56 protein-coding genes and 1 tRNA gene (1 of these 57 running past the window's edge) are annotated in these 57,671 nt (G+C 53.9%); 19 read left to right on the top strand and 38 right to left on the bottom strand.

The features are described from left to right. Positions 1-395 carry the 5' portion of a shikimate kinase AroL gene (aroL, locus tag ACOTXL_RS06560; protein WP_023315502.1) on the bottom strand. It extends 130 nt beyond the left edge of the window, so the window shows 395 of its 525 coding nt (coding positions 1-395); the start codon lies at positions 393-395; the stop codon falls past the left edge of the window. A 144-nt stretch (positions 396-539) separates the two neighbouring features. Continuing rightward, the gene (locus tag ACOTXL_RS06555) at positions 540-998 is read right to left on the bottom strand and encodes a YaiI/YqxD family protein (RefSeq protein ID WP_003859141.1); all 459 of its coding nucleotides are present in this window, start codon (positions 996-998) and stop codon (positions 540-542) included. Between the two features lie 97 nt (positions 999-1,095). Here ACOTXL_RS06555 and proC point away from each other — a divergent pair, with 97 nt between their 5' ends. Next, complete coding sequence (proC, locus tag ACOTXL_RS06550; RefSeq protein ID WP_045350616.1) at positions 1,096-1,905, top strand: pyrroline-5-carboxylate reductase; 810 nt, start codon at positions 1,096-1,098, stop codon at positions 1,903-1,905. A gap of 16 nt (positions 1,906-1,921) precedes the next feature. Here the strand turns inward: proC and adrA are convergent, their stop codons facing one another. From adrA to ACOTXL_RS06525, 5 genes are all read right to left on the bottom strand, one after another. Beyond that, entirely contained in the window at positions 1,922-3,025 is a 1,104-nt protein-coding gene (gene adrA / locus ACOTXL_RS06545) for a diguanylate cyclase AdrA (protein ID WP_045332057.1), read from the bottom strand. Positions 3,026-3,127: 102 nt separating this feature from the next. Beyond that, a complete protein-coding gene (psiF, locus tag ACOTXL_RS06540; RefSeq protein WP_022650447.1) occupies positions 3,128-3,448 on the bottom strand; it encodes a phosphate starvation-inducible protein PsiF in 321 nt (106 codons plus the stop codon). Between the two features lie 293 nt (positions 3,449-3,741). Beyond that, on the bottom strand, positions 3,742-4,002 hold the full coding sequence (gene iraP, locus ACOTXL_RS06535) for an anti-adapter protein IraP (RefSeq protein WP_003859148.1): 261 nt from the start codon (positions 4,000-4,002) through the stop codon (positions 3,742-3,744). A gap of 208 nt (positions 4,003-4,210) precedes the next feature. Then, entirely contained in the window at positions 4,211-5,425 is a 1,215-nt protein-coding gene (locus ACOTXL_RS06530; RefSeq protein ID WP_015571317.1) for a multidrug efflux MFS transporter, read from the bottom strand. A gap of 169 nt (positions 5,426-5,594) precedes the next feature. Next, positions 5,595-6,278 (bottom strand): extensin family protein, encoded by a 684-nt coding sequence (locus tag ACOTXL_RS06525; protein WP_003859154.1) that lies wholly within the window; start codon positions 6,276-6,278, stop codon positions 5,595-5,597. A 104-nt stretch (positions 6,279-6,382) separates the two neighbouring features. Here ACOTXL_RS06525 and ddlA point away from each other — a divergent pair, with 104 nt between their 5' ends. Beyond that, entirely contained in the window at positions 6,383-7,480 is a 1,098-nt protein-coding gene (ddlA, locus tag ACOTXL_RS06520; protein ID WP_003859156.1) for a D-alanine--D-alanine ligase, read from the top strand. 3 nt (positions 7,481-7,483) lie between these two features. On the opposite strand, the gene ACOTXL_RS06515 is transcribed toward ddlA, so the two are convergent. Next, positions 7,484-7,705 (bottom strand): DUF2754 domain-containing protein, encoded by a 222-nt coding sequence (locus ACOTXL_RS06515; protein ID WP_003859157.1) that lies wholly within the window; start codon positions 7,703-7,705, stop codon positions 7,484-7,486. Between the two features lie 248 nt (positions 7,706-7,953). Here ACOTXL_RS06515 and ACOTXL_RS06510 point away from each other — a divergent pair, with 248 nt between their 5' ends. Next, the gene (locus ACOTXL_RS06510; protein WP_045332053.1) at positions 7,954-8,256 is read left to right on the top strand and encodes a DUF2755 family protein; all 303 of its coding nucleotides are present in this window, start codon (positions 7,954-7,956) and stop codon (positions 8,254-8,256) included. On the opposite strand, the gene ACOTXL_RS06505 is transcribed toward ACOTXL_RS06510, so the two are convergent. Next, on the bottom strand, positions 8,257-9,354 hold the full coding sequence (locus ACOTXL_RS06505) for a DUF1615 domain-containing protein (protein WP_023315499.1): 1,098 nt from the start codon (positions 9,352-9,354) through the stop codon (positions 8,257-8,259). It lies immediately after the preceding gene. Positions 9,355-9,366: 12 nt separating this feature from the next. Continuing rightward, a complete protein-coding gene (gene sbmA, locus ACOTXL_RS06500) occupies positions 9,367-10,587 on the bottom strand; it encodes a peptide antibiotic transporter SbmA (protein ID WP_045350617.1) in 1,221 nt (406 codons plus the stop codon). Positions 10,588-10,938: 351 nt separating this feature from the next. Here sbmA and ampH point away from each other — a divergent pair, with 351 nt between their 5' ends. After that, positions 10,939-12,099 (top strand): D-alanyl-D-alanine-carboxypeptidase/endopeptidase AmpH, encoded by a 1,161-nt coding sequence (gene ampH, locus ACOTXL_RS06495; protein WP_045350618.1) that lies wholly within the window; start codon positions 10,939-10,941, stop codon positions 12,097-12,099. A 2-nt stretch (positions 12,100-12,101) separates the two neighbouring features. Here the strand turns inward: ampH and ACOTXL_RS06490 are convergent, their stop codons facing one another. Together ACOTXL_RS06490 and ACOTXL_RS06485 are read right to left on the bottom strand one after the other, a co-directional pair. Continuing rightward, positions 12,102-12,728: a helix-turn-helix domain-containing protein gene (locus tag ACOTXL_RS06490; RefSeq protein ID WP_003859165.1), complete on the bottom strand. Its 627-nt coding sequence runs from the start codon at positions 12,726-12,728 to the stop codon at positions 12,102-12,104. Between the two features lie 87 nt (positions 12,729-12,815). Continuing rightward, positions 12,816-15,590, bottom strand: coding sequence for an autotransporter outer membrane beta-barrel domain-containing protein (locus tag ACOTXL_RS06485; RefSeq protein ID WP_045350619.1), 2,775 nt, complete (start codon positions 15,588-15,590; stop codon positions 12,816-12,818). Positions 15,591-16,042: 452 nt separating this feature from the next. Here ACOTXL_RS06485 and hemB point away from each other — a divergent pair, with 452 nt between their 5' ends. After that, complete coding sequence (gene hemB, locus ACOTXL_RS06480; protein WP_003859169.1) at positions 16,043-17,017, top strand: porphobilinogen synthase; 975 nt, start codon at positions 16,043-16,045, stop codon at positions 17,015-17,017. A 128-nt stretch (positions 17,018-17,145) separates the two neighbouring features. Then, positions 17,146-18,870, top strand: a complete 1,725-nt coding sequence (locus ACOTXL_RS06475; RefSeq protein ID WP_023324213.1) for a lysophospholipid acyltransferase family protein — start codon at positions 17,146-17,148, stop codon at positions 18,868-18,870. A 69-nt stretch (positions 18,871-18,939) separates the two neighbouring features. On the opposite strand, the gene tauD is transcribed toward ACOTXL_RS06475, so the two are convergent. From tauD to mmuP, 6 genes are all read right to left on the bottom strand, one after another. Continuing rightward, positions 18,940-19,791: a taurine dioxygenase gene (gene tauD / locus ACOTXL_RS06470; RefSeq protein WP_003863169.1), complete on the bottom strand. Its 852-nt coding sequence runs from the start codon at positions 19,789-19,791 to the stop codon at positions 18,940-18,942. Next, positions 19,788-20,615 carry a taurine ABC transporter permease TauC gene (gene tauC, locus ACOTXL_RS06465; RefSeq protein WP_045350620.1) on the bottom strand — a complete coding sequence of 276 codons (828 nt, stop codon included), beginning with the start codon at positions 20,613-20,615 and terminating at the stop codon, positions 19,788-19,790. The genes tauD and tauC overlap by 4 nt, the downstream gene beginning before the upstream one ends. Then, a complete protein-coding gene (gene tauB, locus ACOTXL_RS06460) occupies positions 20,612-21,379 on the bottom strand; it encodes a taurine ABC transporter ATP-binding subunit (protein WP_045350621.1) in 768 nt (255 codons plus the stop codon). Before tauB ends, tauC begins: the two co-directional genes overlap by 4 nt. Before the next feature lie 10 nt (positions 21,380-21,389). Beyond that, entirely contained in the window at positions 21,390-22,352 is a 963-nt protein-coding gene (gene tauA / locus ACOTXL_RS06455) for a taurine ABC transporter substrate-binding protein (RefSeq protein ID WP_003863172.1), read from the bottom strand. 173 nt (positions 22,353-22,525) lie between these two features. Next, entirely contained in the window at positions 22,526-23,458 is a 933-nt protein-coding gene (gene mmuM / locus ACOTXL_RS06450; protein WP_045350622.1) for a homocysteine S-methyltransferase, read from the bottom strand. After that, on the bottom strand, positions 23,445-24,845 hold the full coding sequence (gene mmuP / locus ACOTXL_RS06445; protein WP_017383140.1) for an S-methylmethionine permease: 1,401 nt from the start codon (positions 24,843-24,845) through the stop codon (positions 23,445-23,447). The genes mmuM and mmuP overlap by 14 nt, the downstream gene beginning before the upstream one ends. Before the next feature lie 157 nt (positions 24,846-25,002). On the opposite strand from mmuP, the gene ACOTXL_RS06440 reads away from it, so the two are divergent. The 6 genes from ACOTXL_RS06440 (at position 25,003) to ACOTXL_RS06415 (ending at position 32,118) form a co-directional block, all read left to right on the top strand. Next, entirely contained in the window at positions 25,003-26,112 is a 1,110-nt protein-coding gene (locus tag ACOTXL_RS06440) for an AI-2E family transporter (RefSeq protein ID WP_003863175.1), read from the top strand. Between the two features lie 114 nt (positions 26,113-26,226). Further along, entirely contained in the window at positions 26,227-28,011 is a 1,785-nt protein-coding gene (locus ACOTXL_RS06435) for a diguanylate cyclase (protein ID WP_022650441.1), read from the top strand. A gap of 383 nt (positions 28,012-28,394) precedes the next feature. Next, a complete protein-coding gene (locus ACOTXL_RS06430) occupies positions 28,395-28,889 on the top strand; it encodes a molybdopterin-dependent oxidoreductase (RefSeq protein ID WP_023324209.1) in 495 nt (164 codons plus the stop codon). A gap of 17 nt (positions 28,890-28,906) precedes the next feature. After that, entirely contained in the window at positions 28,907-30,844 is a 1,938-nt protein-coding gene (locus tag ACOTXL_RS06425) for a putative bifunctional diguanylate cyclase/phosphodiesterase (protein WP_045337345.1), read from the top strand. Positions 30,845-31,103: 259 nt separating this feature from the next. Then, on the top strand, positions 31,104-31,361 hold the full coding sequence (locus tag ACOTXL_RS06420; RefSeq protein ID WP_023324207.1) for a YjhX family toxin: 258 nt from the start codon (positions 31,104-31,106) through the stop codon (positions 31,359-31,361). A 10-nt stretch (positions 31,362-31,371) separates the two neighbouring features. After that, on the top strand, positions 31,372-32,118 hold the full coding sequence (locus tag ACOTXL_RS06415; protein ID WP_045350623.1) for an SAM-dependent methyltransferase: 747 nt from the start codon (positions 31,372-31,374) through the stop codon (positions 32,116-32,118). A 106-nt stretch (positions 32,119-32,224) separates the two neighbouring features. Here ACOTXL_RS06415 and ACOTXL_RS06410 read toward each other — a convergent pair. Then, positions 32,225-33,423 (bottom strand): IS3 family transposase gene (locus ACOTXL_RS06410; protein ID WP_096888931.1). Its coding sequence is split into 2 segments (ribosomal slippage): positions 32,225-33,144 and positions 33,144-33,423, totalling 1,200 coding nucleotides; the frame shifts between segments, so codons are not numbered across the junction. Between ACOTXL_RS06410 and yecR the strand changes: the two genes are divergently transcribed. After that, complete coding sequence (yecR, locus tag ACOTXL_RS06405) at positions 33,416-33,607, top strand: YecR family lipoprotein (RefSeq protein WP_071785715.1); 192 nt, start codon at positions 33,416-33,418, stop codon at positions 33,605-33,607. The genes ACOTXL_RS06410 and yecR overlap by 8 nt on opposite strands. Positions 33,608-33,629: 22 nt before the next feature. Here the strand turns inward: yecR and ACOTXL_RS06400 are convergent, their stop codons facing one another. From ACOTXL_RS06400 to proB, 6 genes are all read right to left on the bottom strand, one after another. Then, on the bottom strand, positions 33,630-33,986 hold the full coding sequence (locus tag ACOTXL_RS06400; RefSeq protein ID WP_045351180.1) for a putative T6SS immunity periplasmic lipoprotein: 357 nt from the start codon (positions 33,984-33,986) through the stop codon (positions 33,630-33,632). A gap of 2 nt (positions 33,987-33,988) precedes the next feature. Then, positions 33,989-34,531 carry a type IV secretion protein Rhs gene (locus ACOTXL_RS06395; protein ID WP_032608608.1) on the bottom strand — a complete coding sequence of 181 codons (543 nt, stop codon included), beginning with the start codon at positions 34,529-34,531 and terminating at the stop codon, positions 33,989-33,991. 105 nt (positions 34,532-34,636) lie between these two features. After that, on the bottom strand, positions 34,637-34,795 hold the full coding sequence (locus ACOTXL_RS06390) for a hypothetical protein (protein ID WP_023315491.1): 159 nt from the start codon (positions 34,793-34,795) through the stop codon (positions 34,637-34,639). A 568-nt stretch (positions 34,796-35,363) separates the two neighbouring features. Then, positions 35,364-35,439, bottom strand: a tRNA-Thr gene (locus ACOTXL_RS06385). Positions 35,440-35,550: 111 nt separating this feature from the next. Then, complete coding sequence (gene proA / locus ACOTXL_RS06380; protein ID WP_045351179.1) at positions 35,551-36,804, bottom strand: glutamate-5-semialdehyde dehydrogenase; 1,254 nt, start codon at positions 36,802-36,804, stop codon at positions 35,551-35,553. 11 nt (positions 36,805-36,815) lie between these two features. Then, positions 36,816-37,919, bottom strand: coding sequence for a glutamate 5-kinase (proB, locus tag ACOTXL_RS06375; RefSeq protein WP_015571369.1), 1,104 nt, complete (start codon positions 37,917-37,919; stop codon positions 36,816-36,818). A 305-nt stretch (positions 37,920-38,224) separates the two neighbouring features. Here proB and phoE point away from each other — a divergent pair, with 305 nt between their 5' ends. Continuing rightward, positions 38,225-39,277, top strand: a complete 1,053-nt coding sequence (gene phoE / locus ACOTXL_RS06370; RefSeq protein ID WP_003863199.1) for a phosphoporin PhoE — start codon at positions 38,225-38,227, stop codon at positions 39,275-39,277. A 132-nt stretch (positions 39,278-39,409) separates the two neighbouring features. Here phoE and crl read toward each other — a convergent pair whose 3' ends face one another. From crl to gpt, 3 genes are all read right to left on the bottom strand, one after another. Next, complete coding sequence (gene crl, locus ACOTXL_RS06365; RefSeq protein WP_003863201.1) at positions 39,410-39,811, bottom strand: sigma factor-binding protein Crl; 402 nt, start codon at positions 39,809-39,811, stop codon at positions 39,410-39,412. A 56-nt stretch (positions 39,812-39,867) separates the two neighbouring features. Further along, the gene (gene frsA / locus ACOTXL_RS06360) at positions 39,868-41,112 is read right to left on the bottom strand and encodes an esterase FrsA (protein WP_023295967.1); all 1,245 of its coding nucleotides are present in this window, start codon (positions 41,110-41,112) and stop codon (positions 39,868-39,870) included. 104 nt (positions 41,113-41,216) lie between these two features. Next, the gene (gene gpt / locus ACOTXL_RS06355) at positions 41,217-41,675 is read right to left on the bottom strand and encodes a xanthine phosphoribosyltransferase (RefSeq protein ID WP_003863205.1); all 459 of its coding nucleotides are present in this window, start codon (positions 41,673-41,675) and stop codon (positions 41,217-41,219) included. 259 nt (positions 41,676-41,934) lie between these two features. Between gpt and pepD the strand changes: the two genes are divergently transcribed. Then, complete coding sequence (gene pepD / locus ACOTXL_RS06350; protein WP_023315478.1) at positions 41,935-43,392, top strand: cytosol nonspecific dipeptidase; 1,458 nt, start codon at positions 41,935-41,937, stop codon at positions 43,390-43,392. 55 nt (positions 43,393-43,447) lie between these two features. On the opposite strand, the gene dinB is transcribed toward pepD, so the two are convergent. From dinB to ACOTXL_RS06310, 8 genes are all read right to left on the bottom strand, one after another. Continuing rightward, positions 43,448-44,506 carry a DNA polymerase IV gene (gene dinB, locus ACOTXL_RS06345; RefSeq protein ID WP_003863209.1) on the bottom strand — a complete coding sequence of 353 codons (1,059 nt, stop codon included), beginning with the start codon at positions 44,504-44,506 and terminating at the stop codon, positions 43,448-43,450. Between the two features lie 107 nt (positions 44,507-44,613). Beyond that, entirely contained in the window at positions 44,614-44,814 is a 201-nt protein-coding gene (nqrM, locus tag ACOTXL_RS06340; protein WP_003863212.1) for a (Na+)-NQR maturation NqrM, read from the bottom strand. 2 nt (positions 44,815-44,816) lie between these two features. Continuing rightward, the gene (nqrF, locus tag ACOTXL_RS06335; RefSeq protein WP_003863214.1) at positions 44,817-46,040 is read right to left on the bottom strand and encodes an NADH:ubiquinone reductase (Na(+)-transporting) subunit F; all 1,224 of its coding nucleotides are present in this window, start codon (positions 46,038-46,040) and stop codon (positions 44,817-44,819) included. A 10-nt stretch (positions 46,041-46,050) separates the two neighbouring features. Continuing rightward, positions 46,051-46,647, bottom strand: coding sequence for an NADH:ubiquinone reductase (Na(+)-transporting) subunit E (gene nqrE / locus ACOTXL_RS06330; protein WP_045337366.1), 597 nt, complete (start codon positions 46,645-46,647; stop codon positions 46,051-46,053). Between the two features lie 6 nt (positions 46,648-46,653). After that, complete coding sequence (locus ACOTXL_RS06325; protein ID WP_045351178.1) at positions 46,654-47,292, bottom strand: NADH:ubiquinone reductase (Na(+)-transporting) subunit D; 639 nt, start codon at positions 47,290-47,292, stop codon at positions 46,654-46,656. Continuing rightward, a complete protein-coding gene (locus ACOTXL_RS06320) occupies positions 47,285-48,079 on the bottom strand; it encodes a Na(+)-translocating NADH-quinone reductase subunit C (protein ID WP_003863221.1) in 795 nt (264 codons plus the stop codon). The genes ACOTXL_RS06325 and ACOTXL_RS06320 overlap by 8 nt, the downstream gene beginning before the upstream one ends. Beyond that, positions 48,072-49,307, bottom strand: a complete 1,236-nt coding sequence (locus ACOTXL_RS06315) for an NADH:ubiquinone reductase (Na(+)-transporting) subunit B (RefSeq protein WP_045351177.1) — start codon at positions 49,305-49,307, stop codon at positions 48,072-48,074. The genes ACOTXL_RS06320 and ACOTXL_RS06315 overlap by 8 nt, the downstream gene beginning before the upstream one ends. Positions 49,308-49,309: 2 nt before the next feature. After that, positions 49,310-50,653, bottom strand: coding sequence for a Na(+)-translocating NADH-quinone reductase subunit A (locus tag ACOTXL_RS06310; protein ID WP_045351176.1), 1,344 nt, complete (start codon positions 50,651-50,653; stop codon positions 49,310-49,312). A gap of 300 nt (positions 50,654-50,953) precedes the next feature. On the opposite strand from ACOTXL_RS06310, the gene dpaA reads away from it, so the two are divergent. Then, the gene (dpaA, locus tag ACOTXL_RS06305; RefSeq protein ID WP_023315473.1) at positions 50,954-51,694 is read left to right on the top strand and encodes a peptidoglycan meso-diaminopimelic acid protein amidase; all 741 of its coding nucleotides are present in this window, start codon (positions 50,954-50,956) and stop codon (positions 51,692-51,694) included. Here dpaA and ACOTXL_RS06300 read toward each other — a convergent pair. Both ACOTXL_RS06300 and lpcA read right to left on the bottom strand, forming a co-directional pair. Continuing rightward, positions 51,665-52,432: a class II glutamine amidotransferase gene (locus ACOTXL_RS06300; protein WP_003863229.1), complete on the bottom strand. Its 768-nt coding sequence runs from the start codon at positions 52,430-52,432 to the stop codon at positions 51,665-51,667. The genes dpaA and ACOTXL_RS06300 overlap by 30 nt on opposite strands. Positions 52,433-52,480: 48 nt before the next feature. After that, positions 52,481-53,059, bottom strand: coding sequence for a D-sedoheptulose 7-phosphate isomerase (gene lpcA / locus ACOTXL_RS06295; RefSeq protein ID WP_003863232.1), 579 nt, complete (start codon positions 53,057-53,059; stop codon positions 52,481-52,483). Between the two features lie 239 nt (positions 53,060-53,298). Between lpcA and fadE the strand changes: the two genes are divergently transcribed. The 3 genes from fadE (at position 53,299) to ACOTXL_RS06280 (ending at position 57,581) form a co-directional block, all read left to right on the top strand. Continuing rightward, positions 53,299-55,743, top strand: a complete 2,445-nt coding sequence (gene fadE, locus ACOTXL_RS06290; protein WP_023315472.1) for an acyl-CoA dehydrogenase FadE — start codon at positions 53,299-53,301, stop codon at positions 55,741-55,743. 108 nt (positions 55,744-55,851) lie between these two features. Continuing rightward, on the top strand, positions 55,852-56,628 hold the full coding sequence (locus ACOTXL_RS06285) for an amidohydrolase (RefSeq protein ID WP_045351175.1): 777 nt from the start codon (positions 55,852-55,854) through the stop codon (positions 56,626-56,628). A gap of 452 nt (positions 56,629-57,080) precedes the next feature. Next, entirely contained in the window at positions 57,081-57,581 is a 501-nt protein-coding gene (locus tag ACOTXL_RS06280; RefSeq protein ID WP_233093421.1) for a hypothetical protein, read from the top strand. The last annotated feature ends 90 nt before the right edge of the window (positions 57,582-57,671 follow it).

Genomic DNA, 57,671 nt, shown 5'->3' with positions numbered 1-57,671 from the left:
ACCTCTTCACTCAGCGGTTTCGCGGTCAGCGCCGGGCGCTGCCCCTCTTCCGGAAACGCCTCCAGCCGCCCCACCAGCGTAGAGACCGGGGCACAGAGGTAGATCACGACACCCTTTTCGCGCATAAACTGGCGGTTATACGACGCCAGGATGATGCCCCCACCGGTCGCAATCACGGTTGACGGCGCGGTCACCGCTTCCAGCGTGGCCGTTTCACGCGCACGAAAGCTCTCCCAACCCTCATCTTCAACGATATCGGCGATAGTCTTACCCGCATTCTCCTGAAGCCAGTGGTCAGTATCGACAAACTGACTCTGGCACAAACGCGCCAGCTCCAGACCAACGGTGGTTTTCCCACAGCCGCGAGGGCCAACTAAAAAGATGGGTGGGTTCATAACCAGGTGTTCCCCTTGCTGCCGGATAACTGAAGGCTGTAAAGAAATGATTGCAGTAGATGTTGCGCTAACTTTACTGCAAAGCGGTACGGAATGACAAGCCTGTGGAAGCCACACTGTACCACAAAACCGCCCGGAGGTGGGCTACGCCGGGCGGCGCTTCACTTCCAGCAGCCATTTATCCAGCTCGGCGGCAAACTGCTGGCGATCGCGCTGCGACAGGCTGTCCGGCCCACCGGTTTGCACGCCGCTGGAACGCAGCGTATCCATAAAATCACGCATGGTGAGCTTCTCCCGGATCGTTGCCGGAGAGTAGCGCTCGCCGCGCGGGTTAAGCGCCGCGGCCCCCTTCGCCAGCACGTCGGCAGCCAGCGGGATATCCGCCGTGATCACCAGATCTCCTGCGTCACACAGGCGTACTATCTCGTTATCCGCCACGTCAAACCCGGCCGGAACGCGCAGAGATCGGATGTATCTGGAGGGCGGCACGCGGATATTCTGGTTCGCCACCAGCGTTAGCGGCATCTGCACGCGCTCGGCAGCACGAAATAAAATCTCTTTAATCACATTCGGACACGCATCCGCATCAACCCAAATCGCCATCGTCTCTCCCCATTATGATTCTGGCGACTATTGTCGCCTGCATTTCGTTGTTAAGCTATCAATGAGAGATAACAACGCATAATAACGGAGAGACGTGATGGATAAGAAAATCGGGTTTATCGGCTGCGGAAACATGGGCAAAGCTATCCTCGGCGGACTGATTGCCAGCGGGCAGGTGCTGCCGGGGCAGATTTGGGTCTATACCCCATCCCCGGATAAAGTCGCGGCGCTGCGTGATGAGTATGGTGTCAACGCTGCCGAAAGCGCGCAGGAAGTGGCTCAGGTGGCGGATATTGTCTTTGGCGCCGTTAAGCCGAATATCATGATTAAAGTCCTGGGCGAGATCACCTCCAGCCTTAACAAAGAGACCCTGGTGGTGTCGATTGCCGCAGGCGTGACCCTCGATCAGATCGCCCGCGCGCTGGGTCACGACCGTAAGATTGTTCGCGCCATGCCAAACACCCCGTCGCTGGTGAATGCCGGTATGACCTCCGTTACCCCGAACGCGCTGGTCACATCTGAAGACGTGGCAGATGTACTGAATATCTTCCGCTGCTTCGGCGAAGCGGAAGTGATTGCCGAACCGATGATCCACCCGGTGGTCGGCGTGAGCGGCTCTGCCCCGGCGTATGTTTTTATGTTTATCGAAGCCATGGCCGATGCTGCCGTATTGGGCGGAATGCCGCGCGCGCAGGCCTACAAATTTGCAGCGCAAGCGGTGATGGGCTCGGCCAAAATGGTGCTGGAAACGGGTAAGCATCCGGGCGAATTGAAAGATATGGTGTGCTCGCCGGGGGGCACAACCATTGAAGCCGTGCGCGTGCTGGAAGATCGCGGATTCCGCTCCGCCGTGATCGAGGCGATGGAAAAATGCATGGAAAAATCAGAGAAGCTCAGTAAGTCCTGATGCGCTACGCCGGGCGTCAGGCGGCCACTTCGGTGCGGCCCCGTCCGGCATTTTTGGCTTTATAGAGGGCCACGTCCGCCGCCTTTAGCCATTCACGATAGTGGGTGAACTGCGCTCCCCAGGGGGCAACCCCAACGCTGATACACAACCTCGCCGTTGGTGCTCCGTGCAGCGGCATGTTGACCAGCCGTTCATGGACGCGCGACATCGCTGCAATCGCGCTGTCGGCAGGCGTGCCGGACATGATCACCGCGAACTCATCCCCACCAAAGCGGCCAATATAATCGCCTGAGCGCAGAGTCAGCTGAAGCTGGCGCGTAATGGCAACAATCGCTTCATCTCCCACGTCATGCCCCCAGGTGTCGTTGATCGTCTTGAAGTGATCGATATCAATGAGCAGTATCGTCGCCTGTCGATGGCTGCGACGGCAGGCCTCAAATTCGTAACGCAGCAGCGTTTCCCAGTGACGGCGATTGAACACGCCGGTCATTCCGTCGCGGGTACTCATCAGCTCAAGCCGACGCTTATGCTCTGCCAGCCGGATCGCCGTGCGGTGGCTGAGCCATGCAAACAGCATGGGGTAGACCACCAGCACGGGGAGCGTCAGCCACAACGCCAGCGGTTCAGAGGTCAATAGCACAGGAGTACCCGTGGATTGCACGGTGAGCAGAGCAGACAGGGCAAGCAGCGCCAGTCCTGTCAGAAATAAGCGACATCCCCCCGATCCCATCATATTCATGCCGATCATCATGATCAGCGCCGCCGTTGGTAGCGCATTGAACCCTGTTAGCCCCATCCAGACACCGGCAAGAATGGCATCGATTTTCAGATTAACAATTTCACTTCTGTGGGGTTCAGCCGAACGAAAAGCCAGCTGCCAGGCCAGATGGGGCCAGACAAAGACCCAGCCCACCAGCAATAACCACCAGACGCCGGAAAGAAACTGGCTCACCAGAACGCTGGCAAGCGGAACAAATAGCGCCGCGAGACCAACGATGCGTGCCAGCCGTATTCGCCGGGCAAATCGCAGACCGGAACGGTATGAATCATCCTGAGAAAGCTGCTGGTGCCACGCTTCCCGAATGTTCCCGTGACTGTCATAAAACTCATCATTCATCATCTTTGGGAATATTCTGAAACATTTTCCCAAATTATAGAGAGGGGGATAGCGGGGAAAGTATGAAATTTTGGGTGAGCCACAGCCGTGACTCACCCGTTAGCACTACGCCTGTTTTTTCAGGCACGCGCTCATGAACTTGCTGCGATCGTCGCCTTTCAGCATCTGCTGTGTCGCCTGGGCATTGCACTCGCGCATTTTTTGCTGCTGCGGGGTCAGGCTTTTTTCACCGGGTTTTGTCGCACCATTTTTTAGGCAGTCGCTCATGTACGTTTTACGGGCATCCCCTTTCAGGCTCTGCGATGTCGCCTGTTGGTTACAGGTCGTCATGCGTTGCTGCTGGGGCGTCAACGTTTTCTCTTCCGCATGTGCTGATGCCATCAGACACAGGCCAGAGAGCAGGGTAATCAGTATTGTTGTTTTCATTGCACCATCCTTTATGTGAAGTTCCACGTTAAGTCTGGTTCGTTACGGAAAAAAAACCACCCTGCGCACCTGATTTTCGCCGGGCTCCGCGGTTATTTCAGCCCTGTAGCGGCACAATGATCATTATCCGGTTTCGCCGGCAGGGAGGCGGTAATTAATAGCAGAAATTATGCGGTGAAAACTGTGCTCTGTCTCAATTTAATTTACCCTGAAAAATGTGTAAAAATAAAAACAGAGCGACGCCAGGCATCCTGCATGACAATTCTGTGACATGTCATTTCACCTCTGGCCGGTTAACTGCGAGGATGCCTCAAAAGCTTTTTTACGTATTGCTGAAGCAGCTCCGCATCCTCTGCGGGAACCTGTGAATCAGGGCGAGCTTTTTCCAGCGCGCCTTCAACGTTGTCGATCAACGCCTCCTGCTCTGGTTTTGCCATCTGTCGCAGCAGCGCCGTCACAACGATTTCCAGCGCCTCGACCTGGGCAACCAGCTCTTTCGACTCTTCTTCCTTTTGGGCAAGCTTAACCAACAACTCAGCAATGAGATTTTTCATGGTGCTATTTCCTTATGTGATTTCCCCTGAAATTAACACCCTCACTGAATAATGAAAAGCATGGATTGGCTTTATCTTATGCAAAAGTGACATCGCTGCCAAAAAAGATATTTCGTGGAGAAAGCGAAACGTTTTTCTAAAAGAAAGGCGCCGCATTTCGTTATATAAAAATGCGGCGTTCATAAGAATAAATAATATATTATCGTGTTTACCGGGCCGACTTTGCCTCAGCGATTCGCCTGCGACGGCGTAAGGCAAAGGCCAGTTGAATAATATTCAGCAGTACCACCACCGCCGTCGCGGCAAATACCCAGCGGAAACCCGCCATCGCCGAGACCGAGGCGCCAATAAGCGGGCCCGCTACGTTGCCTAAATACATGAACGACTGGTTGTAGCCAAAAATGCGGCCGGTTACCTGGTCACTGGAATATTTCACCAGCAGCGTCTGAACAGCGGGCAGCATGGCGCCATCCGCGAAGCCAAGCAGGAAGCGCAGGATGCCCAACTGAAGAGGTGTGGTGACGAATGACATGGCAAAGAAAAGGATCACCGCAATGATGAGCGTTGCCATCAGAATACGTGCCGTACCGATCCTGTCGCCCAGTTTCCCCAGGCGCGGAGCAGACATCAGCGCCGACACGCCCGGCACGGCGGCAATCATCCCGCTCAGAAACGCAATGTTGCTGCTGTCCGGCGCCATCGACTTGATAAACAGCGCCAGAATCGGCCCCACCGAGCCGTTACAGAGCTGGATCACCATCGTCGTCACAAAGAGGCTAATCATCAGGCCAGGATAAGGCAGCGAGGCGAAAACCGCTTTTCCGCTCAGGCGTTCGGATTTGCTGACAACAGGCCGCCCGCCCTCTTTAATCAGAAAAAGGGTGACCAGAAAGCTAATCGTCAGCAGGATCGCAGTAATGATAAAGACCGCACGCAGCCCGACATGGTCCGCCAGGAAGCCGCCGAGCAGCGGGCCGCCAATGACCCCGCTGATCTGGGCGGTGGAAAGCGTGCTGAGCGCCCAGCCGCTTCGCTCACGCGGTACCTGTGAGGCCACCAGCGCCATGGCATTCGGAATGTACCCGGAGGTCAGCCCCATTATCGCCCGCAGAATAAACAGCTGCCAGACGTTGGTGGCGAAGGCCTGGAGCAAAATGGCTATCGCCATCCCCAGCGAGGCGCGGAGCAGCATCAACTTGCGCCCCTTGCGATCTGCCAGGCTACCCCACATCGGTGACACAATGGCGGAGACCAGAAACGTCACGCTGAACGTCAGGCCGGACCACATGGAGAGCGCTTCATGGGAAGTGACCCCCAGCTGCGACACATACAGCGGCAGGAAGGGCAATATCTGGCTGATAGCCAGTCCGGTGAAGAAGCAGCCGAACCAGACTGAAATGAGGTTAACTTTCCAGGATTCCATAACAGAAATAGTCTTCATTTTTAGGCGAATTCGCCGACAGATTAGCAAGTTACGCGCAATGACATAGCGCCAGAGATGCGGCCTTGCAGACTTTGGTGTTTTATCTTCCCAGTCATCATATTTGTGAAATAAGTCACAATTTATCCAAATTTCGGCGGAAGATTATGCTTCATCGACATAATCCATATCCGCGCATTCCCAGATGGAAATGGTTGGCATGGGCGGCATTATAGTCCGGTCCCAGACCGTTACCGTAATAACCACAGCTTGCCGAGAGCAGCGCCTGTAGCCAGGGCTGCGTCTTTTCCGCTTTCCAGCCGTTTAGAACGGTAACACGCTGTCCGTTTGCCAGCCTGAAAGCGCTGATATCCAGCGCATCCGCCGTGGCATGTTCGCTGCGCCGCGCATCCGGGCGGCTGTAGATATTGCGGCAGGCAAAGCTGCCCAGATGTTCAATACGCGCAAGCTCGCTTCCCGTCCAGGTTTTGGTGAGCGGCCGGGCCTGCTGGCTGACAAACAGCGCCGAACTTAACGCCAGCGGGCAACTGGCAAGAAAGCTGCTGTTCAGACTGACCGGGCCAAAATCACGTACGCGCACCACGTTACTCAGTGGACACTCCCCGGCGCTGTCAGCGACCGCCTGGGTACGGATAAGCCGACGTTGGTTCGCCTGCGTTAACAGGCTTTCGCACGCCTGGGGGGTTAAACGCCGAAGTTTAAACTGGGTTATTTTTCCGGGCGGATCGTCAAGCGTAAGCGGCACGAAAGGGTTGTACTGCGACGGCAACCAGCGGTAGCCCACCGTGACGATCCCGGCAATAACAATAAGAATAAACAGACCTTTTCCTTTCACGCGCCCCCCTTCAGCATCCCTCAAAACATTATGGCAGAAGGCCGCGAAACCCGCCGGGCATCGTGGTATGTTATTGGCTTTTCGTCAGACTGGAAGAGAGTGAGATGGCAAAGCAGCGCGTAGGTATTGTCTTTGGGGGAAAATCGGCAGAGCACGAGGTGTCATTGCAATCGGCTAAAAATATCGTTGATGCGATTGATAAAAGCCGTTTTGACGTGGTGCTGCTGGGCATAGATAAACAGGGCCAGTGGCATGTTAACGATGCCAGCCAGTATCTGTTACACGCTGACGATCCGGCGCACATCGCCCTTAATCCTTCTGATATCAGCGTCGCAACGGTTCCAGGCGTGGTACAGGGACAGCTTATCGATGCCGGGAACGCGCAGGCGCTGGCACAGATTGACGTGGTGTTTCCTATCGTTCACGGCACGCTGGGCGAAGATGGCTCCCTGCAAGGCATGCTGCGGATGGCGAACCTGCCGTTTGTCGGTTCCGATGTGCTGGGCTCTGCCGCCTGCATGGATAAAGACGTCACAAAACGTCTCCTGCGCGACGCCGGTCTGAATATTGCGCCGTTCGTGACGCTTACTCGTGCCAACCGCGATAAACATAGCTTCGCGCAGATCCAGGCGCAACTCGGCCTGCCGCTATTTGTGAAACCAGCAAATCAGGGCTCGTCCGTTGGCGTCAGCAAAGTCACCAGCGAAGCGCAGTTTAACGAAGCCGTTCGTCTGGCCTTTGAGTTTGACCATAAGGTGGTGGTTGAGCAGGGAATTAACGGACGCGAAATTGAGTGCGCCGTACTGGGCAACGACTTCCCGCAGGCGAGTACCTGCGGTGAAGTAGTGCTGAACAGCGACTTCTATTCCTACGACACCAAATATATTGACGACAAAGGTGCCCAGGTTGTGGTCCCCGCCGCGCTCGATCCTGACGTTAACGACAAGATCCGCGCGATCGCCGTTGAAGCCTATCAGGCGCTGGGATGCTGTGGGATGGCGCGCGTCGACGTGTTTCTGACGCCGGATAACGAGGTGGTGATTAACGAAATCAACACCCTGCCGGGCTTTACCAATATCAGCATGTACCCGAAACTGTGGCAGGCCAGCGGGATAAGCTATCCGGAACTGATCACCCGCCTGATTGAACTGGCGCTGGAGCGTCACGCCGCTGACAGCGCCCTGAAAAGCTCCGTTAACTAACGGTTAGTCGGTTTTCTCTGCCGTCGTCGTCTCATCGGGGCGACGGCGGATAATGAATCCCGCCAGCCAGAAACTGATTACCCAGGTCACCAGCCCAACCGCATAGGTTTGCCAGCCTTTCGCTTCAAATCCCAGCAGCCCGACAACACCGTTGAGAATAAAGATCAGCCCGATCGCAAAGGCGTAGTAATGCCAGTCACGGCGTAGTTTGGAAGTGAGCTTCATGACAACTCCGGCAGAAAAAAAACTATCCTCTCACAGTTTGATAAAGGCGTCTGTGGCGGATACGTAAATTCTGAAAAGCAGCGCAGTTTCACTTATGTTATCAATTTGTGACGTGATGCAGAATTCGACAATCCAGGAGAAATCCTGAACCGAATTTCCCACGATTCTGATATTGACAAATGCTATGACCTGTCACACTCACCCTGTACGACGCGTATTAAAACAGAGTGATATTTTCGGGAGGTCTTATGGCAGACTTTACATTGTCGAAACCGATTTTTGGCGGAAAACAACCAAAAACCTCCACGGCGGGGAATATTGCCTATGCCCTGTTTGTTCTGTTTTGTTTCTGGGCAGGAACCCAACTGCTGAATATGCTGGTGCATGCTCCTGGCGTGTATGAGCATCTGATGCAGGTGCAGGATACAGGCCGCCCACGCGTTGAATTCGGTTTAGGCGTGAGCACCGTATTTGGACTCATTCCCTTCCTCGCGGGCAGCATGGTTCTGGGCGTGATTGCCCTCGTCCTGCGCTGGCGCAATCGCCACTGATTACAGTCCCATACAGCGTGCCCGACGATCGTTCACGCGTTTCGCGAACCAGGCGGTCGTCAGGTTACGCGTGATCTTCGGGCTTTCCAGTTGAATCCCTGGCAGAATGGCTCTGGGTAATGCCTTTCCACTTTTCTTCTCGGCCAGCGCAAAGACCTGCTTATAGAGATCCGTTTTCTCAAACGCCAGGCTGTCGCCCTTCTCCAGCTGTCGGCGAATGTCGTTGTTGCTCATCTCCAGCTTCGTCGAGAGTTTTCGCACCGCACGTTCGGTGGTCCCAGCCTCACTGCTGCCGTATGCAATGAGATCGCCATCCAAAGCGAGCTTCACACCGCTGGCGCGGCTTACCGCATTCTGGAAGGCTGCATTTCGGCTGGCATACCAGCCCGCATTAAAGTCGGCAAAGCGATACAGCGGTTTATCGTAGTTGGCCGGATAATTCAGCAGGTGATACGTCCCAAACCACAGCCCACCGCGCAGAGAGAAGACCTCCTGACGCACCGTACCATCGATACCCCACGGATAGCCGTCGGTATGCTTTTCCGCAAATGCGATACTCACCTGCATCGGACCGCCGGTATGCACCGGATTCAGCGATCCAAACAGCTTCTGCCCCATCGGCACCATATTGATGAAATCATCGAAAATGGCGCTAAGCTGCTTCTCGGTTTTCACCGTATCCAGCCGTTCGCTATAGCTTTTACCGTTTGGCGAGGTGATTTTAAGGGCGGTATGTACCAGGAAAACCGGGATATGCATCGATTCGGCCCGGCGGTCGATCTCTTTCCAGGCGATTTTGTTCAGGCCAGGCACAACAGGATCTGACTGATACATCGATTCCTGCTGCGCCACCGCGAGCACCGAGCAGATATTCTCTTCGGTAGGCGCGATCTTCTGGCTTTTGAAGGTCGTTGCCAGCGCATCAGCCCACTCACTGCGATCCTTCACGCTGGCGGGCATCTTCTGCCGCACCACGCTCGCCACATCCACAGGCTTCTCCCCTTCTTTGAGCGGGGCAGCCCCTTTTTCGGCACAGCCCGCCAGCACGAAAGCGGCGAGTAACGTCAGAGGTAATGCACGTGGTACGGCAAATGGCATAGCAATTCCTTTTTAACCTAATGTATGGGTGACTTCCTGCACGTCCTTATCGTCCAGCTCACGCTCGAAACTGCGTAAACGTTTGTAGATGGACATCAGCTCCACAAGCGTAGTCCAGGAGCTAATCAGATACTGGAACGAACCGCGAACCTGACCAAAGACGTTGGTGATTTGGGTCATCAGACCGAGCGTAATCGTACCCGCAACGATGGACGGGAACAGCAGGAACAACCCGAAAACGTTATCAACCTGAAGATAAAGAATGCGCGCGATATTGAAATACATGTAATGGAAATAGAGGCGGAAGTAGTTACGACGTACGGTGCCAAACAGCTCACGCACGGTAGGCGGTGACGCACGGTTGGCATCGTCTTCACCATACACCAGCTCTTTACGGTAGGCCGCTTCCACGCGCTGGTTTTTAAACTCCAGCCCCGGCAACTTGATCCCTACCACCGCCAGCAGCCCCGTTCCCATCAGCGACCAGACAATCGCGGCAATCACCAGGCCGTAGGGCAGATGGCCGACAATCGGCAGCTCCGGAACGTGCGACGAGAGCGTCACCAGCACCGGCAGGAAGGCGATCAGCGTCATGATGGCGTTGATAAAGCTCACGCCCATATCTTCCAGAGTAGAGGCAAAACGCATGGTGTCTTCCTGCACACGCTGTGCGGCACCTTCGATATGTCGCAGGTGCTGCCAGTGCGCCATATAGTGTTCGTTCATCGCGGTACGCCAGCGGAACACATAGTGGCTGACGAAAAAGTTATTCATCACGCCGATCACCACGGCGATGAGGGCGATGCCGAGGAAGATCCCCACCTCATGGTAGAACTGGTTAATGGTCACTTTATGCGGCGAACTCAGCGCCGTCTGGATCAGATCGTAAAACGGCGCATACCAGGCGTTGACCGCTACGCCCACCTCAACCAGGAACCAGGTGACAAAGATGATTAACGACGTGCCGAGAATCGACCAGTATTGCCAGCGGTGAGGAGAATAGACAAACCAGAACATGGCAAAAAGCCCTACGCAGAGCACGTAATAAGCGTAGAAAAGCAGATAGCTCATGGACCAGAAGCGCGCTGCGCTAATGGGAATATCGCCCGTTGCCCCCGTAAGACGGGTCAGCCACGCGCCGCCACCGGCCTGCCAGAAAATGACAGCCAGCAGTGCCCAAATAAATGCCGACAGGAAAAAGGGCCCCGGCTTTGGGAAAAAAGACTTAAACATTGTGCTTCCTTCTTGTTGTTATGGCTGTTGCTGCGTTCAACATATCGCCACACGAAACCTTGCCTGTACCAGCCTCCCGGCTCAGGCAAAAAAGTGAGACCTGCGGGTGAATTATTAGTTCGCTTCCCAGTTTTCAAGAATTGTTTCGGTGCGTTTCATTCGCAACAGCGATCGTAGCGTCTATCATACGGTCGATGTCACAAAATGGGAGCCACGCTGCAAGTAAATTGTTCAAATTTACCCACGGTTACGTTTTTCTCGCTATCGTTATGCAAATCGGGCCATTGCCCGACGCCGATTAGTAGTATAACTACCCGTAACTTTCCTTATTCACTTGATGGATGCTTTTCGTTGAAACGTTGTCTGCTCTCTATCGCCGCGCTGTGTGCGGTGAGCCTGTCCACCGCCCAGGCAGCACAGCCTCTGACGGCCCCGGTTCTGGCCTCTGACATTGCCGATCGCTACGCGAACCTTATTTATTACGGCAGCGGTGCGACGGGAATGGCGCTGGTCGTGATCGACGGTAACCAGCGGGTGTTTCGCAGCTTCGGTGAAACACGACCGGGAAATAACGTTCGTCCGCAGCTGGATTCCGTTATCCGTGTCGCGTCGATAACCAAGCTGATGACCAGCGAAATGCTGGTGAAACTGCTCGATCAGGGCGTGGTGAAACTCGACGATCCGCTCAGCAAATATGCGCCGCCCGGCGCTCGCGTTCCGACATATCAGGGAACGCCGATCAGACTGGTGAATCTGGCGACCCATACCAGCGCCCTGCCGCGAGAACAGCCCGGTGGCGCTGCGCATCGCCCTGTCTTTGTCTGGCCAACCCGTGAGCAACGCTGGAACTACCTGAGCACAGCAACCCTGAAATCGGCCCCGGGCTCGCAGGCTGGCTATTCTAACCTGGCGTTTGATCTGCTGGCCGACGCTTTAGCGACGGCCTCGGGTAAGCCCTACCCTCAACTGTTTGAAGAGCAGATCACGCGTCCGCTCGGGATGAAAGATACCACTTACACCCCCTCCCCGGACCAGTGCAAGCGTCTGATGGTGGCGGAAAAAGGGTCCAGCCCGTGCAATAACACGCTGGCCGCCATTGGCAGCGGTGGAGTTTACTCTACGCCTGGCGACATGATGCGCTGGATGCAACAGTTCCTCTCATCGGATTTTTACGCGCGCAGCAATCAGGCCGACCGCATGCAGACGCTCATCTACCAGCGTGCTCAGTTACGTCGCGTCATTGGCATGGATGTACCCGGTAAAGCCGATGCCCTCGGCATGGGCTGGGTGTATATGGCGCCAAAAGATGGCCGACCGGGGATTATTCAAAAAACCGGTGGAGGTGGCGGATTCATCACCTATATGGCGATGATTCCGCAATCAAACGTAGGTGCTTTTGTGGTGGTCACCCGGTCGCCAAATACACGCTTCGTGAATATGAGTGATGGCGTAAATAATCTGGTGGCCGAGCTGAGCGCCAATAAAGCGCAGGTGCTTACGGCCTCTAACTGATCTCAATAGTCCGTGGGCAAACGGTTGATACTGACCAGTTTGCCCCGGCTCATATTGATGTAGTTCCCCTGACGCAGCGCCGCCAGAACCTCCGCAACGACCGAACGAGAAATACGCGTGCTACGCTGAATATGATTCATAACACCAATTTTTGAACGTAGCGCGTCATCCCACTCGGCCATATTCAACAGCATCGCCCGAATTTGGCTATAGGAATTATTTCCAATCAGCTGTATATCACGTTTTCCCAGTAAATGGTTTAGCCATGACAGCCAGCAGAAAGCTTCTTGCCAAACATGCGCTTCTTGAATAAGTTCGCATGCAGTAGAGGCAGGCAAATAAAATCCGGTACAAGGTGTTTGTGCAATCAGAGAATATTCAAGATAGTTGTCATTTATCCATGCGCTTAAACCGTGGATATACGGTGCCCGCGCAATACCCATAAGTAATTCGTCTGATTTACGGTGGACTGCAGTCAGACCGGATTGTATGACAACGGTCAATGGTTCATCATCATTATTGCCGGTAGTTATTAATTGTTGTGGTTCGGTCTTAAATGGGGTACCGGCGATTTCCAGACACTTAATGAGCCGGCTTAATTCAGAAAGTGGTTTCGCATTAACGTTCATGCATACCTCAAGTCATCTGTATCTGTCGGTTCTTTATTATTTTTAAAGCACATAAAAAAGCGGGGGCAAAATCCCCCGCGTTTTTTCTTACCAGGTATATTTCACACCCAGGTTTGCTCCCCAGTTCTGGTCAACGTCGCCGCCGCCCAGATAAGTCGCATCAGTGTAAGCACTGAAGTTTTTCGTGAAGCTGAACTGAGTACCCAGTCCCACGCGAACCGCAGAGCCTTCTACGCCGTTATCAATGCTGTCGTTGTTGATATCAGCATTGTTGTCAGCATCGTCATACACGTAAGCCAGTTTGAAGTAAGGCGTTAATGCCTGCTCGCCGCCGTAGTTGAAGGTATAACCTGCATCCACGCCGAGTTCATAACGCATACTGTCGTAAGACTGACCATCGATACGCATGTCGTTGCTTAACTGGTAGTCATCACCGGACTGGAACAGGCCAGAGATCGCCGCGTAAGGCGTGACGTAGCCAGACAGGTTTGGTTTCCAGTCATAGCCCAGTTTCATCCCGAAACCAACGGCGTCAGTCGTGGTATTACCGTCAACATACTGACCATTGCTCATGGTGGCAGAGAGGTCGTTGTTGAAGCGGGTGTAACTCAGTGAGCTGTCGAGGAAAATATCGTTCATGAACTTAGCCGACGCGTAGATCATCGCAGTCTGGCTGTCCTGATCGACCTGACCCGTACGATCGCTGATATCACCCTTCGCGAAACCAGCCGCACCACCGACAATCCACTTCGCATTATTACCGTCGATCTGAGTGTCCAGACCTACCATAATGCCGCTTACGTCCTGATCGTAGCTAACGGTGCCATTATCCGCGTCAAAGTTGCCGCCGAAATAGCTCACCCATGCGCCGCCGTTATCTGCCAGGCCATGACGGCTGTTGGTCAGACGGGTACCCACGGTATCCTGTTGCAGATTCCAGATGTTGGTATTGGCAGAAGGAATGCTCAGCGCCATGTTGGCGTAGTCAGTCAGCTCTTCCTGCTGGAGAACAACGGTGTCGCCCTTCTGCTGCGCCTGATAGGTGTATGCACCTAAATCAGCTTTATTTGCCGCAGTAAAGCTGGCAGCGGTATCCGCGTTATTGTCATAGACGCGAATGATCTCTTTGTTTTTGTAGTCAGCTACGGAGCCTGCGCCGGTCGCATCGTCGATGCGCACTTTATAGTTACCGGCAACGTCACCGTTCACAGCCAGATGACCGTCAGAGTTCAGCGCGACAACACCATAGTCGTAGTCCGCTTTATTGCGATCGTTGGTGATATACCGTGCGTTGTTCAGGTCGCTGTTCAGCACATAATCGCGGCTGGCAACGTTGAGTACACCGCCATCGGTCAGCACCATATTGTGCGTATCAACCTGACCCAGACCCAGCGCCAGCTCTGCACCGTTGTCCACGGTAATGGTGTTGGCATACAGCTCAGCTGTCTCTTCAGTCAGTGCCGCACGGCTGTAGCTATCCAGATACAGGCTATCGGTTGCTACCGCGCCGTTGTCGCCGATGTTCAGGCTAGACGCATTGGTCAGGGTGATGGAATCCGCCAGCAGGCCGGAGTTTTCAACATTGACCTGAGACTGGTTGTTCACCGTCAGCGCGTCGATGTTGGAGATCTTACGGGTATCCCACTCGGAACCGTTATCCAGCGCCACGTTGAACAGGCCGCTCTGATAAACCTCTTCACCTGCAACGTGACCGTTGCTATCAAAGGTAGAATCAGGCCAGATGCTGTTTGGAGAAAGTGCATGCCAGTCTACATTGCTGTAGCCTTCACCATACATCTGCGCCGTGCCGATGGCCTCAACGCTGGACTGCGCGGCACCCACCCATTTACTGCCGTTGGTCAGCGTGACATCCAGCTTGTCGGTATCATCCCAGCCGTTGGTAGTTGGGTTATAGATGCCGTCATCGGTGGTATCCGTTGCCGGATCGCCATTCTCGTAGAAGTTGTTATCAAAGGTGCTGGAGAAAAGGATGTCGCCGGTAATGGTAGAGTGATCGAAGGTAGCGGTGGTCTGCATAGCGTTATCAGACGCGCCAGCCACAACGATCAGCGCCGCATCATCCGCAGCCGTGGCGTTGGTTTCACCGTAGTCGCTCGGCTTCGCCGTTTGACCGTAGAAGCCGCTGGTACCCAGATCGCTGTACGCACCGGAGGTCAGCACAGAGTCTTTCACCACCAGCGTATCGGTAAAGACATTGCTGCTGTTAGCAACGCCTTCAACACCGTCGTATGGCGTGTTATCCAGATCCTGGTAACCCTGCGTCAGCGTGATACCCGCAACGTGGGAATTGTTCTGAATAACGATATCAGATTCAACGTCCAGCGTGATGGCGTTACCCAGATCATAGGTGTCCAGATAATGCGTTTCAGTGGTTTCGCCATTGACGACATCATACGCGTAATGCTCGTAGGTATCGTTGATGGTGGAGTTATCAACGGTCAGGCTAAAACGATCATACTGGGTATGAGCGGTGCCGTCAGTATCTACGCCATCTGCACACGTCGTGGTCATACACTCTGAGGTGATCATGCCATTAATGGTGCTGTTAGAAATACTCAACGCGTTCGCACGGCCATTGACACCATCATCCAGATAGTATGTCGAAATAACTCCGTTTACGGTTGATTTATTGACGACCGGATAAATGTCACCATCATGTGTGGCATCTGAATAATTCCAGTCAGCATAACCATAATACCAGGGCGTGGACGCAGTATTGTCATATCCAAAAGTATTATATGTCGTGCCGGATATATCTTTCGCATTGGCCTGAGAAGCGATAGCCAGTGTGCAGGCTAATGCAAGTTGTGATACAACCAGTTTCTTTTTCCATGTTTGCATTGGGTCATCCCTCCTCAGGGACGTAAGCAAGTTTGTCCATCAAATCATTTAGCAACATTAAATTGCGGAAGGAATTATGCAGTTTCACTTCGAAAAGGTTCAATGAATGATTCCATTAAGTCCGTATTCAGACAAATAAGCTTATAAACCCACGGCAATATCAATCATTATGAATAAATATTATAAATTCAACTGATTGCAAACTACTTTAGTTGCTTCGACACATATAATAAAAAGCAATTAATCATTTATATTTATAATCCCAAACCAATATAGAAGCCTCACCAATATTACACGCCACGCTGAACATCAGAATAAGATTTATAATATAGACTAAATACATGCAGCGTATATTAGTCGATTTCGAAAATCTAAAAGACAACTTTAGTAAAACACCGCTCCCTGCTTTCAGGTACACTATACCTCTTTGTTCCACAAACATCAGGCATACCATGACCGATTTAATTGCACGTCCCCGTCGCCTGCGCAAGTCACCCGCACTGCGCGCCATGTTTGAAGAGACAACACTGACCTTAAACGATCTGGTGTTGCCGATTTTTGTTGAAGAAGAGATCGATGACTACAAAGCCATCGACGCGATGCCGGGCGTGATGCGCATTCCTGAAAAGCATCTGGCCCGCGAGATCGAACGCATTGCGAATGCGGGCATCCGCTCGGTGATGACGTTCGGTATCTCCCACCACACTGACGCGACCGGCAGCGATGCCTGGAAAGAAGACGGCCTCGTGGCACGCATGTCGCGCATCTGCAAAGAGAGTGTGCCGGAGATGATCGTCATGTCCGATACCTGCTTCTGCGAATACACCTCTCATGGCCACTGTGGTGTGCTGTGCGATCACGGCGTGGACAACGATGCGACCCTGCTGAATCTGGGCAAGCAGGCGGTGGTTGCCGCCGCCGCGGGTGCGGATTTCATTGCGCCTTCTGCGGCAATGGATGGGCAGGTACAGGCGATTCGCCATGCGCTGGATGCCGCGGGCTTCACCGACACCGCCATCATGTCCTACTCCACCAAATTCGCCTCCTCTTTCTACGGTCCGTTCCGTGAAGCAGCGGGCACGGCGCTGAAAGGCGATCGTAAAACCTATCAGATGAACCCGCTGAACCGCCGTGAAGCGATTCGTGAATCTCTGCTTGATGAAGCCCAGGGCGCTGACTGCCTGATGGTGAAACCGGCTGGCGCGTACCTGGATATCCTGCGCGACATTCGCGAACGCACCGAACTGCCGCTGGGCGCATACCAGGTGAGCGGTGAGTACGCGATGATCAAATTCGCCGCGCAGGCGGGTGCCATCGACGAAGAGAAAGTGATCCTCGAAAGCCTGGGGGCGATCAAACGTGCGGGCGCGGATCTGATCTTCAGCTATTTCGCGCTGGATCTGGCCGAGAAGAAAATTCTGCGTTAATCCGCTTTAGCGCCGGGTGGCGACTTCGCCTTACCCGGCCTGCTCTCTGCGCTAATCTTCACCAAACTGCAATACAAACGACATCTCCTCCTTCTACTGTCTGGGCAAGACGGCAGGAGGAGTGATCAATGTTTAGTCTCGACAGCGTTCTTGATGACCTTTGGCCTCAGGCGAGGCCCGCACCCTGGCAAAAAAGTCTGTTAAAAAGACTGCTTCACGAAGACGAATTTCAGCAGTTTGCCGCCAGCCACCGTCACCTGAAAGGGCTGGATATGGTGGATCAGGTTCTGGAACACCTTGATATTCACTGCTCCGTTTCCGCCCGCGATCTCGAACAAATCCCCGAACACGGCCCACTCATTGTGATAGCGAACCACCCCACTGGCACGCTGGATGGGCTGGCGTTGCTGTACGCCGTTTCCCGCGTGCGCCGCGACGTCAGGGTTGTTACCAACAGGATGCTGTCCCACCTTGAGCCCCTCAGTTCATTGTTTATTCCCGTGGATAATATGGGCGGCAGAACCGCAAAAGCTTCGCTGATACAGATGGAGCAGCACCTGCAAAACGCCGGTGTGCTGATCTTCTTTCCGGCGGGCGAAGTTTCCCGCCCAACGCGCAAAGGCATACGCGATAAAAAATGGCATCCGGGCTTTATCAAGCTGGCTGGCAAATTACGGGTGCCGCTACTTCCGGTACATATCCAGGCGCACAACAGCCTGCTGTTTTATGCCAGTACCCTGGTCTCGCCAACGGTATCCATGCTGCTGTTGATGCAACAGATGTTTCGCCGCCGTCACAGTCAGTTGCCGATCAAAATCGGCCAGCAGATTGCCTGGAATGACCGGTTTAGTTCTACCCTTTCATCGCGTGAGATGGCCGAGCAGTGTCGTCAGCACGTGATACGTCTTGGCAAGGGATTGCCTGGCGTCTTTAAAACCCAGTGCGCCATTGCCCGCCCGGAAGACAGGGCCACGCTGAAGCGCGAACTGGCGCAGGCCGAGTGTCTGGGAAAAACGAGCGATGGTAAGGCCATCTATCTTTGGCAGCGCAACGGGCAGGAAGAGGCGCCTCTGCTGCGCGAGCTGGGGCGGCTGCGCGAGATTGCCTTTCGTGCCGTGGAGGAAGGCAGCGGGAAGCGGCGGGATACGGACAGCTACGATGATGACTATCTGCACCTCATTTTGTGGGATGACGATGACCTGGAGATTGTCGGCGCGTACCGCTTTATGCCAACGGCCATGCAGGTGGAAAAGCGCGGCGTCGAGGGGTTGTACAGCTACAGCCTGTTCCACTACGACGAAAAAATGCAGGACATACTGGAGCACGGCATTGAGCTGGGGCGTAGCTTTATACAGCCGCGCTACTGGGGGCGTCGCGGTCTGGACTATCTGTGGTCAGGTATTGGCGCCTATCTGGCACGCTATCCTCATTACCGTTACCTGTTTGGCCCGGTCTCCATCTCCGGGGGGTTACCGCCTGCCGCGCGGGATCTGCTGGTCGCCTTTTACCGCTTGTGGTTCCCGGCGACGCATCCTCTAGCCGCCTCGCGCCAGCCCTATCCCGCATCCCTGCCAGACGTGCTGGCGCAATTTGGCGGGGTGGATTACGTGGATGACCTGACAAAGCTCAAATCCCTGCTCGGCAACCTGGGCTGCGGCATCCCGCCGCTCTACAAACAGTATTCCGAGCTATGCGAACCCGGCGGCGTGCAGTTTGTCGATTTCGGCAGCGATCCGGCGTTCAATAACTGTATCGACGGGCTGGTGCTGGTGGATTTGTGTTATCTGAAGGCGAACCGCTATCAGCGGTATATAGAGGCGCACTTAATACCCTCCCCCCTGCCCTCTCCCTAAAAGGGAGAGGGTGAAAACCGCACCGGTCAGTCCCCTCGCCCCTTTGGGGAGAGGGTTAGGGTGAGGGGCTCAAACCGCACGGTAGAACGGCTTATCCCCCAAAATCGTCGCCCGCTGCATAATCCTTCGCTGCGGCAGATAATCCGCATTGGCGTAATGCTGCGTGACGCGGTTATCCCAGATCGCCAGATCGTTCTCCTGCCAGCGCCAGCGCACCTGAAACTCCGGTTTGGTGATATGCGCGAACAAGAAGCCGAGCAGCGCCTCACTCTCTTTCTCCGCTACGTCCACGATACGCGTGGTAAACCCTTCATTCACAAACAGCGCCTGCTTTCCGGTCACCGGATGCGTACGCACCACCGGGTGCAGCAGCGGGGGATGTTTTTCGACCGCATCCAGCCAGCGCTGGTGCTCCTCTTCCGTTTTACGGTACTTATATTCCTGGAATGATTTTTTGAAGTCATGCTCCGCCCGCAGGCCGCTCAGTAGGGTCTGGAGCGGCGCGGAGAGCGCCTCAAACGCTGCGATCCCGCTGGCCCACAGCGTATCGCCCCCCGTCTCAGGCAACAGCTTCGCCGCAAGAATCGCCCCGGCTGGCGGTGTGTCGATAAAGGTCACATCGGTATGCCAGTTATCGTTATCCGGCGGGTTATCGTTGTGGGTGTCGAGGACGATAATCTCCTCCACCCCTTCCGCATGCGGATAGACGGGGTGGATATGCAGGTCGCCAAAACGCAGGGCCAGCGCGCGCTGCTGATGCGGGGTAATGGCCTGTTCACGCAGGAACACCACCTGATGACGCAGCACCGCGTGGTACAGCTGCTCAAACTGGTTATCGCTCAGCGGACGGGTTACGTCCAGGCCCGACACTTGCGCGCCAATGTACGGCCCCAACGGGATAATCGTCAGACGTTCACTCATTGTATTTCTCCATGCCAGGGCGTCAGGCGACGCTGTAGCGCGCGCAGTCCCAGTTCTAATCCAAAGGCGATCGCGGCGATCACTGCGATCCCTGCCAGTACCACATCAGTCGCCAGGAACTCTCCCGCCGACTGCACCATAAACCCAAGGCCGCGTGTGGCGGCTATCAGCTCTGCCGCCACCAGCGTAGACCAGCCCACCCCAAGGCCGATGCGCAGCCCGGTCAATATCTCCGGCAGCGCGCCCGGTAAAATGACGAACAGCAGGACCTGCGCGCGGCTGGCGCCGAGCGACTGCGCCGCACGTATGCGTACCTGCTGCGCACTCTTTACGCCAGCCAGGGCCGACATCGCGACCGGCGCAAAAATCGCCAGGTATATCAGTAAGATCTTTGACGTCTCGCCGATGCCAAACCAGATCACCATCAGGGGCAAGTAAGCCAGCGGCGGGACGGGACGGTAAAGCTCTATCAGCGGGTCGAGAATGCCGCGTACCGTCGGGCTCAGTCCCATCGCGATCCCCACCGGAACGCCAATAATGACCGCCGCCAGCAGCGCCACCAGAATACGCGTCAGACTGGCGCCTAAATGCTGCCAGAGCGTGGCATCCATAAAGCCCTGCGGCCCGGCGATAGTAATCAGTTTTTCCAGAACCTGGCCTGGCGGGGGCAGAAACAGCGGGCTTACCCACTGCTGCGCGGCAACCGCCCACCATACCGCCAGCAACACCACCAGCGTGCTGACGCTTAAAGTGATCTGGCGAGAGAACGGCCAGCGTAAGGCAAGGCGCGTCCGCCGCGTTTTTTCACTGAAAACAATGCTCATGAGAACGCCTCCCGTTGCTCAAACACGCGGCTTAAGACGTATTCACGCTGTTCAATAAACAGCGGATCGGATTTGATGCTGCGTACCGGTTCTCCCGCCACATAGCGCCGGGCAAACTCAAGCGGCAGGCGCTCCAGCACGCGTCCCGGCCCCGGTGAGAGCAGCACCAGCTCCGTCGCCATAAACACGGCCTCTTCGATATCGTGGGTGATTAACAGCACCTGCTTGCCGGTTTCGTGCCACAGGCGCAGCAGCAGGGTTTGCATCTGCTCGCGGGTGAAGGCATCCAGCGCCCCGAAAGGTTCGTCCAGCAACAGCAGCTGTGGGTTAGCCGCCAGCGCACGGGCGATCCCGACGCGCTGACGCTGCCCGCCTGAAAGCTGCCAGATAAAGCGTTTTTCAGCCCCCTCCAGCCCGACCTTTTTCAGCATATCGCGCGCCGTATTCAGGCGCTGTTCACGTGCTACACCGGCCAGTTGCAGACCAAACGCAACGTTTTCCTGAACGTTTCGCCACGGGAGTAACCCTTCGTTCTGGAAAACCACGCCGCGCTCTGCGCCCGGCCCCGTGACCCGTTTCCCTTCCAGTTGGATCGAGCCGTGCTGATACGGTTCAAACCCGGCGATCAGGTTCAGCAGCGTCGTTTTCCCGCAGCCGGACGGTCCCAGCACCACCAGCAGTTCACCGCTGTCCAGCGTCAGGTTGATCGCTTCCAGGGCGGGTTTGCCGCCGTAATCGGCAGACAGGTTTGTAATGTTCAGCATTGCAGCCCCCTTATTTCACAAAGCGATCGGTCACGAACTGGCTGTAATCCGCCGCCACCGCAGGCACTTTGCCCTGCTCTTTCAGGAACGTCGCAGTGTCAACAATCGCTTTGCTTACCGGCCCGTTCAGCTGCTGGACCTGCTGAGCAGGCGTCAGATAGGTGTTGCCTTTTACCAGCCCCGGCACGTCAGCTTCCGGCACGCCGCTCAGACGTGAGAGTTTCTCCAGGTTGGTGGGCTGTTTCAGCCATTCATCCGGGTTGCTGATGTATGGCTGTTGTGCGTCGATGGCGCTTTTGGCGAAGGCTTTCACCACTTCAGGGTGTTTCTCGGCAAAGTCCTTACGTACCACCCAGACATCAAGGGTTGGCGCGCCCCACTGCCCCACTTTTTCGGAGTCGGTCAGCACGGTGCCCTCTTTTTCCAGTTCGTTGACGGCGGGCGCCCAGACGTATGCTCCGTCGATGTCGCCACGCTGCCAGGCGGCAATAATGGCCGGAGGTTGCAGGTTGATGATCTGCACCTGGCCGGGCTTAATGCCCCAGTGTTTCAGCGCTGCCAGCAGGCTGTAATGCGTGGTGGAGATAAACGGCACCGCGATGCGTTTGCCGATCAAATCTTCGGGTTTCGTGATGCTTTTCTTTACCACCAGCGCTTCGGAATTTCCGAGCTGCGACGCCAGCAGGAAAACTTCAATCGGCACCTGCTGGCTGGCGGCCACCGCCAGCGGGCTGGAGCCCAGGTTGCCAATCTGCACGTCGCCCGAGGCTAACGCCCGCACAATCGCCGCGCCGCTGTCGAACTTGCGCCAGTCGACGTTCGCCCCGCTCGCTTTGGCGAAGGTGTTATCCGCCTGCGCGACTTTCGCCGGCTCAGCGGAAGTCTGATACGCGACGGTGACGTCCACCGCCTGCGCCTGAAATGCCCACAGCGCCAGTGCGCCGAGAAGTGTGATCCGCGATGAAATTGCCATAATGTCTGCTCCCTTGTTGTTATGAGAGCAGTATTTCCGGCGCGAGAATTTTGATAAAGGAATAAAAAAGAATCGCTAATGACGATTCGTTTTTAGAAAAAAAGCGGGAAAGGATAGTGAATTTTGTGCGGTTGTTTCGCCGGGTAAGGCGCAGCCGCCACCCGGCAAAGACCTCAGCGCTGAACCGTCAGCGCAGCAATATCTTTCGGCGTGGTCCGGCAACATCCCCCGATTAATTTAGCGCCAGCCGCCAGCCACTGCGGTAAATACCCCGCCAGCGTCTCGCACGCTTCACCGTGGTGATGCCAGGTTTTGCTCACCGCATCATAATGCTCGCCGGAATTCGGATAGACCACCAGCGGCAGCGATGTCAGGCTGTGCAGATGCGTCAGCGCCGAGGTGGTGTTTTCCAGCGCGATACAGTTGATCCCCAGCGCGACAACCTGCGGGTAGTTTTCCAGCGCAGAAACGACATCCCGCAGCGGCGTTCCGTCACTCAGGTGCTCGCTGTCACGCAGGGTAAATGAGAACCATGCCCGGGCGCGGGGATACGCCGTCAGCAACGCCGCCAGCGCCTTAATCTCAGTGAACGAAGGCAGCGTTTCACAGGCCAGCAAATCCGCGCCCGCATCCAATAGCGCCTCTACACGCGGGCGGTGGAAGGCGGTGAATTCTTCAGCGCTACGCACGTAATCGCCGCGATACTCGGAACCATCGGCCAGATACGCGCCGTAAGGGCCCACAGATCCCGCCACCAGCAGCGTGCCTGCATTTGCGTTCTCAGCCAGGTACGCTTCCCGCGCTTTGCGTACCAGCTCTACGCTTTTGCCAATCAACGCCCGGGATTGCGACTCGTCCAGCCCGCGAGCGGCAAAGCCCGCGGGTGTCGCCTGATAGCTGGCGGTGATCGCCACCTGTGCCCCCGCGCGGTAGTAGTCGAGGTGTACGTCACGGATCAGCTCCGGGTTTTCCATCAGCACTTTAGCCGACCAGAGGCTGTCGGCAAGGTTACAACCGCGCGCTTCCAGCTCCGTTGCCATTGCCCCATCCAGCACGACAAACGGCTGGTTTTCAAGGAGGGCGGTAAGCGGATTATTCTGCGACATGTTCAGGCTCCTGCGTGGTCAGGTTTCGGGTCAGATAGTACGCACCATAACACAGGGCGACAAACGGAAGCCCGCAATAAAGGGCAATACGCTGGCTGGGGTCAAACCACAGGCCGACGCAGGCCACCAGGCAGAGGATAAAGCCAAGCACGGGCACCAGCGGATACCATGGCGCGCGATACTGCAACGCCGAAAGCGGTTGCCCGGACTGCACGTGACGGCGACGAAACACAAAGTGCGACGCGCAGATGCTGATCCACACTGCCACCACCGCAAAACCGGAAATGGCTGACAGCGCCACAAACACCGTATCCGGCGCGACCACGCTGGAGAACAGCGCCAGCACGCCGCCCAGCATGGAAACGGAGAGCGCCGTCAGCGGCACGCCGTTTTTGTTGACGCGGGCAAAGCAGCGCGGCAGCGTTTTCTCGTTAGACAGAGACCACAGCATACGGCCAGAGGCGTACAGGCCCGAGTTCGCCGCCGAGAGGATCGCCGTCAGGATCACGAAGTTAAAGATATCCGCCGCATACGGAATGCCGACCTTTTCAAACACCAGCACAAACGGACTTTTCTCCACGCCAGCCTGCTGCATGGGGATCAGCGCCGCCAGCACAAACACGGTGCCAATAAAGAAGATGATGAGCCGGGCGATGGTGGTGCGAATAGCAACCGGAATAACCTTGTGTGGGTTTTCCGTTTCCCCTGCCGCGATGCCGATAAGCTCTGTACCTGAGAAGGCAAAGTTGACCGCCACCATGGTCATCAGGATCGGCAGACCGCCGTGCGGGAACCAGCCTTCGGCAGTAATGTTGCTCAAGCCCGGCGCCGGTGACCCATCCTGCATCGGGATAAAACCGAAGATCGCCGCTCCGCCGAGAATAATGAAGGCGATGATGGTGATGACTTTCACCAGCGAGAACCAGAATTCCCCTTCGGCGAAGAAACGCGTGGAAATCACGTTAAGAGCAAAAATCACCACGCAAAAGACGACGCACCACGTCCAGACGGGAACCTGCGGGAACCAGTACTGCATACAGAACCCGGCTGCGGTAAAGCTCGATCCCAGCGCCACTGTCCACGTAAGCCAGTACAGCCACGCCACGGTATACCCTGTCGCCGGGCCGAGATAACGAGCGGCGTAGACGTGGAACGCCCCGGTTTCCGGCATCGCCACGGAAAGTTCCCCCAGGCATTGCATAACCAGCCAGACCACCAGCGCACCGATAAGATACGCCAGCAGCGTGCCCGCCGCGCCAGTTGTCGAAATGATGTATCCGGTATTGAAGAATAACCCTGTGCCGATAACGCCACCCAGCGAGAGCATAATCAGGTGGCGGGTTTTCATGGTGCGCTTAAGCTGCCCGTTTTGTTGTTCTGTTTGCATATTACCTTCTAAACGTATGGACATCTAAACATCCAAAGAAGGGTGTTATACCGCGATTGTTAACAAAAAGCCACCCGGCACGACTTCGGCGCAATTATTGGTAAATCCTTAAATCAGTTCTATAGTCGACACAGTTTCTTCTTCACCAGGACTCACTATGCGATTTAACGGACTGACCAAAGGTTTCTTTATTCTCATCCTGGCCCTTGTAACCTGGGCTTTCTTTGACGTGCTGTCACCCTATTTCTCGGCGATTCTGTGGGCCGCGATCCTGACCATCATTTTCAACCCGGTGAAAAACAAGCTGCGTACCGCGCTGGGCGATCGCAACGGGCTGGCTTCCCTCCTCACACTCGGCATTATCTGCCTGATCGTGTTTATTCCGTTGATGGTGATCCTTTCCTCGCTCGCGGTGGAACTGAACATGGTTTACACCAAGCTGCAACAGAACAACACGCAGTTCCCGGAAGTCATCGCCGGTATCTTCAACCGCCTGCCGGACTGGGCCAGCGGCTTCCTGGCGGATCACAACCTGACCAACGCCGCGCAGATCCAGAAAAAGCTTTCCGATGTCGCGTTACAGGGCGGACAGTATCTGGCGGGTAGCGCGTTCCTGATTGGTAAAGGGACGTTCGGCTTTGCTATTAGCTTCGGCATTATGCTGTACCTGCTGTTTTTCCTGCTCAAAGACGGGCCCTATCTGGTGCGCCAGATCCTCGACTCGCTGCCGCTGTCTGACTTCGTCAAACAGCACCTGTTCGCGAAGTTTGTCGGCGTCTCGCGAGCCACGGTAAAAGGTACGGCGGTCGTAGCGGTGGTTCAAGGTACGCTTGGCGGTATCGCCTTTGCCATCGTCGGTATTGACGGTAGCGTACTATGGGGAGCGCTGATGGCGTTCCTCTCCCTGGTGCCCGCCGTCGGCTCGGCTATCGTCTGGGTTCCCGCCGCCATCTTCCTGTTTGCCACTCACCAGCTGTGGCAGGGTCTGTTCATTGTGGGCTTCTTTGTCATTATCGTCGGGCTGGTGGACAACCTTTTACGTCCGCTGCTGGTGGGCAAAGACACCAAAATGCCGGACTACCTGATACTGATCACCACGCTCGGCGGTATGGAGCTGTACGGCATTAACGGCTTTGTGATTGGGCCGCTGATTGCCGCCCTGTTTATCGCCTGCTGGAACCTCTTCTCCGGCCGCGACCACGCAGGCAACGCCGAGGAGCTGGACGCAGATTTTATCGAAGAAGGAAAAAATCCTCCGGATCTCTAACTAAACGCGTTTTGACAGGCGGCCCGGTGCCGCCTTTTTTTTCGCGATAAATCAGGGGTTTTCTATAATCTTTAATGAACGCTCTTCCACATTTGTCGTAGAAGGATCCAACAGGTGCGAATCGCCACGATCACAAACTGGGCCTATGGTGTCACGGTGTGCCTGACCATTGCTTCCGGTATCGTCATGCTGATGGCTTCCCATGCCGACAACGTAGAACGTCAGGCTGTTAAGCAACGACAAATTTTTGACCAGCTTACGGAAGAGATTGAAGCAGAAACCTGGATGCTCTCCGACTTAGCGCGCCTTTACGCCATCAAAAAAGAGCCCGATGTGCTGAAAACGTACCAGGCGAAAGAAGGCGAACTGAAGAATATCGAGCGCAAGCTGGGCCAGTTAAAAGATACGGGCGCAACGGGCGAAGAGCTGGCGCTGCTGTACGAAGGGCTGAAGATTGTCGATGACCTACAGGATGAACAGCAGGCAGCAATTGCCAGCGTCGCCAGGGGTGAGGAACAACAGGCCATTGCGTTACTCTTCGGCAAAATCTACGAACTTGAAATGGAACGCGCCCAAAGCAAGATTGACCATTTTCGTGTGCTTCTGGATAAGCGCATTATCGCCGATGTCCAGGCAGCGACCAACACGTCAAAAACCCTGCGTACCGCCTCTGAAATGATGGTCGGCCTGACCGCCCTGCTCTTCTTATTCGTGATGGGTTTTATTCTCAAGCACCGCGTGCTGCGCCCGGTGGTGCGCCTCAGTGATGTGGTTCACCGGCTGGCCTCACAGGATTACGCCGTCGAAACGCCAAATTTCAACCAGGTCGATGAGATAGGCGATATGGCGCAGGCCATTCGCATTTTCCGCGAGAACGGGCTGGCAAGGCAGCGGCTTGAAAAAGAACGCGACGCAGACTGGGCCATCCGCGAGCTGCTCGCGCGAATGACCCAGCGCTTGCAGGGCTGCGAGAACGTTAGCGACGTGATTGAGGTGGCAGAGCTGTTTGCTCCCAACATTGCGCCGGGTGTCGCCGGGCGTCTGTATATTCTGGATCGAAACCCGTGGGAGATGCGCTGTGCGGCGGAATGGTTATCTCCCCAGGGAGAAAAAAATGCTTTCCACCCCGATCAATGCTGGGCCATACGCCGTGGTCAGAGCCACCCACCGGTCAATGGCGAGCCGGATATCGGTTGCCAGCATCTGCCTGAATCACAAAAAGACAGTTCACTCTGCGTGCCGCTCATTGCGCAGGGGGAAGCCATTGGTTTGCTGTCGTTTCAGAACATCACGCCTGAAACGGCACCGTCCCGCGCCTATCTCGAATTAATGGCGGAAGCCCTGGGTCTGGCGCTGGCCAACCAGCGTCTGCGCGATGCCCTGCTGGAAAAAGCGCTATTCGACCCGCTCACCGGCTTGCGTAACCGCCACCACCTTGAAGATACCCTGCGCACTCAGATAGCTCAGGCGATGCGCAATGATGAACCGGTGAGCTGCATGATGATCGACATCGATCACTTTAAAAGCATTAACGATCGCTTCGGCCATGAGGCTGGCGATCATGTGATTAAGAGCGTGGCGACAATTGTTCAGCGTGCCATGCACGATGCCGGCCTGGCCTTCCGCTTTGGTGGCGAAGAGTTTCTGGTGCTACTTACGGGTGCGGATGAGGAAGCGGCTCACGCCTGCGCAACGGAGATTTATAACGGCGTCCATACGCTGTCGCTACGTTATGGGCTTGCTGAGATTGGCCCGGTAGATGTGTCGATCGGGATCGCCAGTTACCCGCAGCACGCCCAAAGCGACGACCTGCTGCGCGCGGCAGACGTGGCGCTCTACCGGGCGAAAGAGCTGGGGCGCTCGCGGATCGTCAGTTTCAGTATGCTGGAGGCGGGTTAAGCGAAACTCAGTGCCAACGACGTCAGAGGTACGCGCACTCTCTTATTCCCTCACATTGAGGGTGCGTTATCATTCTTTGTACAAATAAATTCATCTTAACGATGCCACCATTGATAAAAAATGGGGGTGCGTAAATATATCAATAAATCAAAGCGATCATTTTTTAAACTCGGGTGGTTTATTACACTAAGTTTTTATGTTTTAAAAAACGTAAGCTTCAGCCAGCGGTCTGCAATCATGGGGCAAAATACAGCTATCATTTTGATTTTTATGATTTTAATCAAGTAGCGTTTGCAAAAAGGCGTGGCGTTCAACAAAATAGACAAACTTATAGGATAAATAACTTATAATTCTTATACTTCTGTTAAAAAGAGGAGGCCAATATGCGAATAATCCTAATGCTGTGCTGCTTTTTGGTACAAAGTTTAAGCTGGGCTGGCGAACTGCCAAAGCCTGTGGGCAAACCCATCTTAACCATTAGCGGTAATATAGAAAATACGAACGAAAATGGAAATGCCGTTTTTGATATTGCCAGCCTTGAAAAACTGGGCATGGTGAGTTTCCAGACGACCTCTCCCTGGTATAATGGCCGCACGAAGTTTGAGGGTATCCCGATGCGCAAACTCATGGAGTATGTGGGTGCAAAGGGTTCTGTCCTGAATGTGATTGCACTCAATGATTACACTACCGTCATCCCTCTCAGCGACTTCCAGAAATACAACGCCATCCTGGCTTTAAAGGTCAATGGCGAATATATGCGCATCCGCGATAAAGGTCCGTCATTCATCGTCTACCCTTATGACAGTCTTCCTGAACTCAATAATCAGATTTATTACTCGCGATCGGCATGGCAGGTCAGCAAAATGAAGATTGAATAGTAGTTCAGGAGAACATAATGAACAGGATCCTGGTTGGTATCATTTTTTCTCTTTTTATCACTACTGGATATATAGCATTTCTTGTTTACGATCGTCAGCAAGAGTTGCAAAAATTGACTCACTACACTGAGTCCTGGTCTGTAGCCCAACTGGTATCTGAATATTACCGATTTGAATCATGGATTGGACTGTACGCAACCGAGACTGATGACGTTACGGTAGACCAGGTTCGCATGCGCCTGGAAATCATGCTGAGCCAGAATGATTTATTGAAAGAGGGCGGCCTGGGTCGTTATATAAACAGCGAAAAAGCGCACCAGGCGCTCGCCTTACGCCTGGAAAATATACTGAACTATCTGGATGGTCATCTTGAGAAAATGAGCCGTTCAGAGTTAAAGCTCTATCTGAACAATATGCATTCACTGGATGCCCCGCTAAGCCAGCTTTCATCCACGGCTTTAACAAAAGATGTTAATACAATCAATGAAACCAACCTTAAAATACAGGTTCTGTATTATATTTACTCGGCACTTTCTCTGTTGCTGGTTATTTTAAGCTTCATACTGGGCTTTTTGATTATCTATCAAAATAAAAATATCCTGAAAGCCCATATGCAGGTGAAAACGCTGGCTGAAGAACTTCAGCTATCCAAAGAAACCCTGCAAATCCAGAATACAAAACTGGAATACGATGTTTATCATGACTCCCTTACCGGCATGAAAAACCGTCTTTTCTTTTGGGATGATCTCAATAAACTTAATCTACAGGCTGAGAAAAAACATATTTCGGTCACGGTGATGTTATTCGATTTAGACCGGTTCAAAGAGGTGAATGATACCTACGGTCATGATACCGGGGATTTACTGTTACGTGAGGTATCCACGCGCCTTAATGCTTTGGGCCGCTTTTCAGAGACATTTTATCGTTTGGGCGGCGACGAATTTGCGTTTCTCTCCAGTGGCTTAACCGAAACCGCAGCCGTCTCACGCGCGCGAGAAATCAGTGATAGCATCAGCAAGCCCTATACAATCAATAATCAACTCATAAAAATAGCCACCTGTGTAGGTATTGTTTTATCGGATAACGAACGACGTTCAGATTACCTTTATAAATTTGCCGATCTGGCGCTCTATGAAGCCAAGAAAGAAGGTTCTCAGCAAATCAAAGTATTCCGCCAGCGAATGCTACAGAAGTTGCAGGAAAGCAGAACCCTTGAAAATGATATGGCAAGAGCAATAGAGAATGATGAATTTGTTGTTTATTACCAGCCTATTGTGAATTCCGTCAGCAAGGAAATTTACGGCTATGAAGCGCTGATTCGCTGGATGCATCCTGTAAAGGGAGTGCTCTCCCCAGATAGCTTTATTTTCGCCGCTGAAAAAACAGGCATGATCAACGAGATAGGTAAAACCGTACTTAAACTGGCCTGTAGGGAAGCGGTCTCCTGGACTGTTCCGGCCAGGATCTCCGTCAACGTCTCGCCTGTTCAATTGGGCAGCAAATCATTTATTAATACGGTGCAGTCCGTTCTGGCTGAAACCGGGCTCCCGGCTAACCGTCTTGAGTTAGAGGTCACGGAGTCATCCCTCTTCAGTGACAGAAATAACCCCATTGCGATTCTGAAAAAACTCCGCGCACTGGGCGTAAGAATCTCCATTGATGATTTTGGCACGGGCTATTCGTCGCTCTCCAGACTCAGCGAACTGAATTTTGATAAAATCAAGATCGATAAATCTTTTGTCAATCCGATATCTACGCAGGAAGATGCGCTTAATATTGTGAAGCTGATTACCGGTATGGCTAAAAGCCTTAATATGGGCGTCATAGCTGAGGGCGTTGAGACCGAAGAGCAGCTTGAGCGGCTTCAGGCTCTGGGTTGCGAGCTTGTGCAGGGATATCTTTTCAGCAAACCACAGCCTCAGGTCGACAGTAAAATCAAGAGCGGCCAGGAATGAGTCCCTCTCCTCAGCCCGATACCAACCGGGATCACATTTTTCACCCTTGGGTATTCACTGACAATAAACAGGTGTTATCATTCACCCCGTAAATATCTATCAACTCAATCCGAGGCTTTGATGCTGGAGAATGTAATCATCCGATAATCAGCTTCCCGACCATTCCAGGCCGGACTGATTATCAATGCGCTGAAACCGTATGCGGACACCGCTGTGTGTTTGCACGTTTTGCCCATGATGATTAAACAGGTTTTCCAGTATGAATTTATCCCGTCAGGAACAACGTACCTTACACGTTCTCGCCAAAGGTGGCCGTATTGTGCACGTCCGCGATACCTCCGGCCGCGTCACCGCCGTTGAATGCTATAGCCGCGAAGGAATACTGCTGGCTGACTGCACGCTCGCCGTTTTCAAAAAGCTCAAAACCAAAAAGCTGATCAAATCCGTTAACGGTCAGCCCTACCGCATTAACACCACCGGGCTGAACAACGTTCGCGCTCAGCCTGATAATCGTTAAGGAGAGGATGATGGATATCCCACGTATTTTTACTGTTAGCGAAAGCGAACACCGCATTCATAACCCCTTTACGCCAGAGAAGTACGCGACGCTGGGCCGCGTGTTACGCATGAAGCCAGGCACACGCATTCTCGATCTCGGCAGCGGCTCGGGAGAGATGCTTTGTACCTGGGCACGTGATTACGGTATTACCGGTACCGGCATCGACATGAGCCCGCTCTTCACCGCGCAGGCCACACTGCGCGCAGAGGAACTTGGCGTCAGCGAACGCGTCCATTTCATTCATAACGACGCGGCCGGCTACGTCGCGAATGAAAAATGTGACGTGGCGGCCTGCGTTGGCGCAACCTGGATTGCGGGGGGCGTAGCCGGGACAATGGATCTGCTGGCAAAAAGCCTCAAGCCCGGGGGAATAATGCTCATCGGCGAACCGTACTGGCGTCAGGTACCCGCGACGGAGGAGACAGCCCAGGCCTGCGGCGTCTCGTCGATTACAGACTTTCTCACTCTGCCCGGTCTGGTTGCGTCTTTAGATCAACAGGGCTATGACCTGGTTGAAATGGTGCTGGCTGACCAGGAAGGCTGGGACAGGTACGAAGCCGCAAAATGGATGACCATGCGGCGCTGGCTGGAGGAAAACCCAGACGATGACTTCGCGCAGGAGGTTCGGGCGGAGCTGACGATAGCGCCTGAACGTCATGTGACGTACACGCGGGAGTACTTTGGCTGGGGAGTGTTTGCGTTAATGGCGCGATAACATAACGCTGGCGGTATAGCCTTTAGGGTTATGCCGCCGATCAACAGACAGGGTTAAGCATTCAGCCAGAAAGTGCAGCATAGATGGGTTGAGTTGTTTGAAGTGGTCAACCAAAACTGGCCACGGCTTTAGAGTTTTTCCAGTATCGGTTTTCCGATTCGTTTGGGGGTAACCCACCGTTATAGTCATGCGGCCTTACCGACCTGTAATACCCGACGATATAGTCTGTGATCGCATGAGCTGCTTCGCTAAAGTTTATATAGCCTGTCACTGGCACCCACTCGTTTTTCAGACTTCTGAAGAAGCGTTCCATCGGGCTGTTATCCCAGCAGTTTCCGCGTCGGCTCATACTTTGCCTGATCCGGTAACGCCACAATAACTGCCGGATCTGCCTGCTTGTGTAGTGGCTACCCTGGTCACTGGGGAACATCACTCCCGCTGGTTTACCTCGGGTTTCCCACGCCATTTCCAGCGCTTTGATGGTTAGCTTGCTGTCCGGTGAGAATGACATTGCCCAGCCTACCGGTTTCCTGGCGAACAAATCGAGAACAATGGCGAGGTAAGCCCAGCGCCTGCCTGTCCAGATATACGTCACATCGCCGCACCACACCTGATTAGGCTCTGTCACTGCGAACTGTCGCTCAAGGTGGTTTGGGATAGCAATGTGTTCATGGCCACCACGTTTATACCGGTGGGTGGGTTGCTGACAACTAACCAGTCCCAGTTCTTTCATGAGTCTGCCGGCAAGCCAGCGTCCCATTCTGAAACCTCTCAGGGTTGCCATAATGGCGATACTCCTCGCGCCAGCAGAGCCATGGCTAATGTTATGCAGCTCCAGAACCTGGCTACGTAATATAGCCCGCTTGCCGTCTGGCTTTTCGGGGCTTTTCACCCAGTATTTGTAGCTGCTGCGATGAACCCCGAACACCTGGCAGAGTGTGACCACAGGATACTGCGCTCTGAGTTTTTCGATTAACGAGAACTGTTCAGGGAGTCTGACATCAAAAGCGCGGTAGCCTTTTTTAATATGTCGTTTTCCATTTCAATGCGTTGTAGCTTTTTCTTTAGCTCACGTATTTCAATCTGTTCCGGGGTTATAGGGGAGGCTTTAGGTATTTTACCCTGTCGTTCATCCCGTAACTGCTTTACCCATCGCGTCATGGTAGAAAGCCCCACGTCCATAGCACTGGCCGCAGCTGCAACGGTGTAGTTCTGATCAAGGACCAGTTGAGCGGATTCGCGTTTAAACTCTGCGCTGAAATTTCTTTTTTCATTGGGACACCTGTATTGTTCTGAGATGAGCATATCACCTCTGTTCAGGTGGCCAAATTCAGTAAACCACTTCACACAGCGTTGCGCTGCATGGGGCTATTCTGGTGCTGAGCCTTTCGGTGGTTCAACTTCTGTTTGTTCTCAACCATCCTCAAGCGGATGTATGGAAACAATGGTCACAATGGAATATCAATGTACTGGTGACTTGAAGAAATAAGATTTGGGGGCAGAATGCCCCCTTATTCTTTGGGATAAGAAAATTCAGCAGTGACTAAATACGCCCCTGATTTAGCAGATTGGACGTCATACGCGAAGTTATACCGCTCTCCAGGTGTAAACTTAAATCCGAATACAGGAAGACACTCACCCTTCGGTACATAAACAGGCTTGTCATCAAAAATATTGTGAAGAGAGTCGCTATTATCACTGTTGATTTGGATAGCAGTGATCCGTTCCTGTGGCTCCAGTGGTGACACCACACAAACTTGATTATCTTTGATAAATGCCGTTGTAGATTCACGATCTACCATTCGATCACCAGGCCCAGGGCATCCCGTTAAGAGGAATACAACACCCAGCATCATTTTGTTTTTCATGTTTAACGCCCCTTCCCTGTTACGATTTTCTGGTAAAGCGAAGGGACATCCTGCAATTTGTCTACGCCCCTGTACATCCCCATGCGCCCTGGTCTCTGATAGTAAGACCACTTACTGATCCCATAAACCAGCAGTAACCAGTAATCAGCTAAAATAGAGGCTTGCTGCTCAAGAGAGTAATCAGTGAGCTTTTCTTTATCCAGCCTGTAGGTATATTCAGCAGCCCAGCTAAACGCACCCCGCATTCTCACCCATTGCCCGTGCTGGTGTTGCCACACATGCCCCAATTCATGGATGAAAACATATTTATCTTCAACGAAAACTGAGTTTGCGGAAAAGTCTTCCCTGTACATCTGTTTTCTGTACCACAACTCCCCGTTGGGAGTCATCGCGTAGTTCTGTTTCTGGAGGCCGAACGGTAAATAGCTGTCGCAATGAATCCAGACACGGCTATACACTATCGAATCACCGAACACTCTGCGAGCCATTGCAATCTCGCCTAAGGTCATCCGGCGTAATGTTCCTTCCTCTGCCTGTGCGCTCATAAACTGTCCTCCTTGTATGATTTATATCAGGGTATCCAGAGAGCAGGAAATGCGCAACTAACAGATTTTGGACAATAGAAGCCAATTAGCGGCGTGTTCGGTAGTTTAAAACATGTTGTTAGCCGCTCGCGCCAACTTGATTTCCTCTCGCTCTTCCTGCTTCTTAGCAAGCCAGGCTTTCCCCTCTGGTGTTGCCAGGAATTTACGGGCGTGAATCTTACGGTTGTTGCGCTTAGTGGCTGCTGTATTCGTGGCTTTTGACATGGTATCCCCTCCGCTGAATCTGCCAGCGTTCAACGTACAGCAGAGAGACAGTACAACGAAAGTTACAATGGTGCAGATAATAGATGATCATTACGTGCCGTGTTGGGCACATAAGAAAAGGCGGCGCATAGCGCTACCGCAGGGTGTAATCCCTTCGCAGGGAGGATAAAGCCTTAGCACGTTCTCTTATCAGGTGATCGTTATACTCCGGTGATCGAAACCGTGGCAGAGCCGGATTCTTTCCCGATCCGGTTAGTCTTCCCAACATTACGCCTGTTTATTCTCTGTGACCTTTCACAAGGTGTAGCATCATTGAGCGCCGCACGAAGCGCGGAACGTATCGCTAATGGTTCAAGTGATGTGTTTAGAGAGTCCGGCAACTCTTTCAGCTTCAAGGGATGGCAAAATTTCTAATGCTGTTCGGGCTTGAGCCTGGTAACTACCCGCCAGTACGTTGTACAATCCTTGAGCCGATACAACGGAAAGGCGTTTACCAAGTGTTATCAAGGATGATAATGAAAGATACAATCCTTTAGGTTTTTGACGATAAGTGATTGATTTTCTTAGATGGTGCCGATAATAGGAGTCGAACCTACGACCTTCGCATTACGAATGCGCTGCTCTACCAACTGAGCTATATCGGCCCTGCAAGGCCGGTTACGAGCGTAACCACGGGGCAAAAGAGTAGATCTAACCGGGTGATGCGTCAATGCCCTTTTGAATCAAACGGCTATTTTTGCATCACCCGCGATTATTTACGCACGAATGGTATCATCACCAAAGCCGATCCACTTGTAGGTGGTCAGCGCTTCCAGCCCCATCGGACCGCGGGCGTGCAGCTTCTGTGTGCTCACCGCCACCTCCGCGCCCAGACCAAACTGGCCGCCATCGGTAAAGCGCGTCGAGGCATTGACGTAAACCGCAGACGAATCCACTTCATTCACAAACCGATCGGCATTGCGCAGGGTGCGCGTCAGGATCGCGTCAGAATGCTGGGTTCCGTGTTCACGAATGTGCGCAATAGCGTCATCGAGATCCGCAACTACCTTCACGTTCAGATCCAGCGACAAATACTCATCGTCGTACTGCTCCGCATTAACCGGAACGACCTTCGCCGGACCGTCTTTCAGCAGGGCGAAAGCGCTCTCGTCCGCATGCAGCGTGACGCCACTTTCCGCCATCTGCTTGCTCAGCGCTGGCAGGAAGGTACTGGCGATGCCCTGATGCACCAGCAGCGTTTCTACCGTATTACAGGTGCTTGGACGCTGGGTTTTAGCGTTGACGATAATCTTCAGCGCAGGTTCTACCTCCGCGGTGTCATCCACCACGATATGGCATACGCCAATACCACCGGTGATCACCGGAATGGTAGATTGCTCGCGGCACAGCTTGTGCAGGCCCGCACCGCCGCGTGGGATGAGCATGTCGATGTATTTGTCCATGCGCAGCATCTCGTTAACCAGAGCACGGTCGGGGCTTTCAATCGCCTGCACGGCACCCGCCGGTAAACCACACTCCTCCAGCGCCTGCTGGATGACGTTTACCGTCGCGGCGTTGGTGCGCCAGGTCTCTTTCCCGCCACGCAGGATCGCGGCGTTACCGGTCTTCAGGCACAGGGAGGCGACATCCACCGTCACGTTTGGACGCGCTTCGTAAATCACCCCAATGACGCCAAGCGGCACGCGACGACGTTCAAGGCGTAACCCGCTGTCGAGCACCCCACCGTCAATCACCTGCCCTACCGGGTCGGCGAGGTTGCACACCTGACGGACGTCGTCGGCAATACCTTTCAGACGCGCCGTGGTCAGCGCCAGACGGTCGAGCATCGCTTCGCTCAAGCCGTTGCGACGCGCTTCCAGCAGATCCTGCTCGTTGGCGAGCAAAATTTCCTGCGACTGAGATTCCAGATAATCAGCGATTTTTTCCAGCACGCGGTTTTTCTCGCGGCTGGAAAGGAGCGCCAGTTTATACGAGGCGGCTTTCGCGGCTGCGCCCATTTGTTCCAGCATGTTCTGGCTCCTTAACGAATAATCATGTCGTCACGATGCACGGCAACCGGGCCATATTCATAGCCCAGGATGGCGTCGATCTGCTGGGAATGGTGACCAGCAATCCGACGCAGCGCGTCGCTGTTATAACGACTTACGCCATGAGCGATGTCGCGACCTTCAAGGTTACGGATTCGGATCACTTCACCACGCGAGAAGTTGCCTGTCACGCTTTTAATTCCTTTTGGAAGTAACGAGCTTCCTCTTTCCAGAATAGCGGCGGTCGCGCCTTCATCCACGGTCAGTTCGCCAGCCGGGGGCGCGCCAAAGATCCAGCGTTTGCGGTTTTCCAGCGGGGACGCCTGGGCGTGGAAGCGAGTGCCTACAGAGATGCCTTCCATCACATCACCTATCACGCCCGGACGGCTGCCCGCGGCGATGATGGTGTCGATGCCGGCCCGGCACGCCACGTCCGCGGCCTGGAGCTTGGTGCCCATACCGCCGGTCCCCAGACCAGAAACGCTGTCACCCGCGATGGCGCGCAGCGCATCGTCAATGCCGTGAACGTCTTTGATCAGTTCAGCCTGTGGATTAGAGCGCGGATCAGCGGTAAACAGCCCCTGCTGATCGGTCAGAAGCAGCAGCTTATCGGCCCCTGCCAGGATCGCCGCCAGCGCAGAGAGGTTATCGTTGTCGCCCACTTTGATTTCAGCGGTGGCAACAGCGTCGTTTTCGTTAATGACCGGAACGATATGGTTATCCAGCAGCGCACGCAGCGTATCGCGGGCATTCAGGAAACGTTCTCTGTCTTCCATATCCGCACGCGTCAGCAGCATCTGCCCGACGTGAATGCCGTAGATGGAGAACAGTTGTTCCCAGAGCTGTATGAGTCGGCTTTGTCCCACGGCGGCCAGCAGCTGTTTGGAGGCAATCGTCGCGGGGAGTTCGGGGTAGCCCAGGTGTTCACGCCCGGCGGCAATCGCCCCGGATGTCACAATTACAATACGATGCCCTGCGGCATGCAACTGAGCGCACTGACGTACAAGCTCAACGATATGGGCACGATTCAGGCGGCGCGATCCGCCTGTTAACACACTGGTACCGAGTTTTACCACCAGCGTCTGGCTGTCACTCATGATTCTCTGCCGTTCAACAATAAGGGAAAATGATGTCAGTCAGACGTTTTAACAGGTGTCAGCCCCGTTGCCAACTGCCTTAGCGCATGACCCGTCACTTTGTTGCGCGGGATCAGGAAGCGTAGCGGCACATTTTGACAATTTTATTACCGAAAAATTAAAACATACTTTTTTAGACATATTCTTACTTTGTCATAAAACTTTCACCCACGAACGATAAAACCCTTCCTGTTTTTCACGGGGTAATAAGCCGAATCTTATTACTCAGCGAATATTAGCGCGTTTTTATAAAATCAGGATTGAAAATGAAAAAGAGCACTCTGGCATTAGTGGTAATGGGCGTAGTTGCTTCCGCATCTGTTCAGGCAGCAGAAGTTTATAATAAAAACGGGAATAAACTGGACGTGTACGGCAAAGTAAAAGCAATGCACTACATCAGTGATGATGACGCTAAGGATGGTGACCAGACTTATGTTCGTTTCGGCTTTAAGGGTGAAACGCAGATTAACGATCAGCTGACGGGCTACGGACGTTGGGAAGCTGAGTTCGCGGGTAACAAAGCTGAAAGCGACTCTTCTCAAAAAACACGTCTGGCATTTGCCGGGCTGAAACTGAAAGACTTCGGCTCACTGGATTATGGCCGTAACCTGGGCGCGCTGTATGACGTCGCCGCATACACCGATATGTTCCCGGAGTTTGGCGGTGACGGCCTGGCACAGACCGATAACTTCATGACGAAACGCGCCTCCGGTCTGGCCACATACCGTAATACCGATTTCTTTGGCCTGGTTGACGGCCTGAATATGACCCTGCAATACCAGGGCAAAAATGAAAACCGCGACGTGAAGAAGCAAAACGGTGACGGCTTCGGTACCTCACTGAGCTATGACTTCGGCGGCAGCGATTTTTCTGTGATTGGTGCGTATGCCAGCTCCGACCGCACCAACGAGCAAAACCTTCAGGCACGCGGCGAAGGTAAAAAAGCAGAAGGCTGGGCAACCGGTTTGAAATATGATGCCAATGATATTTATCTGGCCACTATCTATTCCGAAACCCGCAATATGGCCCCTATTTCCGGTGGCTTTGCAAATAAAGCGCAAAACTTCGAAGTGGTCGCGCAATATCAGTTTGACTTTGGTCTGCGTCCATCTCTGGGTTACGTGCAGTCTAAAGGCAAAGATATCGAAGGTATCGGCGATGAAGATATCGTGAAATACATCGACGTAGGTGCGACATATTATTTCAACAAAAATATGTCTGCGTTTGTTGATTATAAGATCAATCAGATTGATGACGATAATAAACTGGGCGTAAGCAGCGATGATATCGTTGCGCTGGGCATGACCTACCAGTTCTGATGTTGTGGTAATAAAAAAACCGGCGCTGAGCCGGTTTTTTTGTGCCCGGTGACGCTGTGCTTACCGGGCGTACGGGATAGTACATTTTTCAGACCGGGTAAGGCGTAGCCGCCACCCGGGGCTGGGACATCATCAGGCTCTCAGTTTCACCGCTTCGCTGGAAAAATCGTCCGCAGGCTCCAGCTTCAGATCCAATGTTGCCAGCAGGTCGCGAGCTCTGCCGTGAAATTCTTTTAGCGTATGCTCCAGGCGATCGATCACTTCCTGATCTTTGATGCTCGTCGCCTGCCAGTGCCCGTCTTTATTAAACAGGCCAAACTGATAGGTATAGGTAAAACGGTTTTCCTGTGCTTCCATTTCCATCCACCAGCCCCAGAACTCACGTTTTTCGGGTGCAGGCTTCACGTTGACGCAAACAGCCAGGCAGTCGAAAAAAAAGCGATTCTCTTCACACTGCTCTTCTCGAATATACGGGCCAAGAGCCATGAACTTCTTAATCAGTCTACTTTTCGGGTGTCCACTCGGTAACGTCATTGCGATCTCCTTTTGTGAAGCACTGTTTTACCAAACCAACGAAATTTAGCAAACTATTAACACAATCTCTGCGTGATCCAGCGTGTGATCTCTTTCAGCGCTTTGTCAAAATTCTGGTACACCGGGCTGAAGGGCACCTCCAGCAATTTACCATCAGAAGATGACGACGTGATTAAGCGTGACTCCTCTTCCGGGCTAAACGGATCGTTCTTCCAGAAACCGGACATCATCGGAGTTGGACAGCGGCGGCCGAGTAAGCCCTGCGTTTTTAATGAATAACGATTAAGTTCAATGCGCAACGCTTCGTCTGAAGCATCATGCATGCCAAGTCGGCTCGCCAGTACGTCCAGATACATCTCAGGAACGCTACCCTGACGCGCAGGATCGCTTAACAGAGCATGCACCACCGGACCAAGACAGGCGACGGCCTTCAGGCGTGAAGATTCAAGGTAGGCAAGCCGTACCGCGACGTTAGCGCCAAAGCGGAAGCCAAACGCGCCAACCCGGGTGTGATCAACCCAGGGGATATTCTCCAGCGCTTTTAATGCATGCTGGTGCAGCAGGCTGGAGTCTTGCGTAAGTTTCCATTTGGATGAAAAACCAATGGAAGGCATATCAAGCGTGAGCATGGCGATTCCGTTTGGGGCAAAGTAGCGCTCATACAGGCTGTAATAGTCAATTTGTAACGAGTCCAGTCCACCGCACATCAGAACCGTCGGGAACGGCCCTTCCCCCTCCGGCATATGCAGGAATCCGGTCACCGGGCTGCCGCCGGGAATGGCGAACTCAATTTCACGCATCCGGCCAGGCAACCGCTGCGCAGCCTCTTCATAAGCCCGATTTGCCAGCGCCTGCGCCTGCTCTGCCAGTTCGTCGCCTTTAAGATGCGGATATGCAGCGATGCTGTAAAGGTTTGCCGCATGCAGCCAGTGCTTGCCGCTGAGAGTGGCATCTTCTTCCTGGCTCGCTTTTTGCTGCCAGAGCATGGCCTGCTTTGACCATTCGTAGATCCAGTTTCCACCACGGTAGCCCACCACCGTATCGTAGAGATCGCTGTCGGTACGCTCGGACTCGCTCATCACGATACGCGCCTGCACGTCGAGGATTTCACGCGGATCGATGCCGCGCCAGATCCACATCAGGCGGTTAATCATTCGATACCAGTGGGGCACGTTTTTACCGTCTAACGCTGACTGAACGGCAGGCATTGTCCCCGGATTAAACCGACGCACCAGCGTCGACGTTTCAGGGTGCTTGAAACGGGGTTTGAAGAGAGTTTCGGTGAGATTCGCCTGCGTCATTGCGTTGCCTCCATGGATACGTCATATGAAGACCATTGTAACGCGTGGCAGGGTAAAAAGAACAACGCCCGGCATAACCGGGCGTGTAAAGTTACGTACTGAAATTAACGGCCAGAGATAGGCGGTACGAAGACCACGCCCATATCCCATGGCTGTTCAATCCAGGTATCCTGCGGGATATCAATGACGTAATCATCAACCAGTGGGCGACCCGCTGGTTTCGCGAAGATAGTGACGAAGTGCGCTTTTGGATACATTTCGCGGATAGCCACCGCAGTACCGCCGGTATCCACCAGATCGTCGATAACGATAAAGCCTTCACCGTCGCCTTCCGCGCGTTTCAGCACTTTCAGTTCGCGCTGGTTGTCGTGATCGTAGCTGGAGATACATACGGTATCGACATGACGAATACCCAGCTCACGTGCCAGCAGCGCCCCCGGTACCAGACCGCCACGGCTGACGGCAATAATGCCTTTCCACTGTTCGGAAGGCATCAGACGCGCAGCCAGTTTGCGTGCGTGAATCTGCAACATGTCCCAGGTGACGACGTATTTTTCGCTCATGTGAAGTGTCCCAGCCTGTTTATATACGGCTTAAAAAAAATGAGGGTGAACCAGGTTGCGCGAGATTATAGAGATCTGACGCACTAAAAACCAGTGTTACGCGCCATGAGCCTGAGTTTTTACATGCTTAATGCTACCAGCCACGGGAGAAAGTGGTATTCTCAGTTGCATCTCGCAAGCCTGACTTGTGGTAACGATTAACCTGCTAACCCTGTGACCTGCAACATTGTTTTGCAGCGCAACGACAAGGAGACCTATCGTGTCTGAACTGTCTCAATTATCTCCACAGCCGCTGTGGGATATTTTTGCCAAAATCTGCTCCATTCCGCACCCTTCCTATCACGAAGAACAGCTTGCCGAACATATTATGGGCTGGGCAAAGGAAAAAGGTCTGCACGCTGAACGCGACCAGGCTGGCAATATTCTTATCCGCAAACCTGCCACCGCAGGTATGGAAAACCGTAAGCCAGTGGTATTGCAGGCGCACCTGGACATGGTTCCGCAGAAAAACAACGACACCGTTCACGACTTCACAAAAGACCCGATTCAGCCGTACATCGACGGCGAGTGGGTGAAGGCGCGCGGCACGACCCTGGGCGCAGATAACGGTATTGGTATGGCTTCCGCGCTGGCCGTGCTGGCTGACGACAGCGTTGAACACGGTCCGCTGGAAGTGCTGCTGACCATGACTGAAGAAGCGGGCATGGATGGCGCGTTCGGTCTCCAGGCAAACTGGCTGCAAGCGGACATTCTGATCAACACCGACTCCGAAGAAGAAGGTGAGATCTACATGGGCTGCGCGGGCGGGATCGATTTCATCTCTACCCTGCCGCTGTCCCGCGAAGCAATCCCTGCTGGATTCGAGACCTTTAAGCTGACGCTGAAAGGGCTGAAAGGCGGTCACTCCGGCGGTGATATTCACCTGGGCCTGGGCAACGCCAACAAACTGCTGGCGCGTTTCCTGGCGGGCCATGCCGCTGAACTGGATCTGCGTCTGGTGGACTTCAACGGCGGTACTCTGCGTAACGCGATCCCTCGCGAAGCCTTCGCTACCTTGGCAGTGCCTGCGTCGAAAGCGGACGAGCTGAAAAAACTCTCCAGCGTGTATCTGGAGATCCTGAAAAACGAACTGTCTGCAAAAGAGAAAAACCTGACGGTGGTGCTGGAGTCCGTTACGACGGATAAAGCCGCGCTGACCGCACAGTCTCGTGACACGTTCGTCCAGCTGCTGAACGCAACGCCAAACGGCGTTATTCGCAACTCTGACGTGGCGAAAGGCGTGGTGGAAACCTCCCTGAACGTGGGCGTGGTGACCATGGGTGACGACAGCGCAGAGATCATCTGCCTGATCCGTTCCCTGATCGACAGCGGTAAAGAGTACGTTGTGAGCATGCTGGAATCTCTGGGTACCCTGGCGGGCGCGAAAACGTCGGCAAAAGGCAGCTACCCGGGCTGGCAGCCGGATGCAAGTTCTCCGGTCATGGCACTGGTGCGTGAAACTTATCAGCGACTGTTCAACAGCACCCCGAACATTCAGGTTATTCACGCGGGTCTGGAGTGTGGTCTGTTCAAGAAACCGTATCCGGATATGGACATGGTCTCCATTGGGCCGACCATCACGGGTCCACACTCCCCGGATGAACAGGTTCATATTGAAAGCGTCGGTCACTACTGGACGCTGCTGACTGAGCTGCTGAAAGCAATCCCTGCGAAGTAATTCGTCGTCTGTTGCCCGGTGGCGCTACGCTTACCGGGCCTATAATTAGCGTAATCTACAGCCCCAACACCAGCTGACGCTCCAGCTGCGGATCCAGCAAGGTGACGTGCAGCCCCACCAGCCTCACCCCTCGCCCGCCCCGCCGTTCTTCCCATGCCTTTTTTGCCGTCGCGATAAGATCCTCTTTGTTGAGGCGTGGCCAGACGTGTTCCTGCGTCGTTTGCTGAAAATCGTTAAATTTCAGTTTGATGCCCTGCCGGGCAATAAGCAGATCAGGTTTGACCTTCAGTAAGCGTCGTTCAAGTTCAGGATAGAGTTGTTCCGTAATAATGGTTTCACATTCGGTCCAGTCATGGATATCTTCGCTCAGCGTGCGTTCAACGCCGACCGATTTACGCAGCCGTTCGTTGTTCACATCCCGGTCATCAATGCCCTGACTGCGTTCCCACAGTACGCGGCCAAACTTGCCAAAACGCTTAAGCAGCAGCGCCAGATCGCTGCGCTGAACGTCTTCGCAGGTGCGTAGCCCCATACTTTCCAGCTTCGCGGCGGAGACTTTGCCCACTCCGGGGATTTTGCTGAGCGGCAGCGTCTTTAAAAACGCCGAAACCTCTTCCGGAGTGATAACGTACTGGCCGTTGGGCTTATTTAAATCGGAGGCGATTTTGGCGAGAAATTTGACCGGCGCGACACCCGCCGATGCCGTCAGGTTCAGCTCGTTAAAAATAGTCTGGCGGATCTCCTGCGCCATCAGGGTGGCGGAGCCGTGGCAGTGCACGCTGTGGGTGACATCAAGATAGGCTTCATCCAGCGATAACGGTTCGATAAGTGAGGTGTAGCGGGAAAAGATCTCCCGAATGTGGCTCGATGCTTCTTTATAGGCATCAAAACGTCCGGGCAAAAGAGTGAGATGCGGGCACAGTTTCAGCGCCATCGCTGTCGGCATGGCGCTGCGCACGCCGTATTTGCGAGCAGGATAGTTGGCGGTGCTGATGACACCGCGCTGTACCCGGCTGCCGCCAATGGCAATGGGAATATCCCGCAGCGCCGGGTTGTCACGCATCTCCACTGCGGCAAAAAAGCAGTCCATATCGACATGGATTATTTTGCGCATAGTAAGCCCTCACTCGTTACTGGATAAGTATACAGTAAACAAATGAGGGTTGAGAAGTGTGCATGGGAATTGTCGGGTGGCGGCGTTGCCTTACCCGACCAGGAAGACTAAATAATGCGTTGCTGCTCGCGAGCCATCCGCTTTTTCCGCGCATCGCACGGTTCCGGACAATCGCACACTTTTTCCATTCCGATGGAAGAGATGCCTCCGCAACTGCCCTGAATGCTTTTACGCTTGATGATCCAGCCTAAGGACATGCCGAAGATCACCAGCACAAACACTGCAAAGGTCGCCAGAAAGGTCAGCATAATCAGCCTCCGAAATCATCGAGCATGATGTTCTCATCTTCCACGCCAAGATCTTTTAGCATCTTAATCACGGCCGCGTTCATCATTGGTGGACCACACATATAGAACTCGCAGTCTTCCGGTGCCGGGTGCTGTTTGAGGTAATTTTCATACAGCACGTTGTGGATGAAGCCCGTATAGCCTGTCCAGTTATCTTCCGGCTGCGGATCGGATAACGCCACATGGAAGGTAAAGTTAGGGTTATCACGTGCCAGTTGTTCAAACTCATCGTCATAGAACATTTCGCGCAGTGAACGCGCTCCGTACCAGAAGCTGATCTTGCGCTTGCTGCCAAGTCGTTTGAGCTGGTCAAAGATATGCGAACGCATCGGCGCCATACCCGCTCCGCCGCCGATAAAGACCATCTCCGCGTCAGTATCTTTGGCAAAGAATTCGCCGAACGGGCCGGAAATCGTCACTTTGTCGCCAGGCTTGAGGGACCAGATATAGGATGACATGACGCCAGGGGGGGCATCAGGCACATTCGGTGGCGGCGTGGCGATACGCACGTTGAGCATAATAATGCCCTTCTCTTCCGGGTAGTTAGCCATGGAATAGGCGCGGAGCGCGGGCTCTTTTACCTCGGAAACAAAGCGGAAGAGGTTAAATTTATCCCAGTCGGCCCGGTACTCTTCGGGCACGTCGAAGTCAGCATACGCGACGGTGTGTGCCGGACATTCAATCTGGATATACCCACCCGCACGGAACGGGACGCTCTCCCCTTCAGGGACACGCAGCTTGAGCTCTTTAATGAACGTGGCTTTGTTATCGTTAGAGATAACTTCGCACTCCCATTTTTTCACGCCGAAGATCTCCTCCGGCAGCTCAATCTTCATGTTCTGGCGCACAGCGACCTGACACGCCAGACGGCATCCCTCTTTCGCTTCACGCTTCGTAATATGCGACAGTTCCGTTGGCAGAATATCACCGCCGCCCTCTTTCACCGTCACACGGCACTGGCCACAGGAGCCACCGCCGCCACAGGCAGACGAGACAAAAATCCCGTTGCCGGAGAGCGTGTTAATCAGCTTATCCCCTGCCGGGGTACGGATCTGATTCTGCGGATCGTCATTGATATCAATGATCACATCCCCGGAATTGACCAGCTTCGCACGCGCCGCCAGGATCAGCCCTGACAGCACCAGTACTATCAGCGTGAACATCACCACGCCAAGAATAATTTCCATTTGTTAGCCCTTATAGCTGCACACCGGAGAAGGACATAAAGCCCAACGCCATCAGGCCGGTGGTGATAAAGGTGATCCCTAAGCCACGAAGCCCCGCAGGTACGTTGGCATATTTCATTTTTTCACGGATCCCCGCCATGGTAACAATCGCCAGCATCCAGCCGATACCGGAACCGAAGCCATACACAACCGATTCACTGAAGTTGTAATCACGCTGAACCATAAAGGAAACACCGCCAAAAATGGCGCAGTTCACGGCGATCAGCGGCAGGAAGATCCCCAGCGCGTTGTACAGCGACGGGAAGTATTTATCGAGGATCATCTCCAGGACCTGAACAAGCGCCGCAATCACTCCGATAAAGGTGATGAAGTTCAGGAAGCTAAGATCAACCCCCTCCACCAGCGCGCCATCGCGCAGCACGAAGTTGAATACCAGGTTGTTAATCGGAACGGAAAGCCCCAGCACAACGGTAACTGCCACGCCCAGACCAAATGCCGTCGATACCTTTTTAGAAACGGCAAGGAACGTACACATGCCCAGGAAGAAAGCGAGCGCCATGTTTTCAACAAACACCGCGCGCACAAATAAACTCAGGTAATGAGCCATTGTCGGTTACTCCTTTTCCTGCTGTTCAGGCTTCAACGTACGAATCAGCCAGATCAGCAAACCGATAATGAAAAATGCGCTTGGGGCCAGCAGGAACAGGCCGTTCGGCAGATACCAGCCGCTGTTCTGTACCGTATCCAACACCGGAATGCCAAACAGCTTGCCGCTGCCAATAAGTTCGCGCAGGAAACCAACCGTCAACAGGATTACGCCGTAACCCAGGCCGTTGCCGATACCGTCCATAAAGCTCGCCAGCGGCGGCATTTTCATCGCATAGGCTTCAGCACGCCCCATCACGATACAGTTGGTGATAATCAGGCCGACAAACACCGAAAGCTGCTTCGAGGTTTCATAGGCGAAGGCGCGCAGGAGCTGATCGACCACGATCACCAGCGAGGCGATGATCGCCATCTGCACGATGATCCTTACGCTGTTGGGTATGTGGTGGCGGATCATTGAGATAAACATGCTGGAAAACGCTGTCACCAGCGTTACCGCCAGCGTCATGACCACCGCCGTTTCCAGCTTGGTGGTGACCGCCAGCGCCGAGCACACCCCCAGCACCTGAAGCGTTATCGGGTTATTGGCTAACAGCGGGCCAATCAGCACCTTTTTAACTTCTTTCAGTTCACCCGTATCAGCCATTATTCAGCGCTCCTTCACGTACATTCTTCAGGAAGGGACCAAAGCCCAGTTCACCCATCCAGAAATCAAAGCTGTGCTGCACACCGTTTGAGGTGAGCGTGGCGCCGGAAAGGCCATCAACGGCAAATTCATCGCCGGGACGCGCGCCCCCTTTTACCACCTTCAGCGCAGGCTGGCCGTTGTCGTCGAGCACTTTTTTACCAACAAACTGTGCCCGCCAGTTAGGGTTCTCAACTTCGCCCCCCAGCCCCGGCGTTTCGCCCTGATCGTAATAAGTAATGCCTTTAACCGTACGGCCGTCGGTATCCAGCGCCACAAAGGCGTACATCATTGACCATAAACCGTTGCCATAGATGGGCAACACGATTTTCTGAATGCGTTTTTGCTCGTCACGGACAAGGTAAATCTCCGCGACATTGCTGCGGCGCTTAATGCCTGCCGGATCCTGCGAGGCGTCAAGCGTGGTGCTCATTTGCGGATCTTTTAGCGCCAGCGCCTGGTTGTATTTCGCCGGGTCTTTATCCATTAACTCCCCGGTTTTTAAATCCACCAGCCGTGCGGTAATACGTTCGGCAAACACCGCTGCGACGTCATCCTTCGTCATGCCTTCCTGCATCAGCCCGGCAACGGCCAGGATGTTACGCTGTTTATCCAGCGCACGTTGCTCCTGCTGTAGCGGTTTCAACCCTACGGCAGAACCGGCCACGACAATGGAACAAACCAGACACAGTACCAGCACCACCAGCAGCGTTTTGCTGATGCTGTCGTTATTTTTGATCTCAGCCACGCGCCTTCCTCCGTTTAATGTTGGCGCGCACGACCAGGTAGTCGAACAGCGGCGCAAACAGATTGGCAAACAGAATGGCCAACATCATCCCTTCCGGATAAGCCGGGTTGACCACGCGAATCAGTACACACATCACCCCAATGAGCGCGCCGTAACACCATTTACCTCTGTCGGTAAACGAAGCCGAGACGGGATCGGTGGCCATGAACATCATGCCAAACGCAAAGCCTCCCAGCACGAGGTGCCAGTACCACGGCATGGAGAACATCGGGTTTGTGTCTGAACCAATGAAGTTGAAAAGCGTGGCGGTGAGTACCATCCCGAGCATGACGCCAGCGACAATGCGCCAGGACGCCACGCGGCCAAAGAGGATGATGGCTCCGCCGATCAAAATCATCAGGGTAGACACTTCACCGATGGAGCCTGGGATATTGCCGATAAACGCATCAAACCAGGTGACAGGCTGTCCGGTTGCATTATTGACCAGCGTTTCGCCGCCGCCTGCCGCCCACTGTGAAAGTGGCGTCGCGCCGGAGAATCCGTCTGCTACCGTCCACACCAGGTCGCCCGAGATTTGCGCCGGATAAGCAAAGAACAGGAACGCGCGTCCTGCCAGCGCCGGGTTGAGGAAGTTGCGTCCGGTCCCGCCGAAGATCTCCTTGGCAATCACCACGCCAAAGCTGATCCCCATCGCCGCCTGCCAGAGCGGCAGCGTTGGCGGAACAATCAGCGCAAACAGAATAGAGGTAACAAAGAAGCCCTCGTTGATCTCATGTTTGCGAATAATGGCGAACAGCACCTCCCAGAAACCGCCCACGATAAAGACAGTCATATAGATGGGGAGGAAGAAGACAGCGCCCAGCGTCATCATGCTGATCCAGCCGGCATCTGCCGCAAAGCTCACCCCCAGCGACTGTGCCAGACGATAGTGCCAGTCAGACTGAATCACCTGCGCCAGCTGCTCTGCATCATACATATGGTGCAGCGCCGGAATAGACTGCAACCCAACGTTATACATCCCCCAGAACATGGCCGGGAAGACCGCAAACCAGACCAGAATCATCATTCGCTTGAGATCGATGGCGTCGCGAACGTGCGCCGCGCCTTTCGTTACCAGACCCGGCGTGTAGAAAATGGTCGTTGTCGCTTCATACAGCGGGTAGTACTTTTTGAGCTTCCCTTGGGTAAAGTGCGGCTCAATTTTTTCAAAGAGGTGTTTTAAGCCCATGTTTATCCTTCCTGCTCAATGCGGGTTAACACCTCGCGCAATACGGGTCCATATTCGTATTTACCTGGACACACATAGGTACACAGCGCCAGATCTTCTTCGTCCAGCTCCAGACAGCCCAGCGCCTGGGCACCGTCGGTATCACCGGCCAGGAGATCCCGCAGCAGCACGGTGGGCAGAATATCCAGCGGCATCACGCGTTCGTAGTTGCCAATCGGAACCATGGCGCGCTCACCGCCGTTGGTGCTGGTGGAGAAGTTAAACAGCTTATGACGCAGGAAGTGGCCGAGCGTGGTGCGGGTTACCGAGTATTTTTCTGCGCCAGGCAGTACCCAGCCGAACAGCTCTTTCTCGCGTCCTTCAAGCACCACACTCACCTGAAGATGGAAACGACCCAGCCAGGCCATCGGGCCTGTCGCGTGCCTGCCGCTCAGCACCGAACCGGAAATAATACGGTTTTCACCCTCTTTCGTTTCGCCAGCCAACAGCGCCGTCAGGTCAGCCCCAAGCAGCGTGCGAACCAGACGCGGTTGGGTTGCCTGAGGGCCGCCGACGGCAATAATGCGTTCTGCGCACAGCTCACCCGTGGTGAACAGCTTACCGATAGCGATCACGTCCTGATAATTAAGATGCCAGACCTGTTTCGTCAGGCTTACCGGCTCCAGGAAATGAATATGCGTTCCCACCAGTCCCGCCGGATGCGGGCCGGCAAATTCATTAAAGGCCACCTGCCCTTGCGGATGACCGCCCAGCTTACCGCCGCTGGCCTGGCAGACATGCACTTTGCCCGGCGTCAGGCGTGTTAACACGGTGAGGCCGGCATCGAAAGCTTTTCGTTCCGCCAGGATAAGAGGCTGCGGATCTGCGCTGAGCGGGTTGGTGTCGATGGCCGTAACGAAGATAGCGGCCGGCACAGTGCCTGGCACGGGCGTTTTGCTATAGGGCCGCGTGCGAAGCGCCGTCCACAGTCCCGACTCCAGCAGTTGCGTCTGCACCACGTCGTGGCTGAGGGTGGCGAGATCGGCGGCGTCAAAACGCGCAAATTCGCGTTTCTCATCACCTTCAATTTGAATAACAACCGATTGCAGGACGCGACGCTCACCACGATGGATGGCAACAACGGTGCCGCTGGCTGGGGCTGTAAACATAACGCCAGGATTTTTTTTATCCTCGAAGAGTGCCTGGCCTTTTATTACGCGATCGCCTTCCTGTACCAGCATCGCAGGACGCATGCCCACGTAATCATCACCTACAATGGCGACATGATGAATACTGGCGCCGGTGGTAACGTGCTGTTCAGGCACGCCAGAGATTGGCAGATCGAGTCCTTTTCTGATTCTAAACATGTGGTTAGCAGGTATCCATGAACAACAATCCAGAGAGGCCGGAGTGTACCATTTTAGGCCCTGCCAGGGGCAGCAAATCCGCCGTCTGGCGCGCCGAAATGCGAGCTATTGCGCAAAGTTCCTGGAGTCAGGACAATGTGAATGGGTTATAAAGTAAAACTAATTTGTAAACGCAAAGGTTGGCTCTTGCGAAAATCTCCATCGGTGCTAATGTGAGCGCTCCTGTCCAGATTAGTCTGATTTCGGGTGTCTTTTGCCGTTCTGGCAAGTTGGTCATTGTTTTATCAAGGAACCAGTAGTATGCGTAAAATCGCATTGTTCATTGCGATGCTTCTGATACCGTGCATGTCGTTTGCCGGGCTGCTTGGCAGTAATAGTTCAACGACGCCGATCAGTAAAGAGTATAAACAGCAGTTGATGGGATCCCCGGTTTATATTCAAATCTTCAAGGAAGAGCGCACACTCGATCTGTTTGTCAAAATGGGCGAGACGTATCAGCTGCTCGATAGCTACAAAATCTGTAACTATTCTGGCGGGCTGGGGCCGAAACAGCGGCAGGGTGACTTCAAAAGTCCGGAAGGGTTTTACAACGTTCAGCGTAACCAGCTAAAACCGGACAGCCGCTTCTATAAAGCGATTAACATCGGTTTCCCCAATGCCTTCGACCGTGCGCACGGTTACGAAGGGAAATACCTGATGATCCACGGCGCCTGCGTGTCTGTCGGCTGTTATGCGATGACGGATTCCGGCATTGATGAAATCTTCCAGTTTGTCACGGGCGCACTGGTCTTCGGTCAGCCGAATGTTCAGGTCAGCATCTATCCGTTCCGTATGACGGATGCGAACATGGCACGCCATAAGTACTCTGTTTACACAGATTTCTGGAAACAGCTAAAACCGGGCTATGACTACTTCGAGCAGACCCATAAGCCGCCGGTGGTGTCCATCGTCAATGGCCGTTACGTGGTGAGTAAACCGCTCAGCCATGAAGTGGTTCAGCCGCAGCTGGCGTCAAATTACGCGGTCCCCGAGACAAAATAGCGCCCACTCGCCTGGCATGATCTTTTGCCAGGTTTCGTTGCCCGTCAGTGGCTGCGTTGCAATGACAGTGACCACATCGTTCGGTGTGGTCTCCTTCTGAAAATCAATTTCCACATCCTGATCGAGCAGCGTGGCGACGCCAAACGGCGCACGTCGGGTGATCCAGAACAGATTTGTCGAGCAGAACGCCATCACGTAGCGCCCGTCAGACAGCAGCATATTAAAGACGCCTTTCGCGCGTAACTCAGACGCCAGTGACGCTATGTACTTAAAAACGGCGGTCATGTTGCCGGGCGTACGGGGATAGCGCTCGGTCAGCTTGTGCAGCAGCCAGCAAAATGCTTTTTCGCTGTCCGTTTCACCGACAGGACGAAAATTGCCGGTTTCCAGTGATTTATAGCCCGAGAGCTGCCCGTTGTGCGCATAGGTCCAGTTACGGCCCCACAGTTCACGGGTAAACGGATGGGTATTTTCCAGCGCCACTTCGCCGCGATTGGCCTGGCGGATATGGGCGATCACCGAACAGGATTTAATAGGATAGTCCTGCACCAGTCTGGCAATGGGTGAGTTAAAGCTGGGCTGTGGATCTTTAAACGTGCGGCATCCTTTGCCTTCGTAGAAGGTAATGCCCCAGCCGTCTTTATGCGGCCCGGTTCCTCCACCGCGCTGAACCAGCCCGGTAAAACTAAAGCAGATATCGGTTGGCACATTGGCGCTCATCCCGAGCAGTTCGCACATAGATCACCTCCACAACAGCGGGGGGCACCGGCGCCCCCCAGCGAAGTCTTACTTAACCATCTCTTTTTCGATCAATTGGATCAGGATGTGGATCACTTTGATGTGAATTTCCTGAACGCGATCGGCATAACCGAAGTGTGGAACGCGGATTTCAATGTCCGCTGTACCGTCCATCTTACCGCCATCTTTCCCGGTCAGGGTGATCACTTTCATGCCCTTCTCACGCGCGGCGGCGATCGCTTTGATCACGTTAGCGGAGTTACCGGACGTGGAGATACCGAGAAGCACATCGCCTTCACGGCCTACGGCTTCAACGTAGCGGGAAAAGATGTGGTCGTAACCAAAGTCGTTGCCTACACAGGAGATGTGGCTCACGTCGGAAATCGCAATCGCCGGGTAGCCCGGACGGTTTTCGCGATAGCGTCCGGTCAGCTCCTCGGCGAAGTGCATGGCGTCACAGTGGGAACCGCCGTTACCGCAGGAGAGCACTTTACCGCCGGCTTTGAAGCTGTCGGCAAGCAGGACCGCCGCGCGCTGAATAGCGTGAATATTGGCATCATCTTTCAGAAAGTTCGCCAGCGTTTCCGCCGCTTCGTTCAGTTCGTTACGAATAAGATCCTGGTACATGAGGATAATCCTTCAGTATTGATGAAATAACACAGTGGAGTGTACCGGATAGCAGTAAAAGCGAGAAGCTAAAGCCATGCGAATCGTCCGGCGTTTTGATTTTTTGTGCCGGCTAAAACGCGAACAATGTGAACCAGGTTGTAATTATTTTGTAAACACATTGCTAAAGGAAATGACATCAACTACAACCATATCATCACAAGTGGTCAGACCTCCTACAAGCAAGGGAGCTTTTCTTTATGATGATTTTGAGCATTCTCGCAACCGTTGTACTGCTCGGTGTGTTGTTCTATCACCGTGTCAGTTTATTCCTGAGTAGCCTGATTCTTCTGGCCTGGACGGCTGCACTTGGCGTCGCTGGCCTGTGGAATATCTGGGTTCTTGTTCCCCTGGCCATCATTTTACTGCCGTTTAACCTGACGCCGATGCGTAAGTCGATGATCTCTGTGCCGGTGTTCAGGGGATTCCGTAAAGTGATGCCGCCGATGTCGCGTACAGAGAAAGAAGCGATTGACGCCGGTACGACCTGGTGGGAAGGCGATCTGTTCCAGGGCAACCCGGACTGGAAAAAGCTTCACAACTATCCACAGCCGCGTCTGACCGCCGAAGAACAGGCCTTTATTGATGGTCCGGTAGAAGAAGCGTGCCGCATGGCAAACGACTTTGCCATCACTCACGAAATGGCCGACCTGCCGCCTGAGCTGTGGGCATACCTGAAAGAGCATCGCTTCTTCGCGATGATCATTAAGAAAGAGTATGGCGGTCTGGAATTCTCCGCTTACGCTCAGGCTCGCGTGCTGCAAAAACTGGCGGGTGTCTCCGGGATCCTGGCGATTACCGTTGGCGTGCCAAACTCCTTAGGCCCGGGCGAGCTGTTACAGCATTACGGTACAGAAGAGCAGAAAGATCACTACCTGCCGCGTCTGGCGCGTGGCCAGGAAATTCCGTGCTTCGCGCTGACCAGCCCGGAGGCGGGCTCTGATGCCGGCGCGATCCCCGATACCGGCGTGGTTTGCATGGGCGAGTGGCAGGGCCAGCAGGTGCTGGGCATGCGCCTGACCTGGAACAAACGTTATATCACCCTCGCGCCTATCGCCACGGTGCTGGGCCTGGCGTTCAAACTCTCTGACCCGGAAAAACTGCTGGGCGGTGAAGAAGATCTGGGCATTACCTGTGCGCTGATCCCAACCTCGACCCCAGGTGTTGAGATTGGTCGCCGTCACTTCCCGCTGAACGTACCGTTCCAGAACGGTCCTACCCGCGGTCAGGATATCTTTGTCCCGATTGATTACATCATCGGTGGCCCGAAAATGGCCGGTCAGGGCTGGCGTATGCTGGTAGAATGTCTGTCTGTGGGCCGCGGCATTACCCTGCCGTCGAACTCAACCGGCGGTCTGAAATCGGTGGCGATGGGGATTGGGGCTTACGCGCATATTCGCCGTCAGTTCAAAATCTCCATCGGCAAGATGGAAGGTATCGAAGAGCCGCTGGCGCGTATTGCGGGCAATGCCTACGTGATGGACGCCGCAGCCTCGCTGATTACCTACGGAATTATGCTGGGCGAAAAACCCGCCGTGCTGTCGGCAATTGTGAAATACCACTGTACCCACCGTGCACAGCAGTCAATTATTGATGCAATGGATATCGCAGGCGGTAAAGGGATCATGCTCGGTGAAGGCAACTTCCTGGCACGCAGCTATCAGGGCGCTCCGATTGCCATCACTGTTGAAGGGGCAAACATCCTGACCCGCAGCATGATGATCTTCGGTCAGGGCGCCATTCGCTGCCATCCGTACGTGCTGGAAGAGATGGCTGCCGCTCAGAATAATGATGTGGATGCCTTCGACAAGCTGCTGTTCAAACATATCGGTCACGTCGGCAGTAACAAGGTGCGCAGCTTCTGGCTGGGCCTGACGCGCGGGCTGACCAGCGCGACGCCAACCGGTGATGCGACCAAACGTTACTACCAGCACCTTAACCGTCTGAGCGCCAACCTGGCTCTGCTGTCTGACGTTTCCATGGCGGTGCTGGGCGGTAGCCTGAAGCGTCGCGAGCGCATCTCCGCCCGTCTGGGTGATGTGCTGAGCCAGATCTTCCTGGCCTCTGCGGTGCTGAAACGCTACGACGATGAAGGCCGTCAGGAAGCGGATCTGCCGCTGGTGCACTGGGGCGTGCAGGATGCGATGTATCAGGCCGAACAGGCAATTGACGATCTGCTGGCGAACTTCCCGAACCGCTTCGTGGCAGGTGCCCTGCGCGTCGTGATCTTCCCGACCGGTCGTCATCACCTGGCGCCGTCCGACAAGCTGGATCACAAGGTAGCGAAGATCCTCCAGGTACCGAGCGCAACCCGCTCTCGTATTGGTCGGGGTCAATATCTGGCACCTACCCCGCATAACCCGGTAGGTTTGCTGGAAGAGGCGCTGCTTGACGTGATGGCCGCCGACCCGATTCACCAGAAGATCTGCAAACAGCTGGGCAAAAATCTGCCGTTTACACGACTGGATGAGCTGGCAAAACAGGCGCTGGCGGGTGGCATCATCGACAACAGCGAAGCTGCGATTCTGGTGAAAGCCGAAGAGAGCCGTCTGCGCAGTATTAACGTGGATGATTTCGAACCGGAAGAGCTGGCGACACAGCCGGTAAAGCTGCCGGAGAAGCACCGCAAACCTGAAGCCGCATAAGACGTTCAGCGTCCATCAACCCCGCTCCGTGCGGGGTTTTTTAATGCCACATTTTCTCGTAATGACGTGCTACAGTGTCAAAAAGCGATCTTTTAAGGAGTCGGTATCGTGCCTGGTTTGAAGATTTCTGTTTTGCAGCAGCCTTTAGTTTGGATGGACGGCCCCGCCAACCTTCGCCATTTCGATCGCCAGCTCGAAGAGATTAGCGGTCGCGATGTGATTGTCCTGCCGGAGATGTTCACCACGGGTTTTGCGATGGAGGCTGCAAAACAGTCGATGCCGCAGGACGAGGTTGTGGCCTGGATGCACGCCAAAGCGCAGGAGACAAACGCGCTGATTGCCGGTAGCGTCGCCCTCCAGACCGAACGCGGGCCGGTTAACCGCTTCCTGCTGGTCGAGCCAGAGGGAAAGGTGCATTTCTACGATAAGCGCCACCTGTTCCGCATGGCGGATGAACATCAACATTATGAAGCCGGAAGCGAACGCGTGGTATTTGAATGGCGTGGCTGGCGTATTCTGCCGCTGGTCTGCTATGACCTGCGCTTCCCGGTGTGGTCGCGCAACCGCAACGATTATGACCTGGCGTTGTACGTCGCCAACTGGCCCGCCCCACGCTCCCTGCACTGGCAGGCTTTACTGACCGCGCGCGCGATTGAAAATCAGACTTATGTCGTTGGCTGTAACCGCGTAGGCACGGATGGTAACGGACACCATTATCGCGGTGACAGCCGGGTGATCAGTCCGCAGGGTGAGATTATTGCCACCGCCGAGCCGCATCAGGCAACACGAATTGACGCTGAGATCTCGTTAACGGCGTTAAAGGAGTATCGGGAGAAGTTTCCGGCCTGGCAGGATGCCGATCGTTTTAGCATAGAAAATAAATAAAGGACATCGTCGTTTACTTTAGCCAGGTCGTACGAGAACCTAATGCGCGACCTGGTAAATAAGCAATATTTACATTCACACTGAATCTGACGTTCCCGCCCACCCCCTCTTTTCTTTTTATCGAAACATTCTATTCCAACCTTATAAAGTTTAGTCCTTCAATGTTTAACATTATGTTAATTGCAATAGCATTACCAAGTGAAAACAAATAACCACCCATTAACAAAACAGAAGAACAATAACCCAAAAACCCGTAAATCGGCCATTTAAGAAAACATGCAAGCACTTGAAAAATATAGACTTAAATCTTAAATGCAGCCTGAAAAGGTGTGTTCAGACTATTTAATTAAGACTTATACCAGGTATTCAGTATGATGCCTCACATCAAACGACGAGGTTGATGCTTCGTCCAAAACTAATATCGTGCTTAATCATCGCGTATAAGGTGTAATATGTTATTTCACACTAATAACTCTATTTATTTATCTCATAATGATGGTCAGCAGGTGAGCCACACGCCGTCGATGCATTGCTATGGTTGTGTGAAAAAATGCCTGTTTGGTGACGCTGAAGCGTGCGCTCGTAAAACCTGCACAGGACTTGAATGCTATATTTGGCCTGATAACAATTCTTACCTTGTAGAAGGTATCCGGCACTATTTTGAATGTGTGAGCGACAAATATATTTCTCAGCCAGTCGTGATTATTGATTTTAGCCATAAAAATATCACCTATTTTCTGAACGATAGCTGGCTCGAACAATTCAAAAATATGCGCCTTATCCTCGTCACTGACAAAAAGATGACGGCGATTGCCCATTACTGGTTCTATAACGATACGTTAGAGACCACCATCAGCTCTATTATCTTTTATGATGATTCCGCTGAGGAGGTTGCCACGAAACTGAAGAAAACGTTCCTGGCAAAAACGATCAAACCATCCGGGAGTAGGTAATGCTGCCAACTTACTGATTTAGTGTATGATGGTGATTTTAAGGTGCTTGCGTGGCTTCCATTTCCATCAGATGTCCTTCCTGCTCCGCTA

Source organism: Enterobacter cloacae complex sp. IR5402 (assembly GCF_049238125.1).
Classification (GTDB): domain Bacteria; phylum Pseudomonadota; class Gammaproteobacteria; order Enterobacterales; family Enterobacteriaceae; genus Enterobacter; species Enterobacter hormaechei_C.
This window is presented reverse-complemented; position numbering and strand designations above follow the sequence as displayed.

Coding starts and splice junctions, on each gene's coding strand:
- ACOTXL_RS06555 (WP_003859141.1), bottom strand. CDS start 998: ATGGCGATTTGGGTTGATGCGGATGCGTGTCCGAATGTGATTAAAGAG.
- proC (WP_045350616.1), top strand. CDS start 1,096: ATGGATAAGAAAATCGGGTTTATCGGCTGCGGAAACATGGGCAAAGCT.
- adrA (WP_045332057.1), bottom strand. CDS start 3,025: ATGATGAATGATGAGTTTTATGACAGTCACGGGAACATTCGGGAAGCG.
- psiF (WP_022650447.1), bottom strand. CDS start 3,448: ATGAAAACAACAATACTGATTACCCTGCTCTCTGGCCTGTGTCTGATG.
- iraP (WP_003859148.1), bottom strand. CDS start 4,002: ATGAAAAATCTCATTGCTGAGTTGTTGGTTAAGCTTGCCCAAAAGGAA.
- ACOTXL_RS06530 (WP_015571317.1), bottom strand. CDS start 5,425: ATGGAATCCTGGAAAGTTAACCTCATTTCAGTCTGGTTCGGCTGCTTC.
- ddlA (WP_003859156.1), top strand. CDS start 6,383: ATGGCAAAGCAGCGCGTAGGTATTGTCTTTGGGGGAAAATCGGCAGAG.
- ACOTXL_RS06515 (WP_003859157.1), bottom strand. CDS start 7,705: ATGAAGCTCACTTCCAAACTACGCCGTGACTGGCATTACTACGCCTTT.
- ACOTXL_RS06510 (WP_045332053.1), top strand. CDS start 7,954: ATGGCAGACTTTACATTGTCGAAACCGATTTTTGGCGGAAAACAACCA.
- ACOTXL_RS06505 (WP_023315499.1), bottom strand. CDS start 9,354: ATGCCATTTGCCGTACCACGTGCATTACCTCTGACGTTACTCGCCGCT.
- sbmA (WP_045350617.1), bottom strand. CDS start 10,587: ATGTTTAAGTCTTTTTTCCCAAAGCCGGGGCCCTTTTTCCTGTCGGCA.
- ACOTXL_RS06490 (WP_003859165.1), bottom strand. CDS start 12,728: ATGAACGTTAATGCGAAACCACTTTCTGAATTAAGCCGGCTCATTAAG.
- ACOTXL_RS06485 (WP_045350619.1), bottom strand. CDS start 15,590: ATGCAAACATGGAAAAAGAAACTGGTTGTATCACAACTTGCATTAGCC.
- hemB (WP_003859169.1), top strand. CDS start 16,043: ATGACCGATTTAATTGCACGTCCCCGTCGCCTGCGCAAGTCACCCGCA.
- ACOTXL_RS06475 (WP_023324213.1), top strand. CDS start 17,146: ATGTTTAGTCTCGACAGCGTTCTTGATGACCTTTGGCCTCAGGCGAGG.
- tauD (WP_003863169.1), bottom strand. CDS start 19,791: ATGAGTGAACGTCTGACGATTATCCCGTTGGGGCCGTACATTGGCGCG.
- tauC (WP_045350620.1), bottom strand. CDS start 20,615: ATGAGCATTGTTTTCAGTGAAAAAACGCGGCGGACGCGCCTTGCCTTA.
- tauB (WP_045350621.1), bottom strand. CDS start 21,379: ATGCTGAACATTACAAACCTGTCTGCCGATTACGGCGGCAAACCCGCC.
- tauA (WP_003863172.1), bottom strand. CDS start 22,352: ATGGCAATTTCATCGCGGATCACACTTCTCGGCGCACTGGCGCTGTGG.
- mmuM (WP_045350622.1), bottom strand. CDS start 23,458: ATGTCGCAGAATAATCCGCTTACCGCCCTCCTTGAAAACCAGCCGTTT.
- mmuP (WP_017383140.1), bottom strand. CDS start 24,845: ATGCAAACAGAACAACAAAACGGGCAGCTTAAGCGCACCATGAAAACC.
- ACOTXL_RS06440 (WP_003863175.1), top strand. CDS start 25,003: ATGCGATTTAACGGACTGACCAAAGGTTTCTTTATTCTCATCCTGGCC.
- ACOTXL_RS06430 (WP_023324209.1), top strand. CDS start 28,395: ATGCGAATAATCCTAATGCTGTGCTGCTTTTTGGTACAAAGTTTAAGC.
- ACOTXL_RS06425 (WP_045337345.1), top strand. CDS start 28,907: ATGAACAGGATCCTGGTTGGTATCATTTTTTCTCTTTTTATCACTACT.
- ACOTXL_RS06420 (WP_023324207.1), top strand. CDS start 31,104: ATGAATTTATCCCGTCAGGAACAACGTACCTTACACGTTCTCGCCAAA.
- ACOTXL_RS06415 (WP_045350623.1), top strand. CDS start 31,372: ATGGATATCCCACGTATTTTTACTGTTAGCGAAAGCGAACACCGCATT.
- yecR (WP_071785715.1), top strand. CDS start 33,416: ATGAGCATATCACCTCTGTTCAGGTGGCCAAATTCAGTAAACCACTTC.
- ACOTXL_RS06400 (WP_045351180.1), bottom strand. CDS start 33,986: ATGAAAAACAAAATGATGCTGGGTGTTGTATTCCTCTTAACGGGATGC.
- ACOTXL_RS06395 (WP_032608608.1), bottom strand. CDS start 34,531: ATGAGCGCACAGGCAGAGGAAGGAACATTACGCCGGATGACCTTAGGC.
- ACOTXL_RS06390 (WP_023315491.1), bottom strand. CDS start 34,795: ATGTCAAAAGCCACGAATACAGCAGCCACTAAGCGCAACAACCGTAAG.
- proA (WP_045351179.1), bottom strand. CDS start 36,804: ATGCTGGAACAAATGGGCGCAGCCGCGAAAGCCGCCTCGTATAAACTG.
- proB (WP_015571369.1), bottom strand. CDS start 37,919: ATGAGTGACAGCCAGACGCTGGTGGTAAAACTCGGTACCAGTGTGTTA.
- phoE (WP_003863199.1), top strand. CDS start 38,225: ATGAAAAAGAGCACTCTGGCATTAGTGGTAATGGGCGTAGTTGCTTCC.
- crl (WP_003863201.1), bottom strand. CDS start 39,811: ATGACGTTACCGAGTGGACACCCGAAAAGTAGACTGATTAAGAAGTTC.
- frsA (WP_023295967.1), bottom strand. CDS start 41,112: ATGACGCAGGCGAATCTCACCGAAACTCTCTTCAAACCCCGTTTCAAG.
- gpt (WP_003863205.1), bottom strand. CDS start 41,675: ATGAGCGAAAAATACGTCGTCACCTGGGACATGTTGCAGATTCACGCA.
- dinB (WP_003863209.1), bottom strand. CDS start 44,506: ATGCGCAAAATAATCCATGTCGATATGGACTGCTTTTTTGCCGCAGTG.
- nqrM (WP_003863212.1), bottom strand. CDS start 44,814: ATGCTGACCTTTCTGGCGACCTTTGCAGTGTTTGTGCTGGTGATCTTC.
- nqrF (WP_003863214.1), bottom strand. CDS start 46,040: ATGGAAATTATTCTTGGCGTGGTGATGTTCACGCTGATAGTACTGGTG.
- nqrE (WP_045337366.1), bottom strand. CDS start 46,647: ATGGCTCATTACCTGAGTTTATTTGTGCGCGCGGTGTTTGTTGAAAAC.
- ACOTXL_RS06325 (WP_045351178.1), bottom strand. CDS start 47,292: ATGGCTGATACGGGTGAACTGAAAGAAGTTAAAAAGGTGCTGATTGGC.
- ACOTXL_RS06315 (WP_045351177.1), bottom strand. CDS start 49,307: ATGGGCTTAAAACACCTCTTTGAAAAAATTGAGCCGCACTTTACCCAA.
- ACOTXL_RS06310 (WP_045351176.1), bottom strand. CDS start 50,653: ATGTTTAGAATCAGAAAAGGACTCGATCTGCCAATCTCTGGCGTGCCT.
- dpaA (WP_023315473.1), top strand. CDS start 50,954: ATGCGTAAAATCGCATTGTTCATTGCGATGCTTCTGATACCGTGCATG.
- ACOTXL_RS06300 (WP_003863229.1), bottom strand. CDS start 52,432: ATGTGCGAACTGCTCGGGATGAGCGCCAATGTGCCAACCGATATCTGC.
- lpcA (WP_003863232.1), bottom strand. CDS start 53,059: ATGTACCAGGATCTTATTCGTAACGAACTGAACGAAGCGGCGGAAACG.
- fadE (WP_023315472.1), top strand. CDS start 53,299: ATGATGATTTTGAGCATTCTCGCAACCGTTGTACTGCTCGGTGTGTTG.
- ACOTXL_RS06280 (WP_233093421.1), top strand. CDS start 57,081: ATGTTATTTCACACTAATAACTCTATTTATTTATCTCATAATGATGGT.